This is a genomic window from Paenibacillus anseongensis (genome assembly GCF_009757995.1).
In the GTDB taxonomy this organism is placed as follows: Bacteria; Bacillota; Bacilli; order Paenibacillales; family NBRC-103111; genus Paenibacillus_E; species Paenibacillus_E chondroitinus.
The window spans coordinates 1-57,671 of record NZ_WSEM01000004.1; the positions used below are offsets into that span (position 1 = coordinate 1).

Annotated in this window: 47 protein-coding genes (1 of these 47 running past the window's edge); 38 read left to right on the forward strand and 9 right to left on the reverse strand. The window is 49.9% G+C overall.

All coding sequences use genetic code 11. The features are described from left to right. From GON05_RS39000 to GON05_RS02125, 3 genes are all read right to left on the reverse strand, one after another. Positions 1-194 (reverse strand): hypothetical protein (locus GON05_RS39000; protein WP_221435198.1); only part of this gene is annotated, 194 nt, incomplete at its 3' end. A 49-nt stretch (positions 195-243) separates the two neighbouring features. Beyond that, entirely contained in the window at positions 244-894 is a 651-nt protein-coding gene (locus GON05_RS02120; RefSeq protein WP_157317615.1) for an SOS response-associated peptidase, read from the reverse strand. A gap of 91 nt (positions 895-985) precedes the next feature. Beyond that, positions 986-2,089 (reverse strand): GGDEF domain-containing protein, encoded by a 1,104-nt coding sequence (locus GON05_RS02125; protein WP_157317616.1) that lies wholly within the window; start codon positions 2,087-2,089, stop codon positions 986-988. A 132-nt stretch (positions 2,090-2,221) separates the two neighbouring features. Between GON05_RS02125 and GON05_RS02130 the strand changes: the two genes are divergently transcribed. The 18 genes from GON05_RS02130 (at position 2,222) to GON05_RS02210 (ending at position 27,028) form a co-directional block, all read left to right on the forward strand. Next, on the forward strand, positions 2,222-4,423 hold the full coding sequence (locus tag GON05_RS02130) for an ATP-binding protein (RefSeq protein ID WP_157317617.1): 2,202 nt from the start codon (positions 2,222-2,224) through the stop codon (positions 4,421-4,423). 118 nt (positions 4,424-4,541) lie between these two features. Continuing rightward, entirely contained in the window at positions 4,542-5,120 is a 579-nt protein-coding gene (locus GON05_RS02135; RefSeq protein WP_246069387.1) for a Pvc16 family protein, read from the forward strand. Positions 5,121-5,132: 12 nt separating this feature from the next. Beyond that, positions 5,133-5,936: a peptidase associated/transthyretin-like domain-containing protein gene (locus GON05_RS02140; protein WP_157317618.1), complete on the forward strand. Its 804-nt coding sequence runs from the start codon at positions 5,133-5,135 to the stop codon at positions 5,934-5,936. A gap of 125 nt (positions 5,937-6,061) precedes the next feature. Then, positions 6,062-7,795, forward strand: coding sequence for a phage tail sheath family protein (locus GON05_RS02145; protein WP_157317619.1), 1,734 nt, complete (start codon positions 6,062-6,064; stop codon positions 7,793-7,795). A 42-nt stretch (positions 7,796-7,837) separates the two neighbouring features. Further along, positions 7,838-8,272, forward strand: coding sequence for a phage tail protein (locus tag GON05_RS02150; RefSeq protein WP_127458508.1), 435 nt, complete (start codon positions 7,838-7,840; stop codon positions 8,270-8,272). Between the two features lie 85 nt (positions 8,273-8,357). After that, entirely contained in the window at positions 8,358-8,735 is a 378-nt protein-coding gene (locus GON05_RS02155; protein WP_127458507.1) for a phage tail assembly protein, read from the forward strand. Between the two features lie 20 nt (positions 8,736-8,755). After that, the gene (locus GON05_RS39615) at positions 8,756-8,935 is read left to right on the forward strand and encodes a DUF6760 family protein (RefSeq protein ID WP_309492648.1); all 180 of its coding nucleotides are present in this window, start codon (positions 8,756-8,758) and stop codon (positions 8,933-8,935) included. Between the two features lie 7 nt (positions 8,936-8,942). Further along, the gene (locus GON05_RS02160; RefSeq protein WP_127458505.1) at positions 8,943-9,386 is read left to right on the forward strand and encodes a phage tail protein; all 444 of its coding nucleotides are present in this window, start codon (positions 8,943-8,945) and stop codon (positions 9,384-9,386) included. A gap of 42 nt (positions 9,387-9,428) precedes the next feature. Then, positions 9,429-14,378: a hypothetical protein gene (locus tag GON05_RS02165; RefSeq protein ID WP_157317620.1), complete on the forward strand. Its 4,950-nt coding sequence runs from the start codon at positions 9,429-9,431 to the stop codon at positions 14,376-14,378. Between the two features lie 48 nt (positions 14,379-14,426). Beyond that, positions 14,427-15,053 (forward strand): CIS tube protein, encoded by a 627-nt coding sequence (locus GON05_RS02170; RefSeq protein WP_174806852.1) that lies wholly within the window; start codon positions 14,427-14,429, stop codon positions 15,051-15,053. A 4-nt stretch (positions 15,054-15,057) separates the two neighbouring features. Next, positions 15,058-16,149, forward strand: a complete 1,092-nt coding sequence (locus tag GON05_RS02175; RefSeq protein ID WP_157317621.1) for a phage late control D family protein — start codon at positions 15,058-15,060, stop codon at positions 16,147-16,149. Continuing rightward, positions 16,149-16,874 (forward strand): phage baseplate assembly protein V, encoded by a 726-nt coding sequence (locus tag GON05_RS02180; RefSeq protein ID WP_127458140.1) that lies wholly within the window; start codon positions 16,149-16,151, stop codon positions 16,872-16,874. The genes GON05_RS02175 and GON05_RS02180 overlap by 1 nt, the downstream gene beginning before the upstream one ends. Positions 16,875-16,891: 17 nt before the next feature. After that, positions 16,892-17,293, forward strand: coding sequence for a GPW/gp25 family protein (locus tag GON05_RS02185; RefSeq protein ID WP_079410475.1), 402 nt, complete (start codon positions 16,892-16,894; stop codon positions 17,291-17,293). Between the two features lie 55 nt (positions 17,294-17,348). Next, positions 17,349-20,420 carry a baseplate J/gp47 family protein gene (locus GON05_RS02190; protein WP_157317622.1) on the forward strand — a complete coding sequence of 1,024 codons (3,072 nt, stop codon included), beginning with the start codon at positions 17,349-17,351 and terminating at the stop codon, positions 20,418-20,420. A gap of 57 nt (positions 20,421-20,477) precedes the next feature. Continuing rightward, a complete protein-coding gene (locus tag GON05_RS02195; protein ID WP_157317623.1) occupies positions 20,478-22,703 on the forward strand; it encodes a putative baseplate assembly protein in 2,226 nt (741 codons plus the stop codon). A gap of 180 nt (positions 22,704-22,883) precedes the next feature. Then, on the forward strand, positions 22,884-24,998 hold the full coding sequence (locus GON05_RS02200; RefSeq protein ID WP_157317624.1) for a phage tail protein: 2,115 nt from the start codon (positions 22,884-22,886) through the stop codon (positions 24,996-24,998). A 33-nt stretch (positions 24,999-25,031) separates the two neighbouring features. Continuing rightward, complete coding sequence (locus tag GON05_RS02205) at positions 25,032-26,717, forward strand: hypothetical protein (protein ID WP_157317625.1); 1,686 nt, start codon at positions 25,032-25,034, stop codon at positions 26,715-26,717. Then, complete coding sequence (locus GON05_RS02210; RefSeq protein WP_157317626.1) at positions 26,717-27,028, forward strand: hypothetical protein; 312 nt, start codon at positions 26,717-26,719, stop codon at positions 27,026-27,028. The genes GON05_RS02205 and GON05_RS02210 overlap by 1 nt, the downstream gene beginning before the upstream one ends. 288 nt (positions 27,029-27,316) lie before the next feature. Here the strand turns inward: GON05_RS02210 and GON05_RS02215 are convergent, their stop codons facing one another. From GON05_RS02215 to GON05_RS02230, 4 genes are all read right to left on the reverse strand, one after another. Then, entirely contained in the window at positions 27,317-28,777 is a 1,461-nt protein-coding gene (locus GON05_RS02215; protein ID WP_157317627.1) for an MFS transporter, read from the reverse strand. 69 nt (positions 28,778-28,846) lie between these two features. Further along, positions 28,847-29,440 (reverse strand): TetR/AcrR family transcriptional regulator, encoded by a 594-nt coding sequence (locus tag GON05_RS02220; protein WP_246238771.1) that lies wholly within the window; start codon positions 29,438-29,440, stop codon positions 28,847-28,849. Positions 29,441-29,508: 68 nt separating this feature from the next. After that, positions 29,509-30,369, reverse strand: coding sequence for an EamA family transporter (locus tag GON05_RS02225; protein WP_157317629.1), 861 nt, complete (start codon positions 30,367-30,369; stop codon positions 29,509-29,511). A 29-nt stretch (positions 30,370-30,398) separates the two neighbouring features. Then, positions 30,399-31,349 carry a metallophosphoesterase family protein gene (locus GON05_RS02230; protein WP_157317630.1) on the reverse strand — a complete coding sequence of 317 codons (951 nt, stop codon included), beginning with the start codon at positions 31,347-31,349 and terminating at the stop codon, positions 30,399-30,401. Between the two features lie 302 nt (positions 31,350-31,651). Between GON05_RS02230 and GON05_RS02235 the strand changes: the two genes are divergently transcribed. The 8 genes from GON05_RS02235 to GON05_RS02270 all read left to right on the forward strand — a co-directional run bounded on the left by GON05_RS02235 (position 31,652) and on the right by GON05_RS02270 (position 42,270). Then, entirely contained in the window at positions 31,652-32,422 is a 771-nt protein-coding gene (locus GON05_RS02235; RefSeq protein WP_157317631.1) for a DeoR/GlpR family DNA-binding transcription regulator, read from the forward strand. A gap of 360 nt (positions 32,423-32,782) precedes the next feature. Next, positions 32,783-34,177: a type 2 periplasmic-binding domain-containing protein gene (locus tag GON05_RS02240; protein ID WP_157317632.1), complete on the forward strand. Its 1,395-nt coding sequence runs from the start codon at positions 32,783-32,785 to the stop codon at positions 34,175-34,177. A gap of 64 nt (positions 34,178-34,241) precedes the next feature. Continuing rightward, complete coding sequence (locus GON05_RS02245; RefSeq protein WP_127458127.1) at positions 34,242-35,159, forward strand: ABC transporter permease; 918 nt, start codon at positions 34,242-34,244, stop codon at positions 35,157-35,159. A 55-nt stretch (positions 35,160-35,214) separates the two neighbouring features. Continuing rightward, positions 35,215-36,093: a carbohydrate ABC transporter permease gene (locus GON05_RS02250; protein WP_127458126.1), complete on the forward strand. Its 879-nt coding sequence runs from the start codon at positions 35,215-35,217 to the stop codon at positions 36,091-36,093. 178 nt (positions 36,094-36,271) lie between these two features. Continuing rightward, complete coding sequence (locus GON05_RS02255) at positions 36,272-38,560, forward strand: helix-turn-helix domain-containing protein (RefSeq protein ID WP_181646614.1); 2,289 nt, start codon at positions 36,272-36,274, stop codon at positions 38,558-38,560. 76 nt (positions 38,561-38,636) lie between these two features. Next, positions 38,637-40,064, forward strand: coding sequence for a spore germination protein (locus tag GON05_RS02260; protein ID WP_157317634.1), 1,428 nt, complete (start codon positions 38,637-38,639; stop codon positions 40,062-40,064). Further along, positions 40,061-41,131, forward strand: a complete 1,071-nt coding sequence (locus GON05_RS02265) for a GerAB/ArcD/ProY family transporter (RefSeq protein ID WP_157317635.1) — start codon at positions 40,061-40,063, stop codon at positions 41,129-41,131. The genes GON05_RS02260 and GON05_RS02265 overlap by 4 nt, the downstream gene beginning before the upstream one ends. After that, positions 41,128-42,270: a Ger(x)C family spore germination protein gene (locus GON05_RS02270; protein ID WP_157317636.1), complete on the forward strand. Its 1,143-nt coding sequence runs from the start codon at positions 41,128-41,130 to the stop codon at positions 42,268-42,270. The genes GON05_RS02265 and GON05_RS02270 overlap by 4 nt, the downstream gene beginning before the upstream one ends. Here GON05_RS02270 and GON05_RS02275 read toward each other — a convergent pair. Then, positions 42,267-43,163, reverse strand: coding sequence for an AraC family transcriptional regulator (locus tag GON05_RS02275; protein WP_246238773.1), 897 nt, complete (start codon positions 43,161-43,163; stop codon positions 42,267-42,269). The genes GON05_RS02270 and GON05_RS02275 overlap by 4 nt on opposite strands. Before the next feature lie 174 nt (positions 43,164-43,337). Between GON05_RS02275 and GON05_RS02280 the strand changes: the two genes are divergently transcribed. From GON05_RS02280 to abc-f, 12 genes are all read left to right on the forward strand, one after another. Further along, on the forward strand, positions 43,338-45,113 hold the full coding sequence (locus GON05_RS02280; protein ID WP_397370882.1) for a glycoside hydrolase family 35 protein: 1,776 nt from the start codon (positions 43,338-43,340) through the stop codon (positions 45,111-45,113). 10 nt (positions 45,114-45,123) lie between these two features. Continuing rightward, complete coding sequence (locus GON05_RS02285) at positions 45,124-45,960, forward strand: alkaline phosphatase family protein (RefSeq protein WP_338114007.1); 837 nt, start codon at positions 45,124-45,126, stop codon at positions 45,958-45,960. 131 nt (positions 45,961-46,091) lie between these two features. After that, the gene (locus GON05_RS02290; RefSeq protein WP_157317637.1) at positions 46,092-47,075 is read left to right on the forward strand and encodes a CapA family protein; all 984 of its coding nucleotides are present in this window, start codon (positions 46,092-46,094) and stop codon (positions 47,073-47,075) included. 1,402 nt (positions 47,076-48,477) lie between these two features. Continuing rightward, positions 48,478-49,206 carry an amino acid ABC transporter ATP-binding protein gene (locus tag GON05_RS02295; protein ID WP_157317638.1) on the forward strand — a complete coding sequence of 243 codons (729 nt, stop codon included), beginning with the start codon at positions 48,478-48,480 and terminating at the stop codon, positions 49,204-49,206. 93 nt (positions 49,207-49,299) lie between these two features. Next, complete coding sequence (locus tag GON05_RS02300; protein ID WP_246238774.1) at positions 49,300-50,175, forward strand: glutamate ABC transporter substrate-binding protein; 876 nt, start codon at positions 49,300-49,302, stop codon at positions 50,173-50,175. Between the two features lie 60 nt (positions 50,176-50,235). Then, positions 50,236-50,886, forward strand: coding sequence for an amino acid ABC transporter permease (locus GON05_RS02305; RefSeq protein ID WP_157317639.1), 651 nt, complete (start codon positions 50,236-50,238; stop codon positions 50,884-50,886). 4 nt (positions 50,887-50,890) lie between these two features. Further along, positions 50,891-51,541 (forward strand): amino acid ABC transporter permease, encoded by a 651-nt coding sequence (locus GON05_RS02310; protein ID WP_157317640.1) that lies wholly within the window; start codon positions 50,891-50,893, stop codon positions 51,539-51,541. A 33-nt stretch (positions 51,542-51,574) separates the two neighbouring features. Further along, entirely contained in the window at positions 51,575-52,336 is a 762-nt protein-coding gene (locus tag GON05_RS02315; RefSeq protein ID WP_157317641.1) for a TSUP family transporter, read from the forward strand. Positions 52,337-52,377: 41 nt separating this feature from the next. Then, positions 52,378-53,631 carry a sensor histidine kinase gene (locus GON05_RS02320; RefSeq protein ID WP_246238775.1) on the forward strand — a complete coding sequence of 418 codons (1,254 nt, stop codon included), beginning with the start codon at positions 52,378-52,380 and terminating at the stop codon, positions 53,629-53,631. A gap of 5 nt (positions 53,632-53,636) precedes the next feature. After that, positions 53,637-54,539, forward strand: coding sequence for a response regulator (locus GON05_RS02325; RefSeq protein ID WP_157317643.1), 903 nt, complete (start codon positions 53,637-53,639; stop codon positions 54,537-54,539). 89 nt (positions 54,540-54,628) lie between these two features. Then, positions 54,629-54,772, forward strand: a complete 144-nt coding sequence (locus GON05_RS38765; protein ID WP_181646615.1) for a hypothetical protein — start codon at positions 54,629-54,631, stop codon at positions 54,770-54,772. A 109-nt stretch (positions 54,773-54,881) separates the two neighbouring features. Further along, positions 54,882-56,816 carry a ribosomal protection-like ABC-F family protein gene (gene abc-f, locus GON05_RS02330; RefSeq protein ID WP_157317644.1) on the forward strand — a complete coding sequence of 645 codons (1,935 nt, stop codon included), beginning with the start codon at positions 54,882-54,884 and terminating at the stop codon, positions 56,814-56,816. Positions 56,817-57,100: 284 nt separating this feature from the next. Here the strand turns inward: abc-f and GON05_RS02335 are convergent, their stop codons facing one another. After that, positions 57,101-57,671, reverse strand: the 3' portion of a protein-coding gene (locus tag GON05_RS02335; protein WP_157317645.1) for a GntR family transcriptional regulator. 509 nt of this gene lie beyond the right edge of the window; only the last 571 of its 1,080 coding nucleotides appear in the window; its start codon lies off the right edge, out of view — the gene reads right to left on this strand; its stop codon occupies positions 57,101-57,103.

A 57,671-nucleotide genomic window follows, 5' to 3' on the forward strand; every position in this document is an offset into this window, starting at 1 on the left:
ATTTCTAAGAGCAACGTTACTTTCGCTAACAACTCTCCGGAATTAGGGGGTCTGACCGATTTCAGCCCAAATGTAAGCTTCTGCGGGCAAATAGAGCCCTGTAGTTCCACTCCGCCTCTAACAGCAGCAAGTTTCGCTGAAATAGCGGCCCGTATTTCCCCTACCGAAGCAAGCAACACAGCTCCAGCTGCCACAACACACAAAAAAGCGGTACAAGAATAATTTCTTGTACCGCTTTTTCTTTTAGGCCAATACGCTGACGTCCGCGCCCGTCTCCAACTTCTCTGCCGGAGAAGACAACACATTCGCCACCATAAGCAAATCGTCAACAGGGCGAAGGAAAGAGCGGAGCAAGCGGCTGTCCTTCATGTCGGGATCCAACCATTTATCGGCCTGCTCTTGATCAAGAATGGCAGGCATGCTGCCATGGTAAGGGGAGACCAGCGGGTTCGCTTCTGTCATCAGCATCATGCAGGTACGAAGCTCTTCCTCACCGCTTGGCGCCCGCCATACATCGTATAAGCCCGCGATGCCGAAAGTGCCGCTGCGCATTTTGAACTTCACCCACTGGGTCTCTTTGCCCTCCGTTACACGGATATAGAACCCGCTGCAGGGAAGAATGCAGCGCTGCTTTTTGATGATGCGCTCGAAGGCTGTGTTCGTAAAGATCGAATCGCGCTCCCCGCAAACAGCATCTTTGGCCCAAAATGGCATGAGCCCCCAACGGAATTCATCCAGAAGACGCTCTCCCTTGCGATTGATCATAACAGCGGAAACCGACTCCGTCGGCACGACCTCATAACGATTAGCGGTATAGGACAGCAGGCGGTCGATACGGAATTGTTTCATGACGTCATTGACGTCAGCAAGAATGGATACGGAATGACACATCATTATTCACCTCATTTGATTTTGGTTATTATTTTCCTATTTCACCAAAATCATGTATGCGAATATAAAAAAACTGAGAGCTTTACGCCCTCAGCTACCCTGTGTATGGATCGGATAAATAGGTGTGAATGCAATTTTTTCCATTTCTCTTGGCGATGTATAAACACTCGTCCACCTGCTGAAACCAGGCTTTCTTCATCGTGTTGCGGTTATAAGGAGCGAGTCCAATACTCATCGTTAACGGTCGCCCCGGCATCTCCGGGATATCCGTTTCACGGATAATCTGCATGAAGGTTTCACACACCGCCAGTACTTCCTCGTGGGTCTTGCCTACAAACAGCACGGCAAATTCCTCGCCGCCATACCGGAAAGACATATCATCTGGCCCCAGCACATCTTTGAGCAGTCCGCCAATCGTTTTGAGTACAACGTCCCCGACCCAGTGTCCGTAAGTGTCATTGATTTTTTTGAAATTATCGATATCCATCAGGGCAAGCTCCAACGGCGTATCATAGGGCATATGCGAAATGAGATGGTCCGTATGCTCTTGAAACGAGCGGTGGTTAAACAACTCTGTTAGCGCATCTACCTTGGAAAGTCGGTCAATCATGACGTTGCGAATGAGCAGATCCTGCTCGCGCAAGGTGGAGGCTCCAAGCTGCGCATGCATCATGCGGCCCTTTCTCATAATGGCGAAGCAGACAAGGGCTGTAGCGGATAGAACGGTGAGCGAAACGATAATTTCAGAAGGCGTAATGAGATAACCTTTGTACACCTGGCTAAGCACTAAGGCTGTTAAACTTGCAAGACCTAAACTATAAGCGAAAATAATATATTTCTTTTGAAAATAAACAGAGGATAAAATAATCGGAATGCTAACTAATTCGTAAGAGCTCATCAGCTCAGGGATACACATAATATAGATACAAACCATGGTCATGGTCCATATAATCATGATAAAATCACTGTATCTTTTGAGGAAATGAATGGCCAGATAACCGGCGCCCATGAGGGCAAGCTGCAAGCTAGTCGGAATGACTTGGAATTGCAGGAAGCTATGAAGCCACTGGGTTGGCTGTCCATAGATATCAAAGAGAAAACCGATCATAGCTGCTACTTCATAGGTAAGCAAGATCCACCATAGAAGATGGATGAGTTTTCGGTTCCAAGTATGATCGTTTTCCGGAAGTTGTTCCATCAGAAAAAGGCCACTTTCCTTTCATGCTAGCAAATAGTGGAAATATTTTTTGTGCCTTGTGAGACCATTGTAAAGAATAACCACCCGATTAGGCAAGCGATGAAAATTATTAATAGAAACACCAGGAGGGCTATGGCAGCTCAAGGTTATATACACGCATGGGAACATTATAAAGACGAGCTCGTTTTGCTGGATAAAAAGCTGGAGCTTCTCTATAAGCGCCGGCAAAAGCTTACCCCCGATCCGCAGACGGATTCGTTTCGCGGGATGTTTGTGTCCGAAGATGAATTCATTCGTCTGATCGGCGAACAGGAGACAGACGATGATCTCCAGGAGGAGGAGCAGTTTCTCTTGGAGGACATTCAAGAGATGGAAGCCTACATAGCCGGAAGGCTCGAAGAAAGCCGCCATACAGGCGTATTTCTGCCGTTGTCGTATGCAGCCTCCGTATTTGGGCTTTCGCCAATGGAGGAGCGCTTCGTCATGTTAGGGCTTGCAGTAGAATTAGACCGCAAATATGAACGCATCTTCGGCTTCTTGCAAGACGATTTAACCAGCAAGACGCCTAATATTTCTTTGGCGCTGCAAGTTGCGTGCAGCACCCCGGAGGACATGCGGGCTGCGCGCACAACCTTCATGGCTCCCGAGGGCCGATTGGCGCGATACATGCTGCAGCGTGAAGAGCACGAGATCAGAGGCCAATCGCTGCTTTCTAAGCCGCTGCTGCTGGACAAACGAATCATAGCGTTCCTGCTAGATTCGGGGGAAGTCGACCCGAAGCTGAAGCCGGCGGTCGAGATGGTGTACCCCGACGACGAGCTCGCCCCCTTGCTCGTTCAAGAGGATTTTCAGCAGCGGCTGCAGGGCTTCATTCGCGAGGAGCAGCAACTGCCGGCAGCTGAGCGCAAAAGGCTCGCTTTCCACCTCTGGGGGAATGCGGGCGCAGGCAAGAAGCTGCAGGTCAAGCACTTCAGCAGCCACTTCAACAAGCCGCTGCTGATCGCTAATCTTACGGATGTGCTGCTGCACGCCGCAAGCTTTGAGGACCAGGTGAGCGCCATCGTGCGCGAGGCGATTTTGCACCAAGCCGTGCTGTGCTTCACACGGCTGGAAGAGCTTTACCCCGAAGAGCCGGATCTTGCGGCGCAGCAGCGGCTTGGGCGGTTTCACGAGCTGCTCGACGGCTACGGCGGCATGATCTTTTTGTTAGCCGGCAAATACAGCCGGCTGAACTGGAAGCCCAAGGAGCGGCTGCTCCTTGAGCATGAACTGCAAGTGCCGGACGAAGGCGGGCGCGAGCGCCTTTGGACGGTGTTCGCGAGCGAGCTCGGCGTGAGCGTGGGCCTGGATGCCCGGGTGATGAGCGGGAAATTCCGCTTCACCCCGGGGCAAATCTACCGCGCGCTGACGCTTGCGCGCGGGTACTCCGCCTGGCAGCGTGAGCCCCAGGCGGAAGCCAACCCGGCGGCGCTGCGCACCGACGCGCTCTATAAAGCGTGCTACCAGCAGGTGCAGCACAAGCTGGAGCGCAAAGCGACGCGGATCGAGCCTCGCTATCAGTGGGCGGATATCATTCTCGCCCCTGAGCAGAAGGATCAGCTCCGCAATGCGTGCAATCAAGTCAAATACCGAGGCGTCGTGTACAACGACTGGGGGTTTGAGAAGAAGCTGGCCTACGGAAAGGGGCTCAGCATGCTGTTCGCCGGCCCGCCGGGCACGGGGAAAACAATGTCTGCGCAGGTGGTGGCCGGCGACTTGCAGCTTGAGCTGTACAAAGTCGATCTGTCGCAAGTAATTAGTAAATATATCGGCGAGACGGAGAAAAATTTGCACGAGATTTTTGAAGAAGCGCAGCTTAGCAATGCCGTGCTGTTCTTCGATGAAACCGATGCCCTCTTCGGCAAACGGTCGGAAGTGAAAGATTCCCATGATAAGTATGCCAACATTGAAACGGCCTATCTTTTGCAGAAGATGGAAGAATATCAAGGCATCACGGTGCTCGCTACGAATCTATTAAATAATATTGATGAAGCGTTCCTGCGCCGGATCAACTACGTGATCAAATTTCCATTTCCCGATAGCGAGTATCGCGAGAAAATCTGGCAATCCATGTTCCCTCCAGCGGCGCCTCTCAGCGATGATGTAGATTTCCGATATTTGGCGCAGCGGTACGAAATTGCCGGAGGAAACATTAAGAATGTCGTCCTCTCCTCCGCCTTTCTTGCCGCAGAAGCGGGCGAACCGATCCGGATGCAGCATATTATTAAATCCATTCGCCATGAGCTTCAGAAGTCGGGTAAAATCTTGGCCAAACAGGAATGGGAAGATTATTAGAAATTAATATAACTTTCTATAGTCAGTCTAGCGATTTGCAATTATAATAGAAAAAGGTACACAATGTGACATATTCCCTACCATTTCTACACAAAACATAGGTATTTTGAGGCAGGAAGTGATTCCTATTGGCGATTATTCAGTCATTGCCGATGTAAGCGCATCTTTAGTGAAGCTGCTTAGAGAAAACATGACACCGGATCCCATTCCGCAACCGGAAATGATCGGGCTTGCTTCGCCTGTCGATAAAGGGGATTTCTACTTATCTCTTTATTTGTACAACGTTCGCGAGAGCGGGGATAACCGGCAGACCCACATGATTGCCCGTGGGACGACACAGATTCAATACCCTCCCATGGTGGTGGATCTCAGCTACTTGCTGACCGTACATTCACCGGCCGAACTTCAATCCAGAGCGCTCGATGAGCATCGGATTTTGGGACGAGCCATGCAAGTGCTCTATGATCATTCTATTCTTAGAGGTTCAATGACCGTAGGAACGCTTGCTGAGAAAGACGAAGAAGTTCGCATCGTGATGGAGCCTCACAAAGGCGAGAGCATCCTGAATATGTGGAACTTCGCAGACACCCCGTACAGACTTTCTGTCAGTTATACTGTGGGGCCAGTCAATATTGATTCAACCCGCATCAAGACCACCAAAAGAGTTTCGGAAACCGATTTTCGCATTCAAGGCTAGGGGGCAATGGTTGTGGAACATATTCGCGTATCACGATTGAAAACCCGTGTATCCTTAGTTGTCTGCGTAATCGATGCCATGACCTCACAAACTCCTCTTGGCAACAACACGACCACCGTATTTCTTGAAGGCACCCGTTCGAAAGCAATTAGTAAATCGAATGGTTCCTATATATTTAATGATTTACCGCCCGGTGAATACCATCTTGTGGTAAGCAGCGAGCACTATTTTCAAGAACAAACTCTAATCACTATAGGAACCGACAATATAATAGAGGTTGTTCAGTTAAAACCGCTGCCTTCCTATCCGTTTTCCCAAGGGGCTGGACTTATCCGTGCCATGCTTCAGGATGCGGCTGGAGCTCCAGTGCGTAATGCCATTTTGCAGGCCACGGTTCTGACCGAAGAGTGCGCCAGGGCTCGCGTTATGGCCGAACAACTGGATAAGGGCGCGGAAGAGATAACACTAGGGGCGTTTACAGGTGTTATTTCTGCAGGTGATACATACATACTTCGAGGACGAGGTGCCAAAGCCGCAGAGGAGATCATCCAGATTGCGGAAGTTGTCGAGCATCAGAAGCGCTTTCGGTTGAAGAAAAAGCTGACCAAAGCGTTTGCCAGAGGCTCCCTTTTGCTGCCTGTCCAAGAAACACGAGTTACAGAACGCGGAGAGGCCGTGATTGCTTTTCGTGGCAATCGGATTTCGGCTTTTCAGACAGATTTGCTCATTACATATGGTTCCAACAAGCTGTTGACGAAGGAAGTTCTAGTAACTGAAGGAACGACCGCCAATCTAGGCGTTATTCGTCTGACCTAACCCTAATTAGTAGAATGGACACGTCCATCTTCTATACAAAAATGACAAGCAGAAAGGAGAGAACTGGTTTCACGTCTATGGCTGCGTAATTGATTTGAATGCCATATTGACGGAACTGGGGAACAATGGCTGACTATTTATCACCTGGAGTCTATGTGGAAGAGTTTGACAGCGGTGCACAACCGCTTGAAGGTGCAAGCACAAGTACGGCCGGGTTTATAGGGCTTGCGCAAAGAGGGGAAATTGAAGGTGTCCCTCAATTGGTAACGAGCGTAGCTGATTTTCATCGTTTATTCGGCAGCTACTTGTCCGAGAACGAATTCGGCGAGTATCGCTTCCTTTCTTACGCTGTTGAGCATTTCTACTTAAACGGAGGTTCCCGCTGTTACGTTATGCGTGTAGCGCCAACCGATGCAAAAGTAGCAACGAACAAAGCGGAAAGCAACAAAGAATCCGCTGTTCTCCAAATTTCTTCCAAAAACCCTGGAACATGGGGCAACCAAGTTCGTATCGTCGTTGTGCCATCCAGCAAAGCCAAAACACAAATCTACGAAGTGCTTAGCGAAACGCAATACCGTGTGAAAAATAACGCTGGCTTTAACGTAGGCGACGTTGTTGCTTTCGAAGCAGCTGGCCAAAAGCAATACAGTAAAGTTATCGCATCCCAAGATAACATCATTGAGCTTGCAGTAGAACTTGAAGGCGATGTTGTAGACGCTGGTCTGCTTCCTGCCAAAGTTTTGACAACTTGCGAATTCACTTTGCATGTATTCTACGGCGATGAAGCTGAGACTTACGAGAAAGTATCCTTGAACATCTCAGCAGCTAACCATATCGAGAAAATCGTTTCCCGTTCCAACATCATTACGGTGAAGGATTTGACAGAAGGTAAAGATCTTGGCGCTGTCGCTCCTTTCGAGGTGCTTTCCGGTGAGGATGAATCCGTTGGGAAATTCCAAATCGCCCTGTCAGGCGGAAGCAACGGTTCCATCGCACAAGTAACGCCTGATATCTTCATGGGTGTTGACCGTGGACCTGGCAAACGTACAGGAATCCAGTCTTTCATCGACAACGATGTTGTCAGCATCATGGCTATCCCTGGTGTAACGGAGCCTACCGTTCAGCTTTCTCTGGTTGCTCACTGTGAAAACCTAGGCAGCCGTTTCGCTGTTCTTGACATTCCGCGCGAGAAAACTAAAGTTGCTGACGTTATGACGCACCGCAACATTTTTGACAGTTCTTACGCAGCGATGTACAATCCTTGGCTTCAAGTGTTCGATCCATTAGATAAAAGAAATATTTCCATCCCGCCATCAGGGTCTGTCATCGGTATCTACTCCCGTTCCGACCAAACGCGTGGCGTACAAAAAGCGCCTGCTAACGAAGTCGTTCGCGGTGCCGTTGGTCTGGACTGCCAATATAACAAAGGCGAGCAAGATATTTTGAACCCACAAGGCGTTAACTTGATTCGTGCTTTTGCCGGACAAGGAATTCGTGTATGGGGTGCTCGTACAACGTCCTCTAACGGATTGTGGAAATATGTTAACGTTAGACGTTTGTTCATCTTTATTGAAGAGTCCATCAAGAATGGCACGAACTGGGTCGTTTTCGAACCGAATGATGAACAGCTTTGGGCTCGTGTACAACGTACCATCGATGCGTTCTTAACGCGTGTTTGGAGAGACGGCGCTTTAATGGGCGGAAGTCCTTCCGAGGCGTTCTACATTAACATTGGCCGCAGCACAATGACACAGGATGACATTGATAATGGCCGACTCATTTGTGTGATCGGGGTAGCGCCGGTGAAACCTGCCGAGTTCGTGATCTTCCGCATTACTCAGAAAACAAGAGAAGAATAGTTGAAACGTTAGATATTTCTTACATTAGGAAAGGGGTATAACATGGCTGGCGAACGTAGGGATCCATACCGCAATTTTAGATTTAGAATTGAAGTAGAAGGAATTCAGCAAGCTGGATTCAGTGAAATCTCCGGATTTGACGCTTCCCTTTCGGTAATTGAATACCGTGAAGGCAATGAAACAATTACACCTCGGAAGCTTCCGGGGCTTGCGAAATACGGTAACATCTCACTGAAGTGGGGCGTTACAGACTCCATGGATATGTACAACTGGATGTCCGAGTCCATTCAAGGGAAAGTTTCCCGCAAAACGGTTACGATCATCGCGATCAATGAAGAAGGCGGCGACGTAGCAACTTGGCAGGTTATTGAAGCGTGGCCGTCTAAGTACTCAGCACCAAGCTTCAAGGGTACAGGCAATGAAGTTGCCATTGAGAGCTTAGAGCTTGCTCATGAAGGTATGACACGTACGAAGTAACGTTTGTTAGAGTAGGCGCCGGAGCAGCAGTCTCCGGTTCCTATCTCTTCTTTTTTTCAGCTTAAAGCATAAGGAGGAAACCATCATGGCTTTCAAAACAGAATACGAATTCGAACTGCCTAGAGGATATGTCGATGAGAATGGTAACCTGCACAAAAGAGGCGTTATGCGGTTAGCGACAGCTGCAGACGAAATCCTGCCTATGCGTGATCAACGCGTTCAGCAAAACCCTGGTTATCTGACCATTATCTTGTTAACGCGCGTCATTACGAACCTTGGCGATCTTCGTGCTATCGATACAAGAGTTGTTGAAAAATTTTTTACGGCGGATCTCGCGTTCCTGCAAAACTTTTATCGTCAAATTAATGAAATGGAAGTGCCGAGAGTGCACACAAGCTGTCCGAAATGTGAGCATGAGTTCGATGTGGACGTGTCTTTTTTGGACGAGATGGCGGGGGCATAACCGGATATCCCATTGACAAGATCTATGAGGAAGCGGGCTTTATTGCTTACTATTTTCATTGGACGCATGATGAAATCATGTCAATGGAACACAAGGAGCGCCGAACGTGGTGCGAGGAAATTTCCCGCATCAACCGCAATTTGAATGACGATGGTAAAAAGCAGCCTGACAATCCGTTTGATGTGTTCGGTAAGAGGTGAGTAACAAGTGAAAATATCCAAACCGCATAATGTTGGCAGCGCATTTCGATTCGTGGTAGAGCTTGACGGGCTGATCGTTGGAGGTTTCTCTGAAGTAACCGGCATGAAGTCGGAGACGGAGGTAAAGCCGTTATGGGAAGGCGGCGTCAATTCGCACCCCCACTACATGATCGAACATACGAAGTATCCGAACATTGTGCTCAAAAGAGGCATCACCAATTCCAGTGAACTGTGGGATTGGTACGATAGCGTTACTCAAGGCAAAATCAAACGAAAAAACGGCTCCATTATCCTGCATAATCAAGCGGGGACGGAGATGTGCCGTTGGAACTTCTTTGGGGCATTTCCCGTGAAATGGAACGGGCCGGATTTGAACGCTACCAGCGGAAGTGTGGCTATTGAGTCTATCGAGCTGGTACATGAAGGTTTGAAGACGATTTTTAAAAAGTAAAGAAGACGCAAGTTATCGACACAACGCTTAGGGGGATTGTTTATGAAATCTCGACAATCAAATAAACCCCAGGTGAAGAGGAAAAAGGCCAAGAAAGCTGTTTGGCGGACTTCGGCGGCGAACACCAGCTCCGCAGGTCGTACAGCAAGAGAATCCAATCAATTTGCGACAGGGATTGTAGGCAAATATGGTTTTTGGCGAAACAACTATTTAGGATTGCTAGCCCTTATCTTTAAGCAAAATGGGAAACACACCCGCAAACAATTAGCGGCATTAACAGATCCGAATGATCGAGCATGGGTTATCCAGTTGGAATTGCTTTTACAAAATTTACAGCACCCAGAATCGGCTCCGCTCATCACGAAACAACAAACCATTCGTCAGATTGAGCATCTTATGACGAATGCCGGATATAAGGTTCCGACAGCTCAAGCATTAACGCACAGATCTTCAAGTCCATTGGATGCAACTTCGGCTCATTTGCAAGAGGAGCAGCCGACTGAAAAGCCGGTTAAGAAAAGAGGGCGCAAAAGCAAAAAGCAGCGCGAAACGAAGTCATCCGTTAACCATATAATTGATCAACAAATGATCCCTGAATCTTCTCATGAGAAAAGGGTCAAACCTGATTTAATTAATCACGTTAATAAAGGAAGCTTACCGTTAATCAACCGCTCGATTGGGCAGATTGCTGCCTCGATAGGGATGGTTGGCAGCACCCGGCATTCGATGCCGGAACAGCAGTCGCAAGCGGTGAGCAGACATCAACATACAACTCAAAATATCAACATACAGCTTAAAAACATCCACCTTTCTCATCGAAATGTCTTCCATGAAAAAGGAGATCCGTCTGCAACTCGCACTGGCTTGAATCATGCAGCTAAGACTAGTCATATTAACGTGGCTAATCATGTAGAGGCTATTCAACAAACCTCGCGTTTACTCGAACAGTTTCAAGAAGGCAAGTCATCTGTGAGAGTATTGGAAAAACAAGGCGCTTCTTCTACTGTGCCGGGTGCGAGGGGAAGTTCGAGTGCACATGGAAGTGTAAATGCAAGAGCAAGTACAAGTGCAATTACAAATGCAAATGCAAATGCAAGTACCAGTTCAGGTCAGCCTTCTGTTTTAGAAGTAGCCAAACAATCTTTAAATGGTGTAGTTCAGCCTCAGTTGGTCAGTAAGGTGCAGCATCAACAGGCATTTGTGGAAGACAGGGCAAGTTCAAGCTTGTCGGCGTCGTTTCCCAAATTACTGCCAAAACTTGGTGAGGGTCCATTTTCGACAGGTACAGCACCGGCTGCGGTACAATTTATCAATAGTTTGCTAGTAAGAAACGCTTCGAAGGAGTCGTCGGCTGCAATAGATTCAATGCTGACATCTCATGGAAGCGATGCGAGAGTGGAGCGTAAACTTGAGGCATCAACATCCAAAGGTTTTCTGGCAGCGAGTAAGGTTCCGGTTGCCATCAATGCGTCTCGCTTAACATCAACCGTTCCCTTTGCTATGCATGCAACAGCAAATTTGAATACAAGCGCCGAAGCCTGGGGAGGCGCGCCGAGTTCACCACGTGTGTGGCGAAAGACACAAGGGCAAGAGCAAGCACGTTTGGATGCACAAGTTCAAGCGCAAGAGCAAACACGCATGCAGGAACAATTGGACATGCAGGTGCTTGAACGTGAGAGAGTGCGGGTACAGGAGCAAGAGCGGCAGGAACAGGAAAAACAACAACAGCTGCAACAATTAGAGCAAGATCGAGCTAAAGAACAAGAGATACTGCTTACCCAGCAGAGTGTAGTCAATCAGCATACCGCACAGCTTCAGGAGCAATTGCAAATTTTGCAAGAGCAAATGAGTCACGGGGATGAAGCTCAGAAGCAGCAGAATCAGGCTGAAACCAGTTGGCAAGTTAGCGCAAATGATCAAGAGCAGGGTGTTGTTCGGGCTCAGCGACTAGCGCAAGAGCAAGAGCGCGCGATAGAGCAAACGAGGTTGCAGGAGCAAGAGAGAGCGCAAGAGCAGCAGAGAGTGCAGGAGCAAGAAAGAACGCAAGAGCAGCAGAGAGCGCAAGAGCAAGAGAGAGCGCAAGAGCAGCAGAGAGTGCAGGAGCAAGAAAGAACGCAAGAGCAGCAGAGAGCGCAAGAGCAAGAAAGAGCGCAAGAGCAGCATAGAGTGCAGGAGCAAGAAAGAGCGCAAGAGCAGCATAGAGTGCAAGAACATGAAAGAACGCAAGAGCATCAGAGAGTGCAAGAGCAAGAAAGAACGCAAGAGCAGCATAGAGTGCAGGAGCAAGAAAGAGCGCAAGAGCAGCAGAAAGTGCAAGAGCAAGAAAGAGCGCAAGAGCAGCAGAGAGTGCAGGAGCAAGAAAGAACGCAAGAGCAACAGAAAGTGCAGGAGCAAGGGAAAGCTCAAAATCTAGTGCAGATCGATGCACAGACGGAAGCTCTTCAGCAAGGAAACAGGCAGCGGTCCAAACAAGTAGTGGATCACGTAGATGATGATCTGGCGGTTAAACGGAGGAATGTCGGGTTAGGGCAAGTCGGGGCAACTTCCAGTAATGGGAAGTTCACTAACGATGTAAGCGCAGTTCACCGAATTATACGCACAGCCGGCAGGATGGGACAGAGTTCCGTAATGGAGCACCCCGAGCAACCCGTCGTTAATCAATTGAGCGGACACAAGCTAATTCATAGAAAGCCCAGCGCCATGGAAAATGGTGCAGAAGCAGCTGTGAAAATTCAAAGCAATGATAAAATGCTGCAGCAGCTTCTCCAAAAACAAAGACAGCAATCTTCTAATGATTCAATTGTTGGAAGTACACATACAAACCCTAATCTTTTGATTAGAGATAGATCTGTTAGAAACAATTTTACCGCCATGACAACTTACAAACCGCGAATGTTGCGGGGGGAGAGCAATCAGCGGAGGCATGAGATGACTCATGTTGATAACAGACAGCCGATTAGTCAACCAAGCCAAACGGGTAGGCCAATGGATTCGGTAAAACAAGTCGGAGGAAGTCGACCTGAAGCGGGGAATATTGTTTCCCCAGGACAGGGTCTATACCAACCTTCAAACGTAACTTCTGAGATATCTGCAAATATAGCTAAAAAGGCCGAAAACAGTGTAACGAAATTGGTTTCAGCAAGTCCGCTTGACGGTTACCGTGCTAGTCTGCAAGCAAGTACGCGACTTCAGGAGGCAGAGCGTATTTTCCGCTCTCCAGTAAGTAATGGGCCAAGCGGCGCCAATCACGAACAGCAGGTCGACAACCAAGTGGCTGAGCGTGATGCTGATGTCGTGCAAAGCACCTTATCGCCTATCAACTTAGCTTCTGAGATATCTGCAAAAATTGCAGAATCCAGTATCGCGAAAATAGGTTCCATGTTTACCGAGATGTCGGCAACGAATGATGGAAATAGGCAGCATGGGCGTACAGTCGTTGAAAATCAGGGACAATCCGCTGAAGGTACTAGAGTAGATCTGGCAAGAAGATCAAACAGCTTTGGAAGGATTGTTGAAAGGATTTTCCGTAAACCGGCTGAGCAGCTAACCGATTCATCGGTATCCCTTGAACAAACCGGACGCAGCCAGTCCATAGTGGACCCAAATGAAAAAGGATCGAATGATTGGATTCAAAACGGCCGGTCTTCGGGGGATTTTGCAGCTGAGATTGCTTCCAAAATAACGGAAAACAGCTTGAAAAGCATGGGGCCAAGCCTTGTACCGGCAGCAGCGGCAATAGGGATGGTGCGGAACAGGCAATTAGATGCAGTATTACGACAGCAGTCACCAGTATCGGCTGTCCAAGCCATTTGGAAACAAAGAGAGGGACAGTCTTCTCCGGATAGAAAAGTGGAACCGGAAAGCAGTAATCGTACAGTTTACGTTAAAGAATTCATAGAAACAGCAGCCACAGCGGCAAGTGAATCATCTCCTGGAGTCGCCAGGAGAAGACCCTCCAGTGCCACTAGTGGACTGGAAACTTCAGTTTCAATGGTAGGTAGAGCGACCAAAGGCTCGTCAGATGAGAGAGCTTCAACTAGCTTAGGCCGAGTAGGGACGTTTGGCTCGAATTTGGTGGATGCAGGTAGATTAACTGAAGTGCATCGCTTAATGGAAGCTGAGGCACACGCGAAGCTTCAACTGCAGGCAGGGAGCGCAATGCAATCGCGGAAGCAGCCTGCCATGGGAGTAAGGCGCGGTGCGCAAGTGGAGCATATTCAGCGGCAAACCTTAGCCGCTGAAAACGACCGCGCGCAGCGCGCGAGATCTGGTTCGCTTAATCAGTCGGAAGCTGGCAGCTTCCTGTCTGATTCCGCAGAGCGAACCATCAGGGCCCTGAGCGCGCTGGAAGAAGCGCGCACTCAGGCGGAGCAGCCCGCTGCCGCTTCGCGGGCAGCGGCAAGAGCAGACGCGCGAATGACCCGCGCGTCAATGGCTCGCCAGCCCGCCAGCATGACACCGCGTGTCATGCCGCTGCTGGCGAGCAGCGCAGGAGCGCGCATAGCTGCTCCTGCGGGAACCGCTGCGGCTTCGCCTGCCGCAGCGGTACACCTGCTGCCCGCCCACGGGACGGGCAGCTTCACGCAGGCGGCTGCCATAGGCAGAGCCGCCGCAAGCACCGGCGCCCCGCAAGCGGGCGCGCCAAGCACCCTGCTGCCTAGCATAGGCAGCAGCATCACATCCGCGAGGCAGGAGCACTTGGCCTCGCAGCAACCAACGCTGGAGCACAAGCAAGCTCCAGCGGCTCCTGTACCGAACAGCGCGTTGGCGGATGCCCCGCTGGAGATGGACTGGCTGCGCACCAAAGCGAGCGCAGACGAGGCCCAACCCCCAGCGGCGCCGGTTCCACAAGCGCCGCCGGAGCTGACTAGCGAGCAGCTGCAGGAGCTGGTGAAGCAGATCCCGCAGCTGGATGTCACGAAGATTGCGGATAAGGTTTTCCGCGAAATCGAGAAAAGAATGAAGTTCGAGCAGCAGCGGCGTGGATTTTAACTTTTAACATAAATGTTTATATAGAAGAAGAGGAAAGGACTGACACATGTGGCACTCAAGAAAGCCATGATTATCGTAGACAAGGGAAACAGCAAAGAGAATGTGCAAGTTTTGTTTAATCCAGGTGAGTATACCCTTGATACGAGCAACAGCTATTCTTGGAATACGGTGCCAGGTCTGTCCATGCCTATTGGCCAATTCGTAAGTGGTGGGACGACCACGCTCTCCATGGATTTTTATTTTGACACCTACGAAAAAGGGACCGATGTCCGTGAATATACGAAGAAAATATCCGGTTTGTTGGATGTAGAGAAGGAACTGCATGCGCCTCCGATTTGCCGGTTTGTCTGGGGATCTCTGGACTTCAAAGGCGTTGTCGAAAAGGTGAATCAACAATTCACCATGTTCCTCGATACGGGAGTGCCGGTTCGTGCCAAGCTGAAGGTTACCTTTCGCTCTTGGCACACGAAGAAAGAGCAGCTGCAGACCATTCCCCGCCACTCGGCGGACCGAACGAAGCAGAAGATGTTGAAGCAAGGGGAGCAGCTATGGATGATTGCCGCCCACGAATATGAAGATCCGAGCTTATGGCGGGAAATTGCCAAAGCCAATCAGATTGATAATCCACTAAAAGTTGTAACGGGACGACGCATTGCAGTCCCTAGATTGGACTGATCCGATGGCGACACTAAGCTTGGAATCCAGTACATTCACCTATGATGACTTAGCAAAGAAGTATAAAGAGTTTTTCGCGCCAGCTTATTTAATTACGGTTGATGGGACGAAACTTTCTGATAATGTAGCCATATCCACGATACGTGTGGAAACTTCGATTGATGGAACGGCGGATTCTTTTTCATTCCGAATTACGAACGCTTACGATGTGACCAACAATGATTTTCAGTGGATAACGGATTTTACATTAGGGAAAGCCATCGATATCAGTCTTGGTTATGTGGATAAATTCACGCCGGTTTTTACTGGATTTATCACATCCGTCGTCGTCGATTTCCCCGAGGACGGCTCGCCCGGTCTCATTGTACGAGGGATGGATTTCTCGTATTTGATGATGAAGGGGACGAAGTCCCGCTCGTGGAACAAAAAGAAATATAGCGATATCGTTGAGGAAATCGCCAAAACGTATGGAGCCAAAGTTCATGTTGATGCGACAACGACGGAATATCCCGTGATTGCGCAAAGCCAGATCAATGACTTTCATTTTATTCAAAACTTAGCTAATTTGGTTAACTATGATTTCTTTGTTGTAGGCAAGAACTTGTATTTCCGTAAGCCTTTAACCGAGATGTCGCCTGTAATGACGCTGGAAATGGGCAAAACGCTGAACAATCTAACCATCGACATGAATCTTGCCGAGCAGATTACTAGCGTAAAGGTACGGGCATGGGATAACAAAGAACTGAAAGTGATCGAAGGAGAATCAGCCACCATTGCGAAGCTTGGCAGTAATTCCAAGACTGGCAAAGATATCCTCGCAGCCAAAGGGGATTTCGTGGAGCATGTTTATACGAATGTTACCTCCGTGGAGGAGGCCAAAACGTATGCCAGCGCCTTGTTGAACAGACGGGCAATGAAGCTGATCAGCGGATCAGGAGAATGTATCGGCATTCCGGAAATCAGGGCCGGACGGTACATCAAGCTTGATGGTATAGGCAAAAAGTTTGACCAACCCTATTATGTGACCGGCGCTACGCACCTGATTAATGATTCCGGTTATACGACGCGCTTTCAGTTAGGAGGGAATGCGGTCTAATGTTCAAACTTCCCGATATTACTCTAGGCGGTGTTGCCAACTTCGCCTCCCAGAAAATCGGCGGTGTGATGGTCGCGGTTGTGACCAACAATAACGATCCCGATAAGCTTGGGCGGGTGAAGCTAAAGCTGCCCCTGCAAGAAACGGAAACCGAAACGGACTGGGTTCGCATTGCCACGATGATGGGCGGCAAGGAGATGGGCAGTCTTTTTATCCCGGAAGTGAATGACGAGGTGTTAGTCGCTTTCCATCTCGGGGAGCTGCGTCAGCCTTTCGTGATCGGCATGCTGTGGAATCCGAAGAATAAGCCGCCGGCGCCAGCTGAGAAAAACGATCTGCGGATGATCAAATCGCGTTCAGGTCATGAACTATCTTTCAATGATAAAAGCGGTGACGAGAGCATCACGATCAAGACTAAAAAAGGTCAAATCATTGAGTTGAAGGATAAGGACGACAGCATTTCAATTGCTGATCAGAGCGGGAATAATAAGATTTTGATCAAAGGCGGATCGGCGAATGAGATTTCGGTTGTCAGCCAAACGTCCAAAATCACCCTTAATGCCAAAGGCGATGTAGCCATTGAAAGCTCGAAAGAAATTAAAATTAAATCAACGCAAATTAACATAGAAGCCTCTGCAACGATGGCGCTTAAAGCAGGGGCCACACTGGATTTGAAGTCAGACGGCATTATTAATATCAAAGGCAGTATGGTCAAAATCAACTAACGAAGGAGCGTGGACGGATGTCGGAAGCATTTTTGGGGCGAGGTTGGAAATTTCCGATTCAGGTCGATCCTGCGACAGGGCGAATTCGGATGTCCGAATATGAGGAAGACATCGCTGAAGCGATCCGCGTTATTTTGGGCACCACCCAGGGAGAACGCGTGATGCGTCCGAGCTTTGGCTGCGGCGTCCAGGAGTTTATTTTTGGCTTAACGGACGATACATCCCTACATCTCCTGGAAAGCAATATCCAGGAGGCGATTCGCAATTGGGAGCCGAGAGTCCATGAGGTGGACGTGAAGGCTGTGCCGGAAGCGGATGATCCAGGGAAAGTCATGATTCGCATCTCGTATCTGGTGCGTACGACGAATAACTTGTTTAACCAAGTGTATCCTTTTTACTTATACGAAGGTTCAAAATAGAAAGAGGCAGCGGAAACGATGATCATACGTGCAAGAGAGGAGGTGGAGCTGAGCGATGCAACCTCCCAAAATTGACCCTAGAGATATCCCAGATCTCATAGCGCAGATGAAGGAAATGGCGCCTTATTATACGCCGGAATGGCGCTTTACGCCTGAGAACCCGGACCCGGGTTCAGCGTTATTCCTCATGTTCGCGGACATGTTTCATGACAATATCAAGCGTTTGAACCGGGTGCCTACGAAAAACCTCATTGCGTTCCTCAACATGTTCGATGTCACACTGCTTCCGGCAAGACCAGCCAGCAGTTATCTGACCTTTGCACTCAACGAGGGGACGAAGGAGTCTGTGTTTATATCAGCCGGAACGCAGGTTGCTGCTGCAGTAGAAGGCAGTAACATTTTGTATGAGACCGCCCGCAGTACACTGTTGACGCCTGCCCTGCTGACGGATGCTTACGTGACAAGCCGTAAACAGGATAAAATTATTCGCATAGCGGAGGAGTTTTTGACCGCTTCCCGGCAAGGTTTGGCAGCCCCGAGCAAGCTTTTCCGGCTGCAGGGCGACAACTTGCAGGAGCATGCGATCTTTTTGGAGCATAGCGCTCTCTTCACCTTGTCCAGCACGGCGCGGATTGAAATTGAATTCCGCAACTCCAAAAGGCGATTTGAGGAGCTTGCGCTTTCCAGCCAACTGGCTGACCCGCAATTCACCGAGTGGCTGTATGCGACAGCGGACGGATGGATGCCTTTTGACCAAGTAACGGCCAAAGGCAATCGGGTCATCCTTTCGAAAGCGCACGAGGGAGAACTTGCAGAGAAGGAAGTAAACGGAAGAGAAGGCCGATGGATTCAATGCCGTTTGAAGCCTCTTCTGCCTGGCGGGAAAACATTGGCGGACAGCCAACTGTCCATGGACCATATTTCGTTCAAAACGGATTATGTGGATTCGCTTGAACAAGGCGGCATTCAGCCGGATCTCATGTTTTACAATGATATTGCTGCGGATCCGAGCGGTTTCTATCCATTTGGCGACCAGTTTGCGCTGTATGGCAGTTTTTATATCGGGAGCCAGGAAGTGTTCACGAAAAAAGACGGCGATATTAAGCTAAGCTTTGGACTGCAAGCCATCGAGAACCGATTTGGAGCGGAACCTACGGAAAATATCGATTGGAAATTGGTGATGAAAAAGTCCAAATTCGATAAGCCTCCTGTCGTTCATATTACGGTGCTGCAGGTCGCTTGGGAGTATTGGAATGGCACCACTTGGGTGCGTCTTGAGGTTGGAAAAGAAGCGGAGAAGCTGTTTTATTACCCGAAGGAGCAGAAAGTGCGTAAAGACATTCGCTTCCGCTGTCCGCTTGACCTTGAAGCTACTTATGTGAACGGCAACGAAAACCATTGGATTAGAGCCAGAATTTTACATATCGAAAATGCGTACGTGGCGCAGGCGCTTTACTTATCCCCGTGGATCGATGAGGTCTCTATGACCTATGAATACGAGGATCGTCTTTATCCTGCTGAGCATTGTTTGGCGCTGAATCATACAGTATTTGAAGATCGAACGCGGCACAGCAAGCAGCTCGAAGGGGGCTTTGAGCCGTTTCAGCCGCTAGAGGGCAGCCATCCGGCTCTGCATCTATGTTTCGATTCGCCGCCTGTCAAAGGGCCGATTTCGCTTTATGTTTCGGTGAAGCAGCAGCGGTTTGCCGAGCAGGATTTGCCACTGCTGGAATGGGAGTATTTGCGTGCCGGCTTAATGCCCGGACATGCTTCCGAATGGGTCCCGCTAAAGGTGATCGACGATACGAACGGTTTGACGCAGAGTGGGACCGTGCAGTTCGTAGGTCCATCTGATTTTGCTGGTGAATCTTTATTTGGCCGAGAGGGATTCTGGATTCGTGCCGTGAATCGAGACGGTAAATATGATGATACGACAGGACGGATTCAGATTCCGACGTTACATGGACTCTACATGAACACCGTTCAAGTGATTCAGCAGGAGACGATTATCGGAGAAGTTCCTGAAGCTAAAGGGTTGGAAGAACTCGAATATCAGCTAAGCCGTAACGGCATCGTATCGGAAGAAGTTTGGGTCGATGAGACGGAATTCGTCACGGAAGAAGAGATTGCTGAGTACGAACGAGCCGGCCTGCCTCAGATGGAAATTAGCCGGGATTCAGAAGGTAATTTGCTGCAGCTGTGGGTTCGCTGGATGGCTGTAAGTCAAATGGCCGATTCAGGAAATAAGGATCGCCATTACATGATCGATCGTACCTTTGGCCGCATTCGTGTGGGCGACGGCGTTCATGGCATGCACCCGCCTAAAGGCGGATTGGCGCAGATCAAAGTGACGTATCAAGTGACTTCGGGGCAAATTGGCAACGTAGGTGCACGTGAAATTAATCAGATGCAGGATTCTATCGCATTTGTCGGCGAGGTGTATAATCCAGAGCCAGCCTCTGGCGGCTGCCAAGCCGAGAAGCTGGAATCGGCCCTGCAACGCGGTCCTGAGATGCTGAAGCACAGAAACCGTGCGGTTTCGGCCAAAGATTATGAATGGCTCGCGCGCGAAGCGTACCCGAACATTGCCAAAGTGAGCTGCATCGCAAATCGAAATGCTTATATGCAAAAAGAGATCGGCGCGATGACACTTGTCATTTTGCCAAAAGAAGGCCAGCAGGGAAGCCTTGCGTTTCCTGTGCTTAAGAAGCAAGTTGAGCGATACATTATCGAGCGCGCATCGAGTCTCGTAGCTTTCCCGGAGCGGCTTCAAGTCATTGAGCCGGTGTATATGGAAATTTCCGTTTCAGCTATCGTGGCTGTAGAAGGCATGGATGCCGTCGTTTCGACGGAAATACAGGCAATGGACAAGTTGAACCGCTTCTTGGACCCGTTGACGGGGAACTTCGACGGCAAAGGTTGGGCGATCGGTCAACAAATTCACCCATCTGTTTTTTATGCGCTGCTGAAGACGATTCGAACGATCAGTCATGTAGAGAAGCTCTACATGACGGTTTATAAGCTGGAGGACGGTGAGCGCGTCGAGCTGGATGTGAACCGCCTCCCGGCGCTCCCGCACGGCATTATAGTGAGCGGGAAGCATAAGGTGGTCGTGAACGCTTTGTAATAAGATGATTGAAGGAGGTGAGCACAAGTGCTGCCAATCCCTAATTTGGATGACCGAATGTTTGAACAGATGGTGATGGAGGCGCGGAAGTCGATTCCCAAGCTGTTTCCCGAGTGGACGGATGAGAATGAACATGACCCCGGGATTACGCTGCTGGAGTTGATGTCATGGATGACCGAGATGCAGCAGTATTACTTGAACCGTGTGACGGAGAAAAATGAGCGGAAGTTCTTGAAGCTGCTCGGCATTCGTCCGCGTGAAGCGGTGTCGGCTGTTTGCAATGTGGCATTTTCAAACGTGGATCAGCCGCTTGTGCTTCCGAAGGGAACGCCGCTGATAGCGATGGATCAGCGATTCGAGACGACTCGCACGGTGCAGCTTGTGCCTTCGACGCTAGAGAAGGTGCTGGTGCGCACAGAGACGGCGGCCGGCGATTTTACATCCAATAATCAGGCGAAGATTGCTTATTATGCTTTTGGGTCGGATGCGATCAAAGGAGCACATCTGTATCTTGGGTTCGATCGGGCGCTGCCGGTGGAAACCGAGGTTTCCTTGGCTTTCCAATTATACGACCGATACCCGGTCAGGGTGAGTCATCGGGAAGATGAGGCGGCAGCACCCATCATTTCATCCGCGAAGGTGGGATGGACGTTCGCTGGAGCAGGACAAAATGCGGGACAAGGCCAACGTGGGCAAAGCGAAAGCTGGCTGCCGGTGGAAGCGGTAAGCGACACGACGGTTCACCTGTCACAGAGCGGTGAAGTACGTTTCCGCATTACTTCCGAGATGACGCCTATGGCGCTTTATCCAGCCGACGACCGCAGCCGCTACTGGATTTGCTGTACACTGGAGGAGGACGGTTACGAGCTCCCGCCCAAAATTGAGAAGGTAAGCCTGAACAGCGTGCAGGCGGCTGAGCAGGAAACTTTCAGTGAAGTGACGGCATTTAGCAGTACGGGAGAACCTGATCAGCGGTTTGAGGTCAGCTCTTATCTTGCCTTTGGCGGGCTGCACACGGTGCAGGTACAGAATGAACAGGGCCGCTGGCGCGACTGGCATATCGTCGCTGAGCTTGCCGACTACGGTCCGGATGATCTCGTCTGCCAGCTGCTGCAGGATTCGGCTGGCCGTACGACCCGTCTTCGCTTCGGCGACGGGGTGAACGGCAGCATCCCGCCGCAAGGCGCGCAGCAGGTGCGGCTTATTGCTTACACGGCCGAGTTCGACTACGGCCGTTATATTGGAGGCAGCAAAGGTCTGCCGGGGCAGACCTTTGAGGTCGCTCGCGGCCGCACGTTCAAGCCCAGCAGCATGCTGCTGCAGGTAGGCTATTGGCCGCGTGGGGGCGGCAGCGTCGTGTGGGACGACTGGCAGTCCGTGGATGACTTCGATAATTCGAAGTCCACGGATCGCCATTACGTCTACGACGCTGAAGCCGGAACGATCCGCTTCGGCAATAACGAAGCGGGGCTTGTCCCGCCCAAGTCGGCGGAACCGAATATTCGGTTCCTGGCGCTGCAAGCGGGCGGGGGCGAGCGGGGCAACGTGAAGGACGGTCTCGTGACCGGCTTCACGGAAGTGCACGGCGTGAGCGTGACGAATCCGTTCCCGGCGCGGGGCGGCCTGGAAGCGGAGACGCTCACGCAGGCCAAGCTGCGCGTCCGTCGCGAGCTGGACACGCCGACAAGAGCGGTGACCGGCGAGGACTACGAGCGCATCGCCAAAGCGACGCCGGGTCTGCGCGTCGCGCGGGTGAAGGCGATCCCGCTGTACAAGCCGGGCATGCGGGATTATCCCAAGGTCAAAGCGCCGGCGCAGATGACCGTCGCGGTCGTGCCTTATAGCGAAAGCGATAAGCCGAAGGCGGGCAAGGGCTTTTTGCAAACGATCAAGGGGCATCTGGATCGGCATCGGCTTCTGACGACGGAGCTTCACGTGATTCCGGCGGAGTATATCAAAATCACCGTTCACGCTGTAGTTGTGATGGAGCCGAAGTACAAAAACGAGCAGCGGCGCATTACCCAAGAGTTGAGACAGCTGCTCCAGCCGATGGATCACGGTCAGGGCTCGGAGGGCTGGCGTTTCGGCCGAACGGTGTACAAAGGCGATATATACGGCGTTATTTCCCGGATCAAAGGTGTCGTGTATGTGCAGGATCTTTGGCTGGATGCGGAAGGCACTGGTTTTCAAAAGGATGGCGCCGGCGATATTCACATTCCTCCTTATGCGTTGGTCTACTCCGGTAATCACGAGGTGGAGACGATTAGCCAGACGGATTTATAGCTGCGAGTGTGCTTGATGGGTGCAGGAGCAGGTCGCTTAAGTTACATTAGCAAGCGTCTGTGCCATGTGTATGAGCGGTACGAGGCGCTGAGTGGGAACTAGGATCCCTTATTTATGCGATTTACTGCGAAATGGACCGGTTAGTGGAAAAGGGATACGACAGAAAAGAGGTGACGGACGATGCAGGATGGTCAAACGTTTTTTTCATTAAACAAACCGCTCGATTGGGAGATGGGCTATGAAGCCAACATCGACATGCAGGAGAAGGGCTTTTCGATACGGCAAACAGAGAAGTATAGCATTCATCGCATCGTTCGCACAGACGAGTTGGAAGGCATACACCCGATTCATGAAATGACGGTTGGCGCTGGAAGGAAGCTTATTCTGCTGGATGAGGCCGCGAATGTGTGGATCTACGATGATCAAAGCCGCCATCTTGAGTCATTATTCCGGCACGGGCATGGGCTGTTCAGTCATCAGGCGAAGCTGGCTTCCATGGCGGATCTTCTGGTCATTGCAGACAGTGAGCAAGCAACAGAGAGAAGGATTGCTGTATATTCCCTCTCCAATGGTCAGACCATGTGGGCGGTGGATGCGTGGCAGGGGCTGGAGCTGTTTCCACTCTCAGTCAATTCCAAATTAGCGACGAAACATACGTTTTATACGACAGTTCCATTGGATATTGCGGTTGGTATGAATGGAAGTCCGGAAGTTCCTAAAGGCGGCAGGATTGGCATCCTTCAGTGGAGCTCGGCCGGCGAGGTTGTGCGCGTATATGAGCATGACATGCACCGAATGGAAGAGGCGGTTGAACTTACTGCCTTGAAGGGACGGTATTTCACTGCTGCGGCAGACGGCACTTTGGCTTTATTGGATGCGCACCTCAGAACCGTTACGGTATTCCATGAGGATGGCCGGGAGCCGCTGCATTTTAAACTGGAGCAGGAAGGGCGCTTTGCTGGCATTTCCATTGATACGAATCATAATCTCTATATAGGGGACAGCGGATACGCACAACTAGAGGGAGTTACGGAGCGGTTTATTCTCAAATATCGCGGAAACGGCGAGTTTTTCGATAAAGTTACGAACTTCCGTGGCCGAGTTGATACGTTGATGCATGACAGCCGTAATCGGCTGTATGTGTTTGACCGGATCAGCGGTCAGATTAGCTTGCTTGATCTTCGGGCCCGGACGATGCTGCTTGAGGGGACTCAATTGCCGGAGGCGGTTTATTTCTCGGGGGACCTGGACACGACAGAAACCGAAACGCAGTGGCACAAAATACGACTGGAAGCCGACATTCCGGAGGAGACGCAGGTTCGCTTTTCCTATTTTGCCTCAGATGAAAGTGAAGGGCTGGTAGATGGCGACTACGTAAATTATACAAGCTACCTGACGGATCCGGATATTGGGGTGCGCGAAAAGCTCGCAGCTACCCGAGATTTGTGGTCAGAACCGATTCTCAATCCGAAAGATGCGCTGCTGAATGCGAGAGGCCGTTATCTCTGGTTCAAAATGGAATTGATCGGCAGCGAGCAAAAGTCGCCGTACATTCGTAAGCTGCGCGTTTACTACCCAAGAACGTCGTTGATTGACTATCTGCCGCCGATTTATCAGCAGGATGAGGAGCACAGCCCTTTTCTGGAACGTTTTCTAGCGATGTTCAGCACGTTTTTTGATGATATGGAGGATAAAATCGACCATATTTCCGCTCATTTTGATCCGGATGCGGTAACGGGCACTTATCTCGAATGGCTGGGCCGATGGTTGGCAATCACCGATCATGAAGCATGGGGCGAGAAGAAGCTGAGGGAATTGATGAAGCAGGCGCCTGAATTGTATAAATTACGCGGCACTCGCGAGGGTTTAATTAACATGCTGAAGATTTATACGGGCACGGAACCCTTTTTGCTGGAATATTTTCAATTCAAGCAGATGCAGGAGACGTCGGAGTTGCGGCAGCTTTTTGCCCAATTATACGGGGATAATCCTTACTGCTTCTGCATTATGCTGAAGCCCGAAGTGGTGCGCACCGACGCGCAGCGGCTCACGATCGAGCAAATCATTGAAGATCAAAAGCCTGCCTATACCGAAGGCAAATTGATCGTGCTGCAACCGTGGATGTACGCGGATATGCATACGTATCTGGGAATTAACACTTACTTATCTGAGCCTACGTTATTAACGCTCGACCAGCGTTCCTCGATGCCTTACAACACGGTGCTGATCGATGTGGATCGCGATAAACGCATGGATATACATACCAGGTTGGAACTGGATTCCGAAATCGAATAAACGAAATGAGCCTTGGAAGGTGAGGGGATACTTATGAAAAAAACACGCTATTACCCGTTTGAGCGCAATCGGTATTTCTATGGAAAGCTGCTGACGGTCAGGGATTTTGAGTCCGAGCAAAAGTATTTCAATGACAAGCGCAGAATGATGAATCGTCTCCTGCATGGGTCTGGTGTGCTAACGGGCCTGCAAGTCGTCGCTGTAGATGAGAAGTCGGTTTCGGTTGAAATGGGAGCCGCGATTGATGCGCTTGGCCGGGAAATTGTCGTCCCTTCCCCCATGACATTGAAGCTTTCGATGATGGATGGGTTCAGCAATAACGAATACGCGAAGAACGTATACCTCTGCATTGCTTATGATGAAAAGGAAAAAGAGCCCGTTCACGCTGTAGCCAATTCCTCCGTTCGTTCGGATGAAATTAATGATTATAACCGCGTGCTGGAGAGCTACCGGCTATTTATTCGTGAGGATGCGCCGGAGCCTTCGAAGCTGCCTTTGGCGAATTTGACAGACCAAACGATCGTGCTCTACCAGGACGCGCATGTGCGTGTGCTTCAAACGACACCTCGCTATGTGAATCCGGGCCAGTTGTTTGAGATGAAGCTGCGTTTTGAGAAGACGCTGCGCGTTGGGCGGATTTCTTTCCAATATGAGCTGGCAGCTGATCGTGTTGAAGCGATTGACGGCAATTCGATTTTGTTCGAAGAGCCGCAGGATGTGCAAGAGAGCGAGTACGAAATGAGCGTGCTTCTGCGGGCGGACAGCACGGTAGGCGTGAAGGCGACGGTCGGTGTGCAGACGAGCACGGCTGCATTGAAGCTGGACGATAAGCAGCTTGAGCTGCAGGCGCAATCCGTCGGTGAAATTCAAATTATCGGCGATGCCGTTCGTGAACGCTTGATGACGGATTTTGTGAAACAATCGTTGGAAGCTTCTTTGGAGGCACCGTCGGAGCCTTGCATTTATTTGGCCAAAATCTGCCTCATTCAAGTGGGGCCAACTTATGTCATTGAGAGTGTGGAGCAAGTGCCGTTTGGCGAGTATGTGTACAATTCATCGGTGATGTACCGACTTGCCAGAACGAGCGAATACCGCGATGAAGCATCCGGCCAGTTTGTGACCAAGTCCAAAGTGAAAACATTGGCGCCGGGGCAGCCGCCGGAGTTTAAAGTCAATTTCAATAAAGCGATTAGCGAGCTTTCGTTTGATTTGGGGATTCCGGCTGGTGGCGGAAGCGGCATTGCCGGCATCGTAAGTGGTGTCGTGGACATTCCGGTGGAGCCGTTCACGAAGATTGCGGTGTCGCCGTTCGGGAAAGCGACGAAAAGCTTTTTCTCCGGTGAGATTGCGCACGGACTTGGTGAGGGCAACGTTTTGATCATCACGAGCTTGGAAGAGAGCAGTGAGGATGCCTTCTCCGACATCCTGTCCAGCGGGGAGCGCGTGTATGGCGGAGCATCCGATGTGTTCAAAGGCACGGAGTTTGAGCCGGACGCGCCGGAAGTGAAGATCGGCACGATCGCCTATCCGCAGAAGGGCACCTTCCGGATCGGTGTGAAGGTGCAGCAGACATCCGAGCCGTCGAATGTGCGCGTGCGCTGGTGGGCGTACAGCGCTGAGATGGCGACCGCGGTTTCCGCTTCGGCGGGGAGTGACTCGCTGGACGAGGCGTTGTCCGCGATGCGGGAAGCGGCTTCGGCTGGGAGCGAGACGGAGTAATGAGAAAAGACAGGGACCTCTTATGGGAGGTCCTTGTTTTTTTTTTTGGAGCAACTGCAACTAGAACTAAAAATGGACAAGATGTTAAAAAGGCCTATAATGGTCTTAACAAGAAAGAGAGGTGCACGGAAATGGGAGATAAACGACTGAAGATTGACAAAGAGATCTTGGCAAACCCAGATATGGTCCGTCAACTGGAGCAAGAAATGGAGCAAGAACTCAAAAAAATAGAACGGGAAAATGCAGATCTTCGGGAGGAGATAGCTATTTTAAAAAAGGCTCAGCACATCTTCAGCAACCAAAGGAACTGAGGTTCCAATTCATTGAAGCAATAAATGGAAAATTTACCGCTAATCCGTGCTGCAAAGTGGCTGTTAGCAAAATAACTGCAGAACCTCCGTCTAAATCGCCGGTTGCTACGCGAAACCTGCTAGATCTGTCAATATCAGCGGTAGAAATTCCAGTTAATTGCGAAAAAGTGGATGAATTGTGGAAATTAGCTGGAGTAATCGGCGTTAAGCGTAAGTAATCCATATACTCCTATGCCCGAGCAGCGCTCCTCTACGGAACCTCAGCTGAAATTGATAACCTTGATCGATCTAAGTAGAAACAGACCTCGCAGTACCCGGAGCACCGGCCGCACGCTTGGTTTTATCCCCCTCACGCACCCTACCAAACACAATGTAAAATACAACCCAAATTACAAACGCTAAGCCGGCAAGCACTAGACTAATATTGCTAAAAATAAAGCCGGAGGAATAACGGTACAGCGGATTCCAGCTCGAAAAACTGCCAAGATCAACGGCTTTGCTGTACAAGCCAATTGCAATGCCTTGCGCAATGAAGTTGATCATGGCGAGCATGCCCATGCCGACGCCAACCTGCTCTGCCTGCAATGTTCTGGACACGGAGTTGGAAACGGCGATGACCAGGAAGGACTGCCCCACATTCCCGAGAATCAGGAAACCGGCAATGAGCAGCGGAGAGCTGCCGGTGAAAGTGGAGAGCAGCAGGAAGCAGCTCACCAATAAGCCCGCGGCCAGATAAGCGACGAAGGAATTGCCTTTGGCATCCGCAAGTTTCCCGCCTTTGCGCCCGAATATAGCCGCTGCAGCGGCGGCCGGGATCATCATGAAGCCGATCCATATGGAAGGCAGCTTGTGAACGTTGGCGAACAGCAGTGGGCTAAGCACGTAAAGGGAGCAGCAGGTACCGTTCACAAGGAAGGAAATCGTAAGCCCGAGTGTGTACTTGGCATTCCTAAATAGCCTTGGAGCGATAAAGGGCTCCGCTGCCTTGTTGATACGAACAAGGAATAGGGCCAAAGCGAGCAACGCGCCAAGAGCAAGCCATAATCCTTTGGATACGCTCATCAAAAGCAAAGCAATGGCCGCGGCGAGCAGGATCCCGCCAAGCCAATCAAAAGAGCCGCCGCTCCCCGGCTGCTCCTCGCGCAAATAGCGGCGGTACAAAGGGAGTACCGCCAGAACCAGCAGCGGCACCGCGAACAGCCACCGCCAATGGACGGTGCTGATGATCAAAGCGGCTACGACAGGGCCTAGCGCGTTGCCGAAGGCGAGCCCAACGGCCGTCATGCCGAGCGCGGCACCCCGGCGCTCGGGAGCGAAATACCGCAGCGGGATGATCATCGCAATGGCGGGAATGACGGCGGCTCCTGCAGCCTGCAGGCAGCGGCCGATGAGCGCCATCGCGAAGGTTTGCGAGGCGAGCCCGATCAGTGAGCCGGCCGCAAACAGCAGAAGCCCGAAGGTGACGATGCTTTTCAGCGTGTAGCGGTCAGCCAGCTTGCCGTAAGTGACAGCGCCGATCGCGTAGATGAGAATATAAGCGGAGGACAGCCAGCTTACTTGGGAGAGGCTGAGCGAGAATTGCTCGCTGATTTTCGGCAGGGCAATATTGAACATGATGCCGGTCATCATGGAAATCGTTAAAGTGAACATGAGGACACGCATTAATTTGTTGCTGTTTGGCTGCGTGCCGGCTGCAGGAACAATTGTTGCTGTTTTTGTTGTTGCTGTTGTTGGAGCTGAGCTAATCATCAGGAAGATCACGTCCTTTTTTGTTTAAAATGACTGTCAGTACTGACTGACATATAGCGGTTAAAAAAACTAGGGCTGCAATGCCCTAGTAAACACTTTTACACTCTCAAGTACGAATGGTTCTAACTTGATGCTGGAGTAATTCGTGTGGCTGTCAAGATCATTCATGAACGCGCCGAATTGCATCATCATGAAGGAGAACGCATGAAGCTCCGGGTTATCGGGGATGATTTTGCCTTGATCCGCCATGGTGGTGAAATATTCGGTTAGAAATTCCAATAGTTGCTGTGGATGCTTCTGGGTACGCTCGCGGAATCCCGGCAGCTGTCCGTCTTCTTTGAGCGAGATCTGAATCATTTTCCGATTGCGGTTCATGATCTCGTGATAGGTTTTTGTAATGAGCAGCAAGTCGGTTTCGAGCTCCCATACCAGCTTTTCGGCGAACAGCTTCTTCATTTCCTCCGCATAATGATAGCGGTCATAAGCCGCTTCAAGCAACTTCTGCTTACTGCCGAAATGGCGGAATAACGTCTTCTCGCTGAGGCCTGCCGCGGTGGCAATCTCTAGTGTGGTTACCCCGTTGTAGCCCTTTTCGGCAATCAAATTGAGTGCGGATAAAAGCAGTCGATCGCTGCTGCCAATCTTGCTGCTGGTGCTGTTCATGGCCATCCCTCTTCCGAAACAATGTCAGTACTCACTGACATTTATCTTAAGGGACGTCGAGGAGAAAGTCAACCAAAGAATCCAATTAGCAGAATACCCAGCATGATGAGAATGGAGCAGGTGATTCGCTTCTTGCCTTGCTTTTCTTTGAGGACGACAATGCCTAAGATCGTGGCAAAAACCGTGCCGATCTCCCGAATCGGTGAGATATGGGCGACAGGCGCATATTTCATGGCGAATAAAAACAACAAATAAGACCCTGGATTCAGGATGGCTCCGAGCAAAATAATGCGGGTGTTCAGCTTCCATTCAAGCCGCAGCTGCTTGGAAGCGATGACGATTGGCGTCAGCGCAGCAACGAACCCGATATTCGTCACCTCGAGCAAGGAAATGGCCGAAATATGCTGCAAATTCAGCTTATCGACGAAGACGTAGCAGGTCGTGCATAAGCCTACGCAAAGGGCCATCAGAAATGGTTTGATGCACCCGGCTGAGGCGATGTCCTTTCGTTTGCCGGTGAAGATGCCGCTGAGTGCAAGGAAGCCAGTGAGCATTAAGACCAGCCCAAGCCAGCCGTAGATGGATAAGGATTCTCTAAGGAACAAAACGCCGACAATAGGAATGAATAAGGTGCTGGTGCCCCGCATAATTGGATACACTTGAGACAAATCGCCCATATTGTAGGTGCGTGCCAAGAGCAGCGCATAGACGCTCTGAAAAGCCGCTGACAAGAGCAGAAGCCCGTAAGAAGATAAGGATAAAGGATGAAGCCATAATTCTCTGATCAAAAAAGGAAGCAAAACCACGGTGGTCACCATAATGATTGACCAGAGGAAGACACTTTTATTATTGCTGCTTTTGGTGAATAAGCTCCAAATGGCATGGGTTAAGCCGGAAGCTATGACAAGTAAGATTGATACAATAACCAAGCCATCATCTCCAAACAAAATCGGTAAAATTATTCGCCTGGCGCATGCTCAGCTTGCTCGCTTACAACTGTGCCATCGGCTAAACGCAGCCAGGTTTCGAAATTACGTTCTCCTTGGCGGAGCCGGATCATCCGCGCACCGCGGGGGAAGCCTTCTTTGCCATAGGTGTTATAGCCCGTGGCACGGCCGTAACAAAGCTCAACGCCATGCAGATTGCCGCGATAGTCGTTGACATGGTCGTGGCCGCAGAAGGTGCCGATGACATCGCCTCTTTCCACCATGGCTGCAAAGAGGCCGGAGTTAACCGGTGCGCAGCACACAGGTTCATGCTTGCTGCCATAACAGATCTCTGTGTCCCAGACTTGCTTATATTCCGGGAGCGGGATGTGGAAGAAAGCCAGCGCAGGCAAGGTTTGTTCAGCATTTTCTGCTTGCAGCTTTCTCGAAGCTTCTACATACCAACCAATTTGGCTGCTTCGAATCCAATCGTATCCTTGGATATCCGGTACGGGGGATTGGTTGCCCGAGTCAAAAAAATACAAGGACGCAGCGGCTGCTCCATCAGCACCTTGAATGGATAACGCGTAGTTGCCTGTGCCATGAATATCACGCGGACCGCGTTGTGCCACGGTATGCGGGTGTTCCAACACGGCTTGCATGAGGTCTTCACGCGTAATGATCGTTTCCGTATCGTGGTTGCCGAATACAACCGCCCAGGGGATGCCCCGCGTTTCTGCGGCGTAAACGGCTTCCCGAAACGCTTCTAGCGGCTGTTCGCATCTAGGGTTGCCGGGAGTCACGTATCCGGTGTAGATAACGTCACCTGTAAATACAACCAGATCAGGCTTCTCTGCATCCAGCACATCTTCCATCAGCTTCCGCGTCTTCTGATCGAGGGTGCCGCCGTCTATCCAATGTAAATCTGTAAATTGAGTAATCGTAAAGGTTTGATCTTCACGAAAGAGAAGTTGACGCTGCATAAGTGTAGCCCTCCATGTTTTTTGTGAGAGTGTTGTTTTCGTGTGGTTTTTTATTAAAATGTTGTTGTTTGTTGACAATTGTATATCCGACGATCTGGAACTGTCAATGAGAAATTTACAAATCATTTACTTTTCATTTCATCTTATAACTAATGGATCCGGGATGGATCATCAAAAAGCGCGAGATGATCAAACGACTTCTGGCATCGCGTTGACAGGCTAACCTCCTACTTATACACTAGATGAAAACAACATGAAACATCACGATGTTGCTAGCATCGGTCATAGGCAGGAGGTTATTTATGTCATTAACATTCGAGGATCGCAGGATGAAGATCCTGAATCATTTGGAGTTGGAAGGAAAAGTACAGGTTCTTCACTTGTCTGAGCTCCTCAGCGTTTCGACCGAAACGGTCCGGAGGGACTTGGATCGCTTGGAGAAGGAAGGCAAACTTCGTAAAGTGTACGGCGGCGCAGTCAAAATGCGCATGGAGCTTGTCGAGCCGCCTTTTCTGAGACGGACGCAAATGATGAAGAAAGAGAAAGTGGCGATTGGCAAGGCAGCTGCTTCCATCGTGCAGGACGGGGAAACGATCATGCTGGATAACAGTACGACAACGCTCGAGATCTTGCCTTACTTGAAGGATCATACGAATGTTACCTTGATCACGCACTCTGTCCCTGTCCTTAATCTGGCGATGGAGACTTTTGGCGGCCGAATTATTTTCTTGGGCGGAGAAGTCAGTCTGGAACTCAAAGCGGCCACAGGCTCTCTTACGGATCAAATGCTGGATCAGTTTAAAGTGAACAAGGCGTTCATCTCGGTTGGCGGTATTTCACTTGCCGATGGGATTACCGACTTTCACTTGGCCGAAGCCGTTATTTCCCGAAAAATGATGCAGCGGGCGGAAGAGGCGATTCTGGTGGCCGACCATTCCAAATTCGGCATGTCGACATTCGCCCGAGTGGCCAAGCTGGATGAAATCTCGATGCTGATCACGGACTCCGGCTGTCCGAAAGAATGGATCGATACCATCGAAGCGCTGGGCATTGAAGTGTTGATCGGCGAATAACCCCGAGCCATCCCATAATCGCTACTGAACCGCTTGCATATAGCGGGGAGGTGGCGATTTTTCCTTTGTTTTTCAGGGAATTCTCATAAAATGAAGATGCTACAAAAAGAGGCGACGACCTTTCTTAAGAAAACAATATGACTGAAAAATAAGCGATATACGGCTTCTACCTTCACCATGTATGCTTCATTCACAGGCTAATCCGCATATGGCATTAGCGCCAAATCATCAATAATCACCAGGGGAGTGTTTCTATGAAAAGAAATAAAGCATTCAAAGTACTTCCTGTACTTGCCTCCGCGCTCGTACTATCCTTAGTAGCAGCTTGCGGCAATTCAGGAATGGGCGAAAAAGACGAATGTGTTGTTTGACTTCCAGCATTCCTCCGGAAACACGCCGCAGGATGATGTTCAACAGTACGGCGTGATGGTTGCTTCTAATAACTTGCCGGATTCGATGCTTTGGAACTGGAATAGCGTGCAGGGTGGAACCGCCAAAATGTTCAAAGACGGCACGATCATTAAACTCAATGATTTAATTGAGAAAAATGCTCCGAATTTGAAAAAAATCCTGGATGCCAATCCGCAGATTGCCAAGCAAATTAAAGCGGACAACGGCGATATTTACGCGCTGCCCCACTTGAAGGTCGGCGAATACGGCCAATACAAAACGTTTAGCGGTATGGTAATTCGTCAAGATTGGCTCGAAGAGCTTGGTTTGCAAGCGCCGGAAACCGTTGATGAGTGGGAAACGGTGCTAAGAGCGTTCAAAGAGAAGAAAGGCGTAATTCCTTTCACGCTGAACAAAAGCTATCCGCTGTCCTTCGCTGACTTCGCAGGCGCCTATGGGGTTGCGGGCATGTCGACAATCGCCAACGCAAGTTCTTTCTATATCGATGGCGGCAAGGTGAAATTCGGCCCTACCCAGCCGGAGTTTAAGCAATATTTGACGACGATGCAAAAATGGTACAAAGAAGGTCTGATCGATCCGGACTTCGCTTCAAATGATACGAAAACGATGGATGCCAAAATTACTTCCGGCAAGGCAGGCGCATTCTATGGCTTCATCGGCGGCAGCATTGGGACATACACGCCGGCGCTTCAGAAAACAGATCCGAAAGCGAAGCTGGCGGCTGTGCAGTATCCGGTTCTGAAAAAAGGCGACGAGCCGAAGTTCGTGCAAGCGTCATGGGAATATGACAATATCGGAACGGTTATTACAAGCTCCAATAAACATGCGGCAGAAACGGTCAAAGCCATCGATTATCTGTACAGCGACGAAGGAGCTACGCTCAAAAACTTCGGTGTAGAAGGCCAAACGTATACCAAAGCCGACGGTCAGCCGAAGTACACGGACTTGATCCTGAAAAACCCGGACAACCTGCCGATTTCCCAAGCGATGGCCAAATATTTTATCGCCAACTACGGCTTCTCCGGTTTGGATGATGACCGTTACAACGATCAGTACTACCAGTTGCAAGCACAAAAAGACGCCGTGAAGCTATATGCCAAATATGCGAACAACGCGTATAAAGTCATGCTTCCGCCAGTTGTTCTCTCGACCGATGAAGCCAAAGAGTCTGCAAAGATTCTGAATGATGTCAGCACACTGCTGACGGAACAAATCACGAAAGTCGTGATGGGCACTGTGAAAGTAGAAGACTACGATAAAACGATGGAGCAAGTGAAAAAGATGAACATTGACCGTGCAGTTGAGATTTACCAAGCAGCGACGGATCGTTATAACAAACGTTAATAGAAGGCTGGAGTACGGGGAGCTCAGCCTCCCCTTTTTAATACATCCGTAAGGAAGTGAGAACATGGCGAATTCCATTCGGGGTCTACTCGACGACATTAGAAAAAATCGCGCAATCTACCTGATGGTATTGCCGGTTGCGCTGTACTTCTTCATTTTTAAATATTTCCCAATGTACGGAGCGGTGATCGCTTTCAAAGATTTTAGCCCGGCGAAAGGGATCTGGGGCAGTGATTGGGTTGGTTTTGCCCATTTCAAAGATTTCTTTCAAAGCTATTATTTTGTACGCGTGCTGCGCAATACGTTCTTAATCAGCTTCTATAATCTGATTTTTGGCTTCCCGGCACCGATTATTCTCGCGATTTTGCTCAATGAAATTCGCCAGAAGATGTTCAAATCTATCGTGCAGACGATTTCCTATTTGCCACATTTTATCTCCATTGTCGTTATCTCTGGATTAATTATTGATTTTACAAACCGCGGCGGCATTGTGAATTCGATCATTATGTTCTTTGGCGGTCAGGATTCAGCACTCATGAATAATGCGGAAAACTTCCGTACCATCTTCGTTTCCACATCGATTTGGCAAGAGCTGGGCTGGTCATCCATTATTTATTTGGCTGCGCTTAGCGGGATTAACCCCGAGCTGTACGAAGCTGTTCGTGTTGACGGGGCGGGAAGATTCCGGCAAATCTGGAGCGTAACGCTGCCAGGGCTTATTCCGACGATCATGATCCTGCTCATTCTTCGGATCGGCGGCTTGATGGAAGTCGGTTTCGAGAAGATTGTCCTGCTTTATAATCCGAATACGTATGAAACGGCGGATGTGATCTCATCTTTTGTGTACAGGGAAGGGCTTGCCCAAGGGAATGATTACAGCTATACGACGGCTGTAGGTCTGTTCCAATCGATGATTAACTTTGCCTTGCTTATTAGCGCTAACAGCATATCCCGCCGATTCTCGGGCAGCCGGTTGTGGTAGCCTAATCTTATGACGCCGGCTGTTCTTACGAAAAGCTCTCAGGAGGAAACGAACGATGAAATTAAGCGCATCTGAGCGTCTATTCGATATCGGTAATGCGATTCTTATGATCTTGTTAATTATTTGTACCGTGTACCCGTTCTACTACGTGTTCATGGCCTCGATCAGCGACTCGAACTTGCTCATTCAGCATACGGGGCTGCTTCTTAAGCCGTTGGGATTTAACTTAAGCGCCTTCGAGAAGGTGATTGCGAATCCGAACATTTTGACCGGGTATGGGAATACACTTTTAATTTTGATTCTAGGTACGGCGGTCAATCTGTTTTTTACAACACTTGGCGCTTATGCACTGTCCAGAAAGTTTGCTTTGCGGAAATTCCTCATGATCAGCATTGTGTTCACGATGTATTTCAGCGGCGGCTTGATCCCGACTTACCTGCTGATCAACAATTACTTGCACATGGGCAACAGCTATCTGGCGCTGATCGTGCCAGTAGCCATATCCACGTGGAATTTAATTATTATGCGAACGTCATTCGAAGCCATTCCGGAAGGGTTGATGGAATCGGCCAAGATTGATGGCGCAGGCGAGTGGCGCATTTTGTTCCAGATCGTGGTGCCTTTGTCGATGCCGGTTATTGCCGTCATGGTGCTCTATTACGGTGTTGCGCACTGGAATTCCTGGTTTAACGCTATGCTGTTCCTTCATGATCGGGAGAAATTCCCGCTGCAGCTGATTCTGCGCGAGATTCTCGTCCAGAACAGCACGGATTCGATGACCACTGGAACGGGAAATGCGAACGACACGCAAGCGATTGGGGAAAGCATTAAATATGCAACGATCATGGTTGCGACGTTACCGATCCTTATTGCTTATCCATTTTTACAGAAATATTTCGTAAAAGGTGTTATGGTCGGAGCGATCAAAGAATAATAAAACCAGAACCTGTTCTCTTTTTGGATGTTCGAAAAGAGGGCGGGCTATTTGGGTTTTCGGCTTAATGGGCGGGAAAACAATAAAAAATGATGATGCTGCAAGAATCGTAGATGTACATTGGGGGAAGAAGATGGGATAATGCGCATACAGCATGAGTAGGGGAGGGGCTTCTTTCATGAAGCGGAGCGTATTTCTTTTTTGGCTTTATTCGAACTTAACCATACTTTGTATCCCCATTGTCATCACGATGTTGGTACTTTTTCAATCGCAGCATTTGTTGAACTCAGAAGTCATTCGTTCCAATAAAGCGCTGCTCAATCAGGTCAAGCAATCTCTGGATAATCAATTTAAGGATATTAAACGGATGGGTCTGCAGCTCTCTCTGGACCCGAAAGTGATTAAATATGTGAATCAAACGGAATTCAACAGCTCGCAAGTAAAAATCGACACGCTCGACCTTATCACATCTCTTCGTTCCTATGCGGCATCGAACGGGGATATCAACGATTTGTATGTGTATATGAAAAAGCAGCATTTCGGTGTGACCACCTCGACGATGAATCAGGACGATTTGCTGTTCCAATTGCTTCATGAGCCTAATAAAGGAATAACCTTTAAAAAGTGGAGCGACAGCATGGAGAAGATCTACTTCGGTAATTTTCTGCAATTAGCCGAAGATGACATGGTGTATATGCAGTCTCTGCCTATTCAGAATGCCGATGAAGCGCCAGCGACGCTAGTGGTTATGCTCAATGCGGAGCGTCTGAAAGCAGCCATCTCCAACATTCAGCTAGCTCAGGCCGGTATTGTGCTGATTCTGGACTCGGGCAACAAGCCGATGATGATCGCAGGCGAGCCGGGGCATGTTTCCGATCTTGATTTGGCGCAGATTTCGTCCTCAGCAGAAGGTTCGTTTAGCCAGAAATGGGACAAGGAAGAGGTGACGGTTTCCTACGTTTCCTCCGTCGAAAATGAATGGAAATATGTCTCGATCGTGCCTACGAAAATATACGCGGCGAAAGTCAGCCAATTGCGCAGCTGGATTTATGCAGGCTTATTCCTGTGTATTTTCGTCGGCGGGCCGATGTCCATTTGGTTGACGAGCAGGCATTATATGCCGATTCGCCGCATGGTGGATTTGGTGTCCCCCAAGGTTAAATCGAATATGCAGGACAGCAAAGACGAATTCCTGCTGCTGCAAAATTTCATGTCGGAGAATGCCGCCTTTCAGGATACGGCGAATACGACCATTCGGAAACAGCAAGACGTGCTGCGCAGCCACTTTCTGGCACGCCTCCTCAAAGGCCGAGTTGAGAGCGGCTCAGCACTGGCGCAATCGATGGCATCGTTTGACCTGCGGTTTGAGACGAACCGCTTTGCGGTTTTGCTTTTTCATATCGGCGATTACTCCGCTTTGTTCAATGACAACGGCTCGCGGGATAGCGAATCCAAACTGCAATATGTGTATTACATTGTGACGAACATCACAGAGGAACTGCTTGGCCGCAAGCATTCGGTGTTTACGACCGAAGTGGACGGCATGATCGCCTTCCTCGTTAATATCCAACATGAGGATGAGGCGCAGGCGAAGCATGATTTAATTGATGCTGCACAAGTGGCGCAGGAAGTGATTCAGGGGAAATTTTACATTCAGCTGACGATTGGCATCAGTGACATTCATCCAACGCTGACTGGAATTCCGCACGGGTTCGATGAGGCGCTGGAGGCGCTGGAGTACAAATTCGTCATTGGTCCGAGCCAAATCATTCCGTTTGATCGGATTAAACGACCGAAAAATGAGCTGTATTATCCGCTCGATATGGAGCGTCAGCTCATCAATCATATCCGTACGGGGCAGTACGAGGAGGCTATGGAGGCGGTCAGCGAGCTGATTGTCACGAATGTGTCCGACGGTACGCTGTCATTGCAGCTGGGCAAGCTTCTTATGTTTGAGCTGATCGGGACGATTCTGAAAGCGATTGAGCATCTGGATCAGGGACCGAATGAGCTGGCCGTGGAGAAGCATGCGTTAATTAAACAATTGACCCAGTGTGAATCGTTTGCGGAAATTGAAGATGAAATTTATAAATTTTTAAAAACCGTTTGCGATTACGTGGACTCCAAAAAGAAAAGCCATAATACGAATCTGAAGGATCATGTGCTGAGCTATATCGACGAGCATTTGGCGGATATGGATCTCAGTCTAACCTCGCTGTCGTTGAAATTCGAAGTGAATGCCCCCTATTTGTCACGCTTTATTAAGGAGCAGTCGGGTGAAACCTTCATTGATTACGTCAATAAGCAGCGCGTCCAATTAGCTAAAAAATTAATGATGGACACCGATGACACGATTACGGATATTACGCAAAAAGTCGGGTTCTCGAACAGCAACACCTTTATTCGTGTATTTAAACGTTACGAGGGAATCACACCAGGGCAGTTCAGAAAAGGCGATCAGCTATGATCGTCTTGTTTCTATTGGATAAGATGAAGAAATTGGCAAATACTAACCGCATGGTGAACAGGCGGGAGGGAGAAGCATGGAATTGCCACAAAATTCATTCCAAATCTCTACAGAGATTAAGACGAATATGCGTAAGCTTTTCGAATGCTTTCACTCCTCCGACGATATTCGCACCAGGGAGTTTCGCCTGCAGGGCGTTCAGGGTGCGATTCTTTATCTTAATGCCGCTACGAACCGGGATAAGCTGCAGTCGGATGTTTTGAGGCCTTTACTCGAATCCAAAGAGGGGCTTTTGGAGGATATTCTTCCCATCCTTGATATCGAAATCGCCACCGATTTGGAGATGGCGGCTGCGGGGATGCTGCAGGGGAAATGTGCGATTCTGCTCGATCAACGTACGGACATTATTCTTGCCGATGTCGCCGCCAACATGGAGCGCAGCATCACGGAATCCCAGAATGAGCAAGTCATTCGCGGTTCTCATGATGGTTTTATCGATGACGCAGACGTTAACATGCAGATGATTCACAAACGGCTCAAGAATCCCAATCTGGTTGAACGAGATTTCACTTTAGGCGCGCAAAGCCCGACAGGTGTCAAGCTGTTATACATGAGCGAGCTTGCGGATCTCCATGTGGTTAACGAAGTGATTGCCAGACTTTTGACGAATGAGGATGTATTTATTAAATCACCCGGACAAATATTGAATCGTTTGGAGAGCAGTTGGTGGTCGCCATTTCCGCAGATGCTGTATACCGAAAGACCCGACACCACCGTATCCCATCTGATGGAAGGCAGAGTCATCCTGCTGGTCGATGGCAGTTCGTTTGCGGTCGTTCTTCCGGTCACGTTTTTTATGTTTTTTCAAATTGCAGACGATTTCAATGTCCGGTGGTGGAACGGGACTTTTTTTCGCTTTCTCCGATTTATTAGCGTGATGATTGGTTTGGCGCTACCTTCCGTTTATATTTCCATCGTCTCGAACCATTTCGAAGTACTGCCAATTGATTTGCTTTTTTCCTTGAAGGCTTCTTTAGAAAATATACCTTTCAATCCTCTCATAGAAGCACTGTTTATGATTACCGTGCTCGAACTGCTGCGGGAAGCGGCAATCCGGCTCCCGAAGTCTATTGCTTCGACTTTGTCCATTGTCGGAGGTTTGGTTATTGGAAGTGAAGTGGTCAACGCCGGATTAGTGTCCACGACGATGATCGTCGTTATTTCATTGACCGCCGTTGCTTCTTTCAGTCTGCCATCTCATGAAATGCGCCTCGCGGTTCGGCTGGTCAGCTTCCCGATCATGATCGCTTCTTTGCTGCTTGGTTTTGCCGGGATCGCCTTCAGCTTTTCGCTGTTGTTCATGCATCTAAGCAAGCTTGAAACGTACGGGGTCCCTTACTTTTATCCATTTACACCATTCCAGCCACGCAGGATCTTGACTACGCTTGTTCAGCTTCCTAAGCGGATCTTTCGCAGGAAAGCTTCGGATAGGAGGGTGTCATGAGCAGAATGCAGTTATTTGCTTTCATCCTGCAAACTCAGGTAGGCATCGGCGTGTTGTCTTTCCCTTATGTCTTGCATCAAGCTGCCGGTGAAGACGGCTGGATTTCCGTCATACTGGCAGGGGTATGCGTCAATGTACTTCTACTTATTTATGCCGCTCTGTGCCAACGATTTCCCAAGAAAAACTTCTATGAGTTTATGCCGGTTATTCTAGGCAAATGGCTGGGGAATGTGGTCAACGCCTTTTACACCTTCCATTTTCTGTTTCTTTCCTGTTTGGTTTTGCTGATGGAAATGATGTTTGTCGAGCTCTGGATATTGCCGTTTACGAATCCATGGCTCGTCATTGCAGCCAACTTTATCATATTGATCTATTTTGCTAAAGAACGATTGGCCATCATTGCGCGTTATCACACAATGGTTACTTTTCTGCTCATCTTAATGGTAGCGATGATGCTGACCAGCTTTTACACAATGGATTATCGCTATCTGCTGCCTATCGGACAGAAGGGCTGGACAGCCATTATAGCGGGAGTGAAAAGTTCCGTGATCACTTTCCTCGGTTTCGAGCTGTTCCTGATCGTGTCCTCCGATGTGCAATCCAAAGACAAGAGCATATTGGTTCCTGTACTGTGGGCGAACACGATGGCGACCTTGTTCTTTTTGGTTGTCGTTCTACTGTGTTTCCTGAATTTCAGTCCTGAGTCGATTCCTTTCATCCCGCAGCCTGTTCCATACTTCTTGAACGGGATTTCTCTGCCTTTTCTGGAACGGATGGATTTGATTTTCCTTTCCGTCTGGTTGGTCAAAGTGACAGCATCGCTCATTAGCTACATGTATGCCGCAGGCAAAGGGTTCGGATATTGGTTTCATAACAATGAACATAGAAAAGCCATTTATTATTTAGTTCCCTTAGTCTGTTTGGTCGGTTTCGCGTGGCGTTCGGAAAAAAGGCTTGCCCTCTTACAGAAGGTGACGGAATTCGAGAGCTTCATCGCGATCGGACTTCCCGTTCTGCTTTTCTTGTTTGTTTGGTTAAAAGGCAAAAAAGGGGGACAGCAGCTGTGAATCGCTTGGCGCTATTTTGGCTGATTGTTGTTTTGTTGTTAGTTTCCGGGTGCAGCTATCATTCCGATTTGAAAAATTTGCAGCTTATTTATGCAACCTCTTTGGATACGAACGAGAACAATGAAATTGTCACCACCGTTACCATTCAATCTCCAGGAGGCAAGGAAAGAACCGTTCCAATTCATGAGGTGTTGACGGCAACTGGACCGACACTGCAGGAGTCCTTGTACAAAAAGATCGGCCTGCAAATTGCAGGACCCATCGGTACTTCCAAAAATCAAGTTATGCTCATCTGCGATAAGTTGGCGAAATCGGATATTCTAAACCTTCTGGACGCTACATTTCGCAACTCAAACGATCCTATGCTGGCCAAAGTGGCAATCGTCCATGGCGAAGCAGCGGATTTGATCCGATTGAACCGCATCGGGTCTGCGACATCCGGGGAGTACTTGCGCAAAATCATTAAAAGCGCTCAGTACGAAACGGTCATTCCGTTCGTAACCGTGCATTCCATTTACCCACTTCTTCATGATCGGGGAAAAGATGGTGTCATTCCAATTCTAAGGAGGGAAAATGGCAGAGATAGCGAGACGGACAAAGATAAGGCCGTCATCGAAGGCGTAGGGCTTCTTAGTAAGAGTAAGTATACGGGATACACTCTCACACCTGAACAATCTTCCTTGTTCCTTTTAATGAACGGCAAGAAGGGTGAAATCTGTATTATGACGCGCAGAATAGAAGAGGCGAAGGGCAAAAACGATCTGTCTCAGTACATATCGCTAAACATTATCAAGTCGAGCAGCAATAAAAAGGTTTCGGTTAGTTCATCTGGACACGTTCAAGTCCAATTGCAGCTGAAGCTGAAAGGGATTATCATCGAACACGCCAAATATAACCGCATTGACAAGAAGCTAATTGAGCAGCTGAACAAACGGTTCTCTGAGATGCTCACGCAGGAAGCGGAAGTCATCTGTAAGCAGCTTCAGAAAGCGCATTCTGATGCACTGGGCATCGGAAGGGATTTGATTGCTTTCCATCCGAAGGAGTGGAAAGAGCTCGATTGGGATCAAACATACCCCGAAGTGGATTTTAAGGTTTCGGTCAGTATGGACATTGTTTCTCATGGCATTATTAACTAGTTCGTCGAATGATGCTTCGGCTTGAATTCACTTGGCGACTGGCCGGTCCAGCGCCGGAATTGGCGGGAGAAGTGGCTGGCCGAGTGAAAACCCAGCTTCTCTGCGATGTCCGTCATCGGCAGATGGGTTGTGACGAGCAGTTCCTTGGCCAGTTTCAGCTTCTGCTGACTGACATACTGGCGAGGGGATAGTCCGTACACCTTAGAGAACAGCTTGCTGCATTGGCTGCGGCTTAGGTTCATCTCCTTGGCGACCCCCGCTACTGTCGCCTCTTCGCATAAACCGAGCGCGAGCTTCTCTTCAATCATGTGCGCGATATCCGCTGTGAAAAGCGAAGGATCTTTCTCGGCGGCGTTTCCTTGTCCGCGAGAGGAGCCGTGTTCACAAAACAGCTGGAGCACATCGTGTATGATGAGCAACGTATACGACTGCAGGAGCAGTTTATCCTCAAAACGCAAAGACGAGGGCTCGGCAGCCGTGTGGTTGCGCTGCATCACACCCTCCAGCTCACCAACGTAGAAGCGAAGCTTGCTTCGTTCTGCTTCTTTGTGCCGGATGAGCCGATAGGGTGCCTGGGAGAGCAGGCTGCGAATCTCGGGGTCATCAAGATCGAAATGTACATTAAAAAAGCCGTAATCCCCCAGGGTGGTGTTGGAGGATTGATGCCTGACACCGGACTTGATCAGCAGCCAGTCTCCCGCTTGCATCGTCACCGTATCACGGTTAATTTCATGAGCGACTTCACCTTCCACGCAGTACAACAGCTCGAACAAATGGTGATGATGTCTCGGGTAGTGCCACCCTGGAGGCTTTAAGCCAAAATGGCATCCGGTCACCTGAAGCGTATTAATAATATTAGGGAATCGATACAAATCCTCCAACTGTTGTTCCATCCGCCGTTCCTCCCGTTTGTCCTCATTATTTGTTCCATCATACCATGCCATTTGGCACATTTGGTATAGAAAATGATCCATTTGGCGATGGAGATTCACGATCCTTTCAGCGAAGATGAGAGTAGGTAAACTTATAAACTTATCCGACAGTACTCATCATCCGGAGGGATCATTGTGGCCATTTTACAAGCCAGAGATAAACAATTTTTATTAGATGGGGAACCCTTTCAAATTTTGTCCGGAGCCATCCATTATTTCCGTGTAGTTCCTGAATATTGGGAAGATCGGCTCCTGAAGCTTAAAGCGTGCGGCTTTAACACTGTAGAGACTTATGTACCCTGGAATTTGCATGAGCCGCAGGAAAATGTCTATAACTTTGATGGCATTGCGAACATTGAGAGGTTCATCACACTCGCAGGCGAGCTCGGACTTCATGTGATTGTTCGGCCAAGCCCTTACATCTGCGCGGAGTGGGAATTCGGTGGGTTGCCGGCGTGGCTACTGCAATACACATATATGAAGCTTCGCTGCATGGATGCTACATATTTGATGAAAGTAGATCGCTATTATGATGAGTTAATTCCTAGGTTAACTCGGTTACAGAGCACAAATGGCGGACCCATCATTGCGATGCAAATCGAAAATGAATACGGCAGCTACGGCAACGACACGGCATACCTTACGTATTTACGTGAGGGTTTAACGAAGCGCGGCGTAGATGTTTTATTGTTTACATCGGATGGTCCGGAAGACGGCATGCTCCAAGGAGGAACAATTCCCGGTACGCTTGCGACCGTTAACTTCGGTTCCAGACCAGAGGAAGCGTTCGAGAAGTTCCGTGAATACCGTGCGGATGAGCCGCTTATGTGCATGGAGTATTGGAACGGCTGGTTCGATCACTGGCTGAAGCCGCACCACACTCGGGATGCGGGTGATGTTGCGGATGTCTTCGATCGCATGCTTCGCGCAGGGGCCTCTGTGAATTTCTACATGTTCCATGGCGGAACGAACTTTGGTTTCTACAACGGTGCGAACTTTGCTGAGAAATACGAAGCTACGATTACGAGCTATGACTACGATTCACCTCTTTCTGAGTGTGGAGATGAAACGGAGAAATTTCGCGCCGTCCGCAGCGTGATTGCTCGCTATCTTGAGAAGGACGAGAAAGAGTTCTCTGCATTCCCAGCGCCTATTGCGAAGAAAAGCTACGGCCGCGTAGCCTTAACAGAAAAAGCAGATCTGCTTGGGCAGCTGTCCCAACTTTCTACGCCTATTCAACGTACGTGCCCGGAGCCGATGGAGATGTTTGGCCAAAGCTATGGCTTCATCGTTTATTCGACACAGGTATCCGGTCCGCGAACCGGCGAAAAGCTGCACCTGCAAGAGGTGCACGACCGCGCGCAGATTTTCTTGGACGGCGTCTACCGAGGTACAATTGAACGTTGGGATCCGCGTCCTCTCCCGCTGGACATTCCTGCTGAAGGCGCGAGGCTGGACATCGTGGTTGAGAACATGGGCCGAGTAAATTACGGACCGAAATTGAAGGACTACAAAGGGATTACAGAAGGCGTTCGTTTCAACAATCAATTCTTGTTTGATTGGACGATTTATCCACTGCCACTGGACAAAGTAGATGCCATTCCGTTCGTGCGTTCAATGAAAAATGTAGAGCAGGATGAAACGCAGGATCAGGAGCGCCCGACTTTTTATCGCGGGGAGTTTCACGTTGAAGAGGCCGGAGACACCTTCATCCGTTTGGACGGATGGTCTAAAGGCGTTGTATGGATTAATGGTTTTAATCTTGGCCGTTACTGGGAAAAAGGCCCGCAGCGTACGTTATATGTACCGGCGCCGTTACTGCGGAAGGGCAGCAATGAAATCATCGTCTTCGAACTTCATCGTACAGAAGAACCGGTAGTTGTACTGACGGATTCACCTGATTTAGGGTAAAACAGGGGGCGTGAGCGAACTTATGGTATCCAAGGCTATCAAAAGAGTCATTATTTTAGGTATTGATGGTGCAGGAACATTCATCCGTGAGGCGCAGACCCCTTATTTGAATATTTTGCTTGCGGGAGGCGTGCAAACACACTTGGCTCGCACCGTCTATCCTTCCAATAGCGGGGAATGCTGGGGATCGCTTTTGCATGGTGTCGTGCCGAATCGGCATGAGTCTCATGTCCATATTCAAAAGAATCGAAGCTTTCCGGCGGATTCTATGGCGCCCTCTATTTTTCGGATATTGCGAGAAGCAAGACCTGACAGTACAATGGCTGCATTCGTTTCATGGAAGCCCATTATTTCCGGCGTAATTGAAGAGATTGATGGCATGAATAAATACGCCGCTTCGGATGAAGAGCTGGTTCCCGCTATCGGGGCGTACCTTCGTTCAAATCCAGGAGTGGAGCTCCTATTCGTTCAACTGGATGATGTGGACGCTGCCGGCCATCGCCATGGGTATGGGGAGGATTCCACGGAATACCTGAAGGCCATTACGGTTGCTGACAAGCAGATCGGCGAGATCAGCAAAGCGCTGCTGGAAGCGGGGATGCTGGAAGACAGCCTGTTGATCATCACCACCGACCACGGCGGCGGAGGTTTGGATGCCTTCAATCATGGGAGTGACGCGCCGCGGGATATGACCATTTTCTGGGGTTGCCGAGGTCCTGGCATCAATCCGGAGGCCAACTTGTCCGGCCTGTCGATTATGGACACGGCGGCGGTCGCGCTTCATGCGCTCGGCCTGCCGATTCCGAGAGAATGGGATGCCAAGCTGCCTGCGGGATTACTGGATTAGGATCGGGATTGGGACAGTTCGATGATGACCATCGGACTGTCTTTTTTGCTTGTTGCTTGTTGTTGTGCCGCCTATTTTACAAGCATCATCTCCTTTTCTTGAATATTTTGCTCAAGAGAGGAGTGAGGGCGTTGATCCAAGTTACGATTGCCGCTGTCGGAGATTTATTGATGAAAAGTGAAATTATAGCTGCGGCCAAAAGGCCGGAAGGGCATGGGTTCGACCCAATTTTTGAAGAGGTTGCTCCCATTTTGAAAGCGCATGATTTGGTATTAGGCAATTTGGAGACGACCTTCTCCGGCAAAAGGCTGCTGGGCTCTCCCGGCATTCGCCCCAAATGCAACTGCCCCAGAGAACGGAGAAATCCAAGAACGGGCCTTCCTGTTTTCAATTGTCCGGATGAGCTGGCAGGTTCGCTGAAAAAAGCAGGATTCCATGTCCTGACGACAGCCAACAACCATTGCATGGACGGTGGACGCAGCGGGGTGAAACGAACCTTGCAGGTTCTGGATGCGCACAAGCTTCAGCACACGGGAACTGCGCGTTCTGCGAAAGAAGCGCAAGGGCCGCTGATCGTGGATGTGAAAGGCGTGCGTATCGGCATAGTGGCCTATACCGAGAAAACCAATGCCATACCGGTGCCGCAGAGGTGGCTGGTTAATCGGTTCAATGCGAATCAGATGAAGGCGGATATTCGGGGCATGAAGGATAAAACGGACTTTATCATAGCTTGTCTTCATTTCGGTAAAGAGTATAGAAATTACCCGGATAGCAGCCAGAAAAAATGGATGGAATTCCTGTTCAGGCAAGGTGTGAACGTCGTCTTAGGGGCGCATCCGCATGTGCTTCATCCGGTCACTCAGGCCGTGATGAAAGATAAATACGGCATAGAACAAACGCGCGTCGCCGCTTCTTCTTTAGGTAATTTCGTATCTTCGAAATTGACGAAGGGGACGAACACGGTCCGGGGCATGATTCTGTCGCTCACCCTGACGAAGCATGACAATGGTCGAACCGATATCAGCGGCGTTGAGCAAATTCATACCTTTGTAGAGCGGAGAAAGGGGGAGACGACAACGTACACCGTCGTTCTGGAGAGGCGTTGGGGGCGCTGATGGTCGTAATGCACTGAGCGCGTCTGATGCTGCGTTAATGTTGTAAAACATGCTAAACGTAGCGGGGGTGGGGTGAAAGGCCCCGCGCTTGGCGTTGCTTTTCATCGCTAACGTATGTTGAGTGCGTCCCGTGTCTGCGTTGACGTCGTAAAACAAGCTTAACGCAGCGGTGGTGGGGCAAAAAGCCCCGCGCTTGGTCTTTAACGTTGTTTTTATCGCTAACGTATGCCGAATGCGTCTCGTGTCTGCGCTAACGTCGTGAAACAAGCTAAACGCAGCGATGGTGGGGCAAAAAGCCCCGCGAATGGTCTTTAACGTTGTTTTTATCGCTAACGTATGTCGAGTGCGTCTCGTGTCTCGTTAACGTAGTGAAACAAGCTAAACGTAGAGGGGGTGGGGAAAACGCCCCGCGCTTGGTCTTTAACGTTGTTTATCATCGCTAACGTATGTCCAGTGTGCCACTTCCCCCCTCTTACATTGCACTTTATGCATCATAAGAGGGGCTCCGCACCTTAAAACTCAAAGTTCATTGTACTAAGTACAACGAACTTACCCAAACTGGCTGAAATAAACGGCATTTCAGCCCAAAACATTGTACTTTGTACAATATAGAGAGGCGCTGGAGTCAAATTCCGCCCATATTGTTGTACTTTGTACAACATAGATAGACCGTTAGGCTGAATGTCTAACGGTCTTTTTCCCTTTTGCTATAGCTACTCCTGCAAAAGGGAACTACAAGCCGCTATTTGTTCCAAATCGGCTGTTTTCTACAGTTGAGCGGAAATACAGGGTCTTATCCGCCTCCTCGTTGTTGCCATTCCACCTAAATCGGCAAAATAGAGGATCGTAGTTCCCTCCAAGTTGCCACATCGCAGTTTTCTAGACAAATAGAGGCTCATAGTTCCCATCAATCAGCCTCCGCGCTATAATCACAGCCGCCCGCCTAGGCGAAGCCTCGCCGGCAGCTGTCTCGTTCGCCGCTCCGCGCTCGCCGCCCGCCTAGGCGAAGCCCCGCCGGCAGCTGTCTCGTTCGCCGCCCCGCGCTCGTAGCCGCCGGGACACCGCCGTCCCGGCCCGCGCCCACCGCCGCCCTGCTCCGCGCGCCCACCCCGCGCCCGCCGCTGCCGCGTCACCGCCGTCCCGCCGGGCCCCGCGCTCCCGCCCTGCACCCGTAGCCTCCCACCGCTGTCCCACCCCAACCCACTGTTTCACCCACCGATGAGACGGTTAAGCATACTATAGGCCGGCACCCCGCCTTAACAAAAATTTCAAATCTTTTTTCTGTCCCATGTCGGATTGTATAAGATTCCATAGTTTTACATTAAGATTTAAAGACATCAAGTGTAAGTTAACATGACAAATAGTTTACATGATTAAGCTTTTTAGCGAAGGGGGGGTTCCATTGATCTCATTCCAGCAAGTAGAGAAGCATTACGGCGATTTTCATGTGCTCAAGGGAATTGATCTTCAGGTCCAGCAGGGGGAAGTTGTCGTCGTCGTCGGTCCGTCAGGTTCAGGCAAAAGTACACTGCTCAGATGCATCAATCGACTGGAGACGATCACCAGCGGTGAACTGACCGTAAACGAGCGCAAAGTCAGCGACAAAAAGACGGATATCAATAAGCTGCGCCGTGACATTGGGATGGTCTTCCAGCATTTTAATCTGTATCCGCATAAAAAGGTGATCGATAACATCACGCTTGCGCCCATGAAAGTGCTCGGCCTACCCAAGAAGGAAGCGGAAGAAACGGCGATGTACTACCTTGAGAAGGTAGGCATTCAGGACAAAGCCGGAAGTTATCCCTCGCAGCTTTCAGGCGGTCAGCAGCAGCGAGTAGCCATAGCCAGAGGGCTGGCGATGAAGCCAAAAATTATGCTCTTCGACGAACCGACATCGGCCCTGGATCCAGAGATGGTGGGCGAGGTGCTGGACGTCATGAAGGCGCTGGCGCATGAGGGAATGACGATGGTTGTGGTCACGCACGAGATGGGCTTTGCCCGGGAAGTGGCGGATCGCGTTGTTTTTATGGATAAAGGGCAAATCGTCGAAGAATCGCCTCCAGAGGAGTTTTTCGTCAATCCGAAAGAAGAGCGGGCACGACTATTTCTCAACCGCGTTCTCAATCACTAATACTCGTTCTGCGTCACTAATCGTTCTACGTCACTAATATCCGTTCCGCATCACTAATCCCGCGTTCGTTTAATAATAAGGAGATGAACTTATATGATAGCTAAAAAGTGGAATTTTATCGTGATGTTAACAGCCGTATTCGCATTGGCAGGGTGTACCTCAACATCCACATCGGGAGGCGCGTCCAGTACGCCAGCAAGCTCGCCGGCAGCAAGCGCGAGCGCGCCAAGCACGGCCAAGCCGGCAGGCGGGGCATCGGTTCTCGATGAAATCAAGAGCAGAGGCAAGCTGGTCGTTGGCGTCAAATACGACACGAAGCTGTTCGGCTTGAAAAATCCGACCGGCGGCGAAGTCGAAGGTTTCGACGTTGATATCGCCAAAGCGCTGGCCAAGGAAATTCTCGGCGATGAGAAGAAAATCGAGCTGAAGGAAGTAACGTCTAAGACGCGTATCCCGATGCTCGACAACAAAGAGATCGACATGATTGTCGCCACGATGACGATCACGGACGAGCGGAAGAAACAGGTTGAATTCTCCGACGTTTATTTTAAAGCGGGACAGTCCCTGCTAGTGAAGAAAGGCAGCCCAATCAAATCGGTTGCCGATATTAAAAAAGGCACCAAAGTACTGGCGGTAAAAGGCGCTACGTCCGTTGGAAACATTAAAGCCAAAGCACCGGAGGCAACGGTACTGGAGTTCGATAACTACCAAGATGCCTTCAGCGCCTTAAAAGCGGGGCAAGGTGACACGCTGACCACAGATAATGCGATCCTCTACGGCATGGTGGCACAGGATCCAAACTTTGCCGTCGTCGGCGAGCCGTTCACGGATGAGCCTTACGGCATCGCGATGAAAAAAGGCGAAACAGCGCTTCAAACCGTGGTCAACGACAGCCTCAAGAAGCTGCAATCAAACGGTGAATACGACAAGCTTTATAAGAAATGGATCGGCGAGGCGCCATCCAAATAACAAAGATCAGATGGGTGGCCGCAAGCTGCCCATCTTCTGTCTATGAGGGGGCACAAGCCGATGCTGGATTTCTCGATTTTCACCGACCATATTGATACCTTTATGAAGGGCTTTGTTAACACCATCTGGGCTAGTCTCATTGCCTTAATCGGCAGCTTTGTTCTGGGGACGTTAATCGCCATTTGCCGCATCTCATCCGTAAAGCCCTTGCAGTGGGTAGGTACGGCTTACGTGGAGTTCATTCGAAACATTCCGCTCTTGCTCGTCGTTTTTGTCTTCTTTTACGGTTTGCCTTCCCTTGGCGTTACCTTAAGCGGCTTCGTATGCGGAACCTTGGGGTTGACGGTGTACACGGCAGCTTTCATCGCCGAAGCGATTCGGGCCGGCATCATGTCAGTTCCGCTTGGTCAATCAGAAGCCGCAAGGTCCTCAGGGCTGACCTACGGGCAAGCGATGTGGCATGTCGTCCTTCCGCAAGCGATCAAAATCGTCATACCGCCACTGAGCAACCAGTTTATTAACCTGGTTAAGAATTCGTCGGTGCTAGGGGTGTTTGCGGGCCTTGATCTTATGTATTTCGGGGATATGATAGCCAGCGAGACGTACGCCACATTTGATACGTATATTTTCGTCGCTGTTCTTTACTTGCTTTTAACGCTGCCGTTAAGCTACGGCGCCTTGTATCTAGAACGTAAGCTGGCGAGGGGGTGAATGAATGGATATTTTGCATGCTTTCTCAGTGGATAATATGAGATTTATTCTCGAAGGATTTTACATGACGCTAAAAGTTGCCTTGATTTCCATCATTCTCAGCTTTCTTGTAGGCTGCGTCGTGGGAACGGTCCGTTATACGAAAATCCCCATCGTTTCACCTATTTTAGGCATTGCCGTAGAGCTGCTTCGCAACTTGCCGCTGCTGCTAATCATTTTCTTCGCCCGATTTGCCCTGCCGGATATCGGCATTAAGCTCGGTCCGATGAATGCGACGATTGTGGCGCTAACGCTTTTTGAAGGGGCGATGATCGCAGAAATTGTGCGAAGCGGGCTCATGTCCATCGACAAAGGGCAGATCGAAGCCGCTCGTTCTTCTGGACTAAGTTATGTCCAAACGCTTTGGCATATCGTGATTCCACAGGGGCTTCGCCGTATGGTTCCTCCGCTGGTCAGCCAGTTCATCTCTCTGCTCAAAGATACATCTCTTGCCATTGTTATTTCCTTGCCTGAACTGATGCATCATGCGAAAATAGTAATTGGACAAAGTTATAGCTATACCTTACCAATTCTGTTTGTCGTGGCTGTGCTTTATTTTGCAGTCAATTATGCATTATCGTTAGCGGCGCGAAGATTTGAAGCGAGAATTGTGTAGAGAATTTGAGCGGAAAGAGGAGTTATTGACATCATGTTACACTTGAGTTGGGAAATGTTATTGTTCGTCATCATTGGAGGGTTTGTGGCTGCCTATGTCGATTCGGTCGTAGGAGGCGGGGGATTGATCGCTTTGCCTGTTCTTCTGGCAACGGGATTGCCACCGGCTATTGCGCTGGGAACGAATAAACTGGCCGGCACCATGTCGTCGCTGACGAGCACCATTTCCTTTATGCGTTCAGGCAATATCGATTTCAAAGCAGTAAAAGGCTTATTCCTTCTATCTTTAACAGGAGCCGTTTGCGGAACGATGGTACTTAGGCAAATCCCTTCGGATTTTCTTAAGCCGTTGGTCGTCGTGATGTTGATTCTGATCACCATTTACACGCTTTTTCGGAAAAATTGGGGGAGCAGCTCGACGTTCCGCCAATACTCAACCAAGACAGCCCTTCTCATGGGAGGTGCCGCTTTCGGCTTAGGCTTTTATGACGGCTTTTTTGGACCGGGCACGGGTTCCTTTCTTATATTCGTTTTTCTTATGTTAGGATTTGATTTTGTGAAAGCGGCTGGGAATGCCAAAATGCTGAATTTTGGAAGCAATATAGCAAGCTTGGCTACGTTCATGGTGCTGGGTTCCATCAACTACGGGATCGGGATTCCGATGGGGATCGCGATGATTTGCGGCTCTTTGTTAGGCTCCCGAATGGCAATTCGCAAAGGTTCAGCGTATGTGCGCCCTTTATTTCTTACCGTATGTATACTTCTAATTAGCAAGCAGATATGGGATTTAATCTAGGGGGTGATCGGCTGGGACGCTTGAAAAATGAAGGGCTACAAATGATTCTCATCGCCATTGTGACAGCAATTGCTGGCGAGTTCAAAATAACGCCCTTCAGCGGCGAAGTGTTTCGGATCGGTCTTGGGAGCAGCACCTTTCTTCTGTGCCTGCTTTTGCTCAAACATTTGCCTTATATCTATACAGGCCTTATTACCGGCATTACCGTTTTACTGTTTCGCTCCATAGAGGCGGGGATTATGACGCACGGAGCTGTATCACTTGGCTGGAGCATGCAGACCCATTTGCCTGCGATGCTGTACTATATAGCTTTTGCGGTGGGCATGAGCTGGATAAAGCAGAAAATGGGGAAATTCCATCCCCTCGTGCTTGGCGTATTCTTATCGCTTATTGATCTCATGTCCAATGAGATTGAGCTGCTGGCGCGCAGCGTCATTTTCGATACCCCCTACAAGTTTTCACAGCAGTTAGTGTATATTTCCGTGATTGCCCTCGTGAGAAGCTATTTTGTGGTAGGCATCTACAGCAGCGTGACCATTCATCAGATGAGGGTCCTCCACAGTGAGCAGCAGAAGCGGATGGAGCAGATGTTGAATACGAACAGCGGACTATATGGCGAAGTGTTCTACCTGCGTAAGTCCATGGAAACGATTGAACAGCTGACAGCCAAAAGCCACAATTTATACGAAAGAGTGAACGGCACAGGGCTGAAAAGTTATGCCCGCACGATTTTGGAAATTACGCAACAGATCCATGAGGTGAAAAAAGACTCGCAGCGCATCCTTGCCGGCTTATTAAAGCTGTTTGACCGTGAATTCGCTTCGAATATGAGGCTGGCGGAAATCATCGAGTTCGCGATCAAATCCAACCTTGGGTACAGCGGAATGATCGGCAAAAGGATTCAATTCACCACTGATCTGCGCATCAATTATGATTCGGATCACTATCTTCCTCTGCTGACGGTTATGAATAATCTGTTGTCCAACAGTGTGGAGGCGATCGAAGATCAGGGGACGATTCACGTCAGTGCATACGGGCGTGGTGCTGAAACGATTTTGACGGTCTCGGATACGGGGACGGGGATTGCTGATCTGGAAAAGGATATGATTTTCGAGCCTGGCTTCACGACGAAATTCAATCAGGAAGGTTTTGCTGCAACCGGCATCGGGCTTTCTCACGTACGGGATATTGTTCATTCCTTGGGCGGGGATATTCATTTACGGTCTGATGAGCCGGGCGCTCAGACAACTTTTGTGATCACCTTATTGACCGATACGTTGAAAAAAGGAGCGTAGAGATCATGCTGTCTTTCGGAATTGTGGACGATGATGCGGTAAGCAGGCTGATGCTGCACAAGATTATTGAAAAAGGCGGGTTAGGTGAAGTCGTAGGAACGGCAGGTAGCGGGAGCGAAGGGGAAAAAGTGCTGCTCGAAACGTCTCCGGATGTCGTTGTCATCGATCTGCTAATGCCGGATCAGGATGGCATTGAGACCATTATTCGGCTCAAGGAGCAAGGTTTTCAAGGCAAGTACGTCATGATTTCGCAGATAGAAAATAAAGAGATGATCGGCAAGGCTTATCAGGCCGGCGTCGAATACTATATTCAAAAGCCGATTAACAAAATCGAAGTGGAAGCGGTGCTCTCCAAGGTCAACGAACAGTGGAAGATCAGCCGTTCTCTGAAGGAGATTCAGGACTCTTTGACGAAGCTGAGCCTATTGAACCTCAGTCCTGAGAGTGCTCGTAAAAAGCGCAGCGTACGCGAGATTGTACAGCCTATTCTCATGGACATGGGCATTGTTGGTGAGAGCGGCAGCCGGGATGTAACGGACATTATCGAACATCTGGCGAAGCAGCATCGAGGTGACGGGATACCGCCACTGAAGGAGCTGTATGAGACGGCGGCTCGCAGCCACAAACTGCAGGAGTCCGATGTGGAAAAGGAAGGGAAAGCCGTCGAACAGCGTATTCGCCGCGCCGTTATGGCTGCCTTAGCCCATATAGCTAGCATCGGTTTGACGGATTACAGCAATCCGAAATTTGAGCATTATGCGCCGCTTTATTTTGAGTTTCAGGATGTCCGGTTGAAAATGAAAGAGATCGATGAGAATTTGAAGTCGGAGAAAAGTAAAATTAACATCAAAAAATTTCTCCAGGTGCTTTATCTGGAAGTTACGGACAAGATGCGAAGCGAGCATTAGGCCCGGAAGATGGGCGTTACGCGGTTGCGAATTGACCGTCGGTTATGATATGATTTTGTACATAGTGAAGAAAAGGAGGTGAAGGTAGGATGAATCGAGAGTTTGTGAACAACCGTGTGAGCCAGTTACCTATCGCGATGGCTGGCATCGTTCATGCATTTGCGTGCAACGGGAGAAGTCTGTCCAAATATGCTCATACGGCATCACAACTCACGAAAAGACACCTACCTTAACCTCAATCGGATGATCCGCTGAAGGTCGTAGGAATTTTCCTGCGGCCTTTTTTGCTGCGTTCAGGATGTTCGGGATGGGGTCTTTCATAACCAAGGAGGATCCTTCACGATGTTAATGATAAATGGTCAAAATATAAAGAAATACCACGGCGCCCAGCTGGTGCTGGCGGACGTTACATTTGAGATTCACGAAGGCGAACGAATCGGATTGGTCGGACGAAATGGGAGCGGCAAATCGACCTTGCTGCGCCTCATTTCCAAAATGGAAAAGCCGGACGAAGGGCTGCTAACGGTGCGCAAAGATACACGAATCGGCTACTTGGCCCAGATTCCGACGGAATGGGAGAGCGGCACCGTGTACGATGTGCTCGCGGCCAGTTTTGCGGAGCTGCTGGAGTGCCGCGCCGCGATGACGGAGCTGGAACAGCGCATGTCGGAGCCTGCTGCTGACGGTCAGCTTGATCAGCTGCTGGGGCGGTATGCGCAGCTGCAGGAGCGTTTTGAGCGGGAAGGCGGCTACGAGCTGGACGCTAGAATCGACCAGGTGGCAACCGGACTCCGCATTGCCCGCGAAGTGTATGAACGAAGCTTTACCTCGCTGTCCGGAGGGGAGAAAACCAAGATTGCGCTCGCTTCTCAACTGATCGGCAAGCCGGATGTGCTGCTGCTCGATGAGCCGACGAATCATCTCGATTTATTTGGCGTTGAATGGCTGGAAGAGTACTTGACCCATTATGAGGGCGCGTGTTTCATTGTGTCTCATGATCGATACTTTTTGGATCGGGTAGTTACCAAAATTGTCGAGTTGGAGGACGGAGAGTCTTCGACTTATTTGACATCCTATACAGGCTACATGAAAGAGAAAGAAGTCCGACTGCTGCAGCAATTCGCGGATTATCAGGAGCAGCAGAAGGTCATCAAGAAAATGAAAGAGACGATCAAACAGCTCATGGAGTGGGGGCGTATCGGAGGGAACGATAAGTTTTTCCGCAGAGCGGCATCGATGCAGAAAGCGTTGGATCGCATGGAGAAGCTGAAACGCCCTGTCCTTGATCCGAAGGCTGCTGAATTCGGGCTGAAGTTGGATGATCGCTCCGGCAAGCGGGTCATTGTGTTTGATGACGTAAGCAAGCGGTACGGGGACAAAGTGCTGCTGCGGAAAGCAAGCGGCTTGCTCGAGTATGGCGAGAAAGTGATGCTTCTGGGGCATAACGGTTCAGGGAAAACGACGCTGCTGAAAATGCTTTTGGGCGAGGTGCAGCCGGATGGCGGCGAGCTGGAAATCGGCGCGCGCGTGGACATCGGTTACTTGGCGCAGCAGGAGTACCCCGAGGACCAGAAGAAGACGGTACTGGCTTACTTTTGCGAGGAAGCGAAGCTGGAAGAAGGGGAAGCTAGAAGCCGGCTCGCCGCTTATCTGTTCTATGGCGCAGATGTTTTCAAGCCGGTTAGCTCCCTCTCAGGCGGAGAGTGGACGCGGCTGCGGCTGGCGCTGCTCGTGCTGCGTAAGCCGAATTTGCTCATTTTGGATGAGCCGACGAATCATATGGACATCGTCTCAAGGGAGGCGCTGGAGGAAGCGCTTGAGGAGTTTCCAGGCACGGTGCTTGCGGTGACGCACGACCGTTACTTCATCAACCGGCTGTCCCAGAAAATCTGGGAGCTGGATCAAGGGCGCATCACCGTTTATTTGGGCAGCTTTGATGACTACAAAGCGAAAAGCACGCAGCTGCGCGCGGCGCAGGCGCGCAAGGCTGATGCTGCTCCGGTGACGAAGTCCGCCGGAGCAGGGTCAAAGGCAGCGGCGGCCAAGGCGGAGCCGCACGTGGCATCTGCTCCGCGCGGGAAGTCACGCAGCACGGCTGCGTTCGCGCGCGAGCGGCTGGAGCGGGACATCGCGGAAGCGGAGGCGCGGCTCGGCGGGCTTGACCAGGCGCTGGAGAATCCGGCGCCTGAGGAGCTGAGCCGCCTCTGGGCAGAGCGCGAAGCGGCCCAGGAGGATCTGGATAAGCTGTATGCGGAGTGGATACAGCTGGAGGAATAGGAGGAGGGGAGCCTGTGGGCTCCTCTTTTTTTTGTGGCGGCGGAAGAAAGGCGGAACTACGATCCGCTATTTTGAGGTAAGGCGCCCACTTGCCCTGTTAAAGGGAAGCAGGGGGTGCTATTTCGCTTGTTTGGGCCGATTAGCAGGTTGCTGCGCGCGGATAGGGCCCTGTAGTTCCGCTAGGTCAGCGATATCGGCTGATTTAGCCGAAATACGGGACCACAGTTCCCTTGCTCTAGCCCAATGCCGCACCCTCGGCCCTTGCTCTAGCCACGCTCCTAAACCTACACCCAGCGCACCGGGATTTCCACACGCTGCGGCGTGTATTGTCCGTTGCACTGCTCAAGCAGCAAGCTTACGGCGGAAAGCGCCATTTGCTCCTCATCCTGCAGCACGTGCGGGATGCCCGGGATTTCCGGATCATCAAAGGATACAAGTGCGGTATTAGGATCCAGTCCTTCCTCCTCATGGAGGGCATGATGTGTAAGCCTCGCCATCTCGGCTGTCAACGCAAAAACAGCCGTCAGGTTGGGATGCTGATGCAGAAATTTAGCGACATAAGCTGAGGTGTCGCCCGTTCTGAGGATGTCGATGGGCACGTGACACCATAAGCTTTTATCGATGGGAATGTTGCTGTCAATATAAGCCTTTTCGAAGCCATGGGTGCGGTCCTCAATGGTTGTATTCGTATTATCCGGAGAAATGAGCGCAATTCGGTGATGTCCTTCCTTAAGCAGACGGTCTACGGTTTCATAGGCGCCGCCCCAATTATCGGAAGTAATCCGGTATGTATCAATATTACGCAAGTAGCGGTCAATGAAGACGAAAGGGTACTTATCTAAAGACAAACGCAGC

Bases quoted from the DNA above. Each gene is read 5' to 3' on its own strand.
- GON05_RS02230 (WP_157317630.1), bottom strand. From the start codon at position 31,349: ATGCAGCGTCAACTTCTCTTTCGTGAAGATCAAACCTTTACGATTACT.
- GON05_RS02220 (WP_246238771.1), bottom strand. From the start codon at position 29,440: ATGAACAGCACCAGCAGCAAGATTGGCAGCAGCGATCGACTGCTTTTA.
- GON05_RS02120 (WP_157317615.1), bottom strand. From the start codon at position 894: ATGATGTGTCATTCCGTATCCATTCTTGCTGACGTCAATGACGTCATG.
- GON05_RS02195 (WP_157317623.1), top strand. From the start codon at position 20,478: ATGTTTGAACAGATGGTGATGGAGGCGCGGAAGTCGATTCCCAAGCTG.
- GON05_RS02180 (WP_127458140.1), top strand. From the start codon at position 16,149: ATGTTCAAACTTCCCGATATTACTCTAGGCGGTGTTGCCAACTTCGCC.
- GON05_RS02210 (WP_157317626.1), top strand. From the start codon at position 26,717: ATGAGAAAAGACAGGGACCTCTTATGGGAGGTCCTTGTTTTTTTTTTT.
- GON05_RS02265 (WP_157317635.1), top strand. From the start codon at position 40,061: ATGAGCAGAATGCAGTTATTTGCTTTCATCCTGCAAACTCAGGTAGGC.
- GON05_RS02150 (WP_127458508.1), top strand. From the start codon at position 7,838: ATGGCTGGCGAACGTAGGGATCCATACCGCAATTTTAGATTTAGAATT.
- GON05_RS02235 (WP_157317631.1), top strand. From the start codon at position 31,652: ATGTCATTAACATTCGAGGATCGCAGGATGAAGATCCTGAATCATTTG.
- GON05_RS02190 (WP_157317622.1), top strand. From the start codon at position 17,349: ATGCAACCTCCCAAAATTGACCCTAGAGATATCCCAGATCTCATAGCG.
- abc-f (WP_157317644.1), top strand. From the start codon at position 54,882: ATGTTAATGATAAATGGTCAAAATATAAAGAAATACCACGGCGCCCAG.
- GON05_RS02260 (WP_157317634.1), top strand. From the start codon at position 38,637: ATGGAATTGCCACAAAATTCATTCCAAATCTCTACAGAGATTAAGACG.
- GON05_RS02200 (WP_157317624.1), top strand. From the start codon at position 22,884: ATGCAGGATGGTCAAACGTTTTTTTCATTAAACAAACCGCTCGATTGG.
- GON05_RS02155 (WP_127458507.1), top strand. From the start codon at position 8,358: ATGGCTTTCAAAACAGAATACGAATTCGAACTGCCTAGAGGATATGTC.
- GON05_RS02255 (WP_181646614.1), top strand. From the start codon at position 36,272: ATGAAGCGGAGCGTATTTCTTTTTTGGCTTTATTCGAACTTAACCATA.
- GON05_RS02125 (WP_157317616.1), bottom strand. From the start codon at position 2,089: ATGGAACAACTTCCGGAAAACGATCATACTTGGAACCGAAAACTCATC.
- GON05_RS02315 (WP_157317641.1), top strand. From the start codon at position 51,575: ATGTTACACTTGAGTTGGGAAATGTTATTGTTCGTCATCATTGGAGGG.
- GON05_RS02320 (WP_246238775.1), top strand. From the start codon at position 52,378: ATGATTCTCATCGCCATTGTGACAGCAATTGCTGGCGAGTTCAAAATA.
- GON05_RS02300 (WP_246238774.1), top strand. From the start codon at position 49,300: ATGATAGCTAAAAAGTGGAATTTTATCGTGATGTTAACAGCCGTATTC.
- GON05_RS02215 (WP_157317627.1), bottom strand. From the start codon at position 28,777: ATGATTAGCTCAGCTCCAACAACAGCAACAACAAAAACAGCAACAATT.
- GON05_RS02250 (WP_127458126.1), top strand. From the start codon at position 35,215: ATGAAATTAAGCGCATCTGAGCGTCTATTCGATATCGGTAATGCGATT.
- GON05_RS38765 (WP_181646615.1), top strand. From the start codon at position 54,629: ATGAATCGAGAGTTTGTGAACAACCGTGTGAGCCAGTTACCTATCGCG.
- GON05_RS02325 (WP_157317643.1), top strand. From the start codon at position 53,637: ATGCTGTCTTTCGGAATTGTGGACGATGATGCGGTAAGCAGGCTGATG.
- GON05_RS02305 (WP_157317639.1), top strand. From the start codon at position 50,236: ATGCTGGATTTCTCGATTTTCACCGACCATATTGATACCTTTATGAAG.
- GON05_RS02130 (WP_157317617.1), top strand. From the start codon at position 2,222: ATGGCAGCTCAAGGTTATATACACGCATGGGAACATTATAAAGACGAG.
- GON05_RS02275 (WP_246238773.1), bottom strand. From the start codon at position 43,163: ATGGAACAACAGTTGGAGGATTTGTATCGATTCCCTAATATTATTAAT.
- GON05_RS02310 (WP_157317640.1), top strand. From the start codon at position 50,891: ATGGATATTTTGCATGCTTTCTCAGTGGATAATATGAGATTTATTCTC.
- GON05_RS02145 (WP_157317619.1), top strand. From the start codon at position 6,062: ATGGCTGACTATTTATCACCTGGAGTCTATGTGGAAGAGTTTGACAGC.
- GON05_RS02245 (WP_127458127.1), top strand. From the start codon at position 34,242: ATGGCGAATTCCATTCGGGGTCTACTCGACGACATTAGAAAAAATCGC.
- GON05_RS02185 (WP_079410475.1), top strand. From the start codon at position 16,892: ATGTCGGAAGCATTTTTGGGGCGAGGTTGGAAATTTCCGATTCAGGTC.
- GON05_RS02175 (WP_157317621.1), top strand. From the start codon at position 15,058: ATGGCGACACTAAGCTTGGAATCCAGTACATTCACCTATGATGACTTA.
- GON05_RS02205 (WP_157317625.1), top strand. From the start codon at position 25,032: ATGAAAAAAACACGCTATTACCCGTTTGAGCGCAATCGGTATTTCTAT.
- GON05_RS02165 (WP_157317620.1), top strand. From the start codon at position 9,429: ATGAAATCTCGACAATCAAATAAACCCCAGGTGAAGAGGAAAAAGGCC.